Below are 54462 nucleotides of genomic sequence, written 5' to 3' on the forward strand. Positions count from 1 at the left end.
CCCCGGAACCAGCCGTTCAGCATCGGGCCGCCGCTGACCACGATCGCGGGCAGGTCGACGCTGCAGGCCCCCATCAGCAAAGCGGGGGTGGTCTTGTCGCAGCCGGCCATCAGCACCACGCCGTCGATCGGCTGGGCGCGCAGCGCCTCTTCCACATCCATGGCCGCCAGATTGCGGTAGAGCATGGCCGTGGGCCGCAGGCTGCTTTCGGCCGCCGAGAAGACCGGAAATTCCACCGGCAGCCCGCCCGCCTCGTAGACGCCGCGCTTCACCCGCTCGGCCAGATCACGCAGATGGGCGTTGCAGGGGGTCAGCTCCGACCAGGTGTTGCAGATGCCGATCACCGGCCGTCCGTCGAACAGATCGTAGGGCAGGCCCTGATTGCGCATCCATCCGCGGTGATAGATGTTGTCCCGGCTGGTGCCGCCATACCACTCCTGGGAACGGAGCCGGCGCGGCCATGGTGCCTTGGTGAATGCCATGAGCGATGGCCTTTCCCGTCAGAGTGATGCCACGCGAAGCGCGCCGCCACCGGCGACGGGATCCGGGGCGATGGCCAGGCGGTTGCGCAGCGGCAGGCCGAAACCGGGCACCTCGATCTCGAACACATCGCCGGGTTCCGTGCGCAGCCCGGCCGCAAAGGAGAGCGTGGCGGTCCCGAACATGTGGACATGCACATCGCCCGGATGGCGGAACAGCTCGTATTTGAAGTGGTGGTGCTCCAGATTGGCGAAGCTGTGGGACATGTTCTCTTCGCCCGACAGGAAGGGGGCATCGAACAGCACCTCGTCGCCGCGCAGCACCCGGGACCGGCCCTCGATGCTCGCGGGCGGCGGGCCGATCCGCAATTCGGGGCCGAAGGCGCAGCGGCGCAGCTTGGAATGGGCCAGGAACAGGTAATTGGTCCGTTCCGTCACATGGTCGGAGAATTCATTGGCCACCGCGAAGCCCAGCCGCCAGGGCGTGCCGTCGGGCCCGATCACATAGAGCCCGGCGATCTCGGGCTCCTCGCCGCCGTCCAGCGCGAAGGCGGGTGACAGCAGCTCGGCCTCGGGTGCGGCCACGCTCTCGCCATTGCCCTTGTAGAACCATTCGGGCTGGACACCCACCTGACCCGCGGCCGGCTTGCCGCCCTTCAGCCCCATGCGGAACATCTTCATGGAATCGGTCATGCCGGCCTCATCGTCGCCGCCGCCATGCATGCTGTTCCGTGTGGAGGCCGAGCCCAGATGGGTCAGCCCGGTGCCGGTGACGTAAAGATGGGCCGGGTCGGGATGGTCGATCGGCGGCAGGATCCGCCCTTCGCGGCCGGCCTGCTCCAGATCCACCGCCCGGCCGGGGGTGATCTGGCCAAGCGCCTCGGCCAGTGTCCGCCCCCGGTCCAGGCAGTGCATCGCCAGGGCATAGGTGGTGTCGAAGCCGGTGACCTCGTGGGCCTCGGTGCCGTCGCGCACCACCACCGCCCGTGTGCCGTCTGTCCGCACGATCTGGGAAAGCAACATGGCCTCAGCCTTTCTTCTTGTTGTAGACGTCGAACACCACCGCGGCCAGCAGCACCAGGCCCTTGATGACCTGCTGCCAGTCGATGCCGATGCCGAGAATGGACATGCCGTTGTTCATCACGCCCATGATGAAGGCGCCGACCACGGCACCGACCACGGTGCCGACACCGCCGGCCATGGACGCGCCGCCGATGAAGACCGCGGCGATCACGTCCAGTTCGAAGGACACGCCGGCTTTGGGTGTCGCGGTGTTCAGCCGGGCGGCGAAGACCAGGCCGGCAAGGGCGGCCAGCATGCCCATATTGGCGAAGGTCAGGAACACCAGCTTCTCCGCCGGAATGCCCGACAGCTTGGCCGCCTTCTCGTTGCCGCCGATGGCATAGATCCGCCGCCCGATGACCGTGCGGTTGGTGATGAAGGAATAGACCGCGATCAGCAGCGCCATCACGATGAACACGTTCGGCAGGCCCCGGAAGGTCGCCATCAGATAGCTCATATAGACAAGTGCGATGGTGATCAGGGCGTATTTGCCGGCGAAGAAGGCGAAGGGTTCTTCCACAAGCCCGGTCGCGGCCTGTTTGCGGCGGCTGCGCACCGCCATCACCAGGATGCCCGCCGCCACGACGATGCCCGTCACCAGCGACAGGGTGTTGAAGCGTCCGCTGCCGAAGATGTCGGGCACGAAGCCCGAGGCGATCAGCTGGAAATTGGCGGGGAACGGACCCACGGACTGGCCGGCCAGCAGCCAGAGCGTCAGCCCCTTGAAGACCAGCATGCCGGCCAGCGTCACGATGAAGGACGGGATCTTGAAGAAGGCGACCCAGAAGCCCTGGGCCATGCCGATCAGCGCGCCCACGGCCAGACAGATCAGCCCGGCCAGGACATAGGGCACCTCCCACTGGACGATCATCACCGCGGCCAGCGCGCCCACGAAGCCCAGCACCGATCCGACCGACAGGTCGATATGGCCCGAGACGATCACCAGCAGCATGCCGACCGCCATGATGACGATATAGCTGTTCTGCAGGATCAGATTGGTCAGGTTGACCGGCTTCAGCAGGATGCCGTCGGTGGCGACCTGGAAGAACACCATGATGACGATCAGCGCCAGCAGGATGCCGTATTCCCGCATGTGCTTGCGCAGATAGGCGCCCATGGTGAGCCCGGACGCGGGGGCGGTCTCACGCTCGGATGGTTTCGCCAGGTCCATGGGTCTGGTCTCCGGAAGTGACGATCATCGCCATGATCTTTTCCTGGGTGGCATCGGCCGTCGGCAGCTCGCCCACGAAACGCCCCTCGTTCATGACGTAGAGACGGTCGGTGATGCCCAGCAGCTCGGGCATTTCCGAGGAAATCACGATGATCGATTTCCCCTGGGCCGCGAGCGCGGCGATGATCGAATAGATCTCGAACTTCGCGCCCACATCGATGCCGCGGGTCGGCTCGTCGAGGATGAGGATGTCGGGGTCGGCGAAGAGCCATTTGGACAGCACCACCTTCTGCTGGTTGCCGCCCGACAGGTTCACCGTCTCCTGCTCGATCGAGGCGCATTTGATGTTGACCCGCGCCCGGTAGTCCTCGGCCACGCCGGCTTCGCGGTGCTCGTCGACCACGCCGGCACGGGCCACCGCATCCAGGTTCGCCAGCGGCACGTTGCGGCGGATGCTGTCGGCCAGCACCAGCCCCAGACCCTTGCGATCCTCGGTCGCATAGGCGAGCCCCGCCCTGATGGCGCGGGGGATGGTCGACAGATCGGCGGGCCGGCCGTGGATCCTGACCGTGCCGGAAATGCCCTGGCCATAGCTGCGGCCGAACAGGCTCATCGCCAGTTCCGTGCGGCCGGCGCCCATCAGCCCGGCAATGCCCAGAACCTCGCCCTGCCGCAGGTGGAAGTTCACACCCTTGACCACCAGCCGGTCCCGATGGGTGGGGTGGTGAACCCGCCAGTCGGCAACCTCCATCACCGTGTCGCCGATGCGGGGCGTGCGCGGTGGATAGCGGTCGGACATCGACCGTCCCACCATGTCGCGGATGATTTCGCCCTCGCCGTAAGAGCTGTCGGACATGTCGCGGCTGGCGACGGTGGTGCCGTCGCGCAGCACCGTCAGACTGTCGGCCACCCGCGAGACCTCGTTCAGCTTGTGAGAAATCAGGATCGCGGTCAGGCCCTCGCGCGTCTTCAGCTCCACCAGCAGGTCGAGCAGGGCCTCGCTGTCGCGTTCGTTGAGCGAGGATGTCGGCTCGTCCAGGATCAGCAGCCGGACTTTTTTGGACAGCGCCTTGGCGATCTCCACCAACTGCTGCTTGCCAAGGCCCAGATCCTCGACCCGGGTGTCCGGGTTTTCCCGCAGCCCCACCTTGGCGAGCAGCGATGCGGTGCGGCGGCGGGTCTCCGGCCAGTCGATGACCCCGTATCGGGCGATCTCGTTGCCGAGGAAGATGTTCTCGGCGATCGACAGTTCGGGCACCAGGGCCAGTTCCTGATGGATGATGATGATGCCCCGGGCCTCGCTGTCGGCGATGCCCCGGAAGGCCATGGGCTGGCCTTCATACAGGATCTCGCCCTCATACGACCCGGCCGGGTAGACCCCGCTCAACACCTTCATCAGGGTGGATTTTCCCGCCCCGTTCTCGCCCACCAGCGCCCGGATTTCCCCGCGCCGCACGGCGAGATTGACGCGGTCCAGCGCCTTCACCCCAGGAAATTCCTTGGTGATCCCGCGCATCTCAAGGATGGCGTCCATCCGTTCCTCCCAAGGGGTCTCGCCCGAAGCCGTCCTTTGCCCCGGGCGAGGGATCCCGCCGGTTACTCGATCTCGGACGCCTTGTAATAGCCGCTGTCGATCAGCACCGACCGCCAGTTGGCCGCGGTGACCGGAACCGGCTCCAGCAGGTAGGAGGGAACGACCTTCTTGCCGTTGTCATAGGTGGTGGTGTCGTTGATTTCGGGCTCGCCGCCGCCCATCACGGCATCGACCATGCCGACCGTCACCCGGGCGAGTTCGCGGGTGTCCTTGAAGATGGTCGAATACTGGTCGCCGCGCAGGATGGCCTTGACCGAAGGGACTTCGGCATCCTGGCCGGTGACGATGGGCATGGCCATGTCGCCCGAGCCGTAGCCCACCCCTTTGAGCGACGAGATGATGCCGATCGACAGGCCGTCATAGGGGGAGAGCACCCCATGGACCTTCTTGCCCGTGTAGTTGGCCGAGAGCAGATTGTCCATGCGCGCCTGGGCGACCGCGCCGTCCCAGCGCAGCGTGCCCACCTTGTCCATGCCCATCTGGCCCGAGGGGATCACCACCGAGCCGTCCTTGATCAGCGGGTCGAGCACCGACATCGCGCCGTTGTAGAAGAAATAGGCGTTGTTGTCGTCGGGCGAGCCGCCGAAGAGTTCCACGTTCCAGGGCTTCTGGTCGGGGAAGCGTTCCTTAAGGCCCTCGACCAGGGTGGTGGCCTGCTGGACGCCGACCTTGAAATTGTCGAAGGTGGCGTAATAGTTCACATGCTCGCTGTCGCGGATCAGCCGGTCATAGGCGATCACCTTGATGCCGGCGGCATCGGCGTTGGCGAGCACGTTCGACAAAGTGGTGCCGTCGATCGCGGCGATGACCAGGACGTTCACGCCCTTGGTCACCATGTTTTCGATCTGCGCCAGCTGGTTGGGAATGTCGTCTTCGGCATATTGCAGATCGGTCTCGTAGCCGGCGGCCTTGAACTGCTCGACCATCGAGCTGCCGTCGGAGATCCAGCGGGCGGAGGATTTGGTGGGCATGGAGATGCCCACATATCCCTCGCCGGCCGATGCCAGGTCCGCGCCCCCCATGGCGATCACGGACAGGCCGGCCGCAAGCGCGACCGTCTTCAATGCCCTCATCTTTTCCTCCCTTCGCGGCGCCCCCTGGTTCAGCCCCGCTTCTGCGGAGTCCGCCGGGACGGCCCTTGCTTTTGTGGCGCAACTCATCGGCGGACGGTCCGGCCGGTGATTGCCGCTGGGTCTATTGGTAAGAGGATTGGATATGCCGGTCAAATCGGCATAATCATGTTCAATATATCATTATCCGAATATCACACGCGTCGGCAGGACGGGAGGTTGCCATCATGGAGAGCGGCCCGAACAAGGTGGGGCGACGCGACCGGCTGATCGGCCGCGGCATCAAGTTCCGTCATCTGCGGGTGCTGGCAGAGCTGCTGGACACCCCGCAGGTCAGTGCTGCCGCGGCACGGCTGAACATGACCCAGCCCACCGCCTCGCGCCTGCTGGCCGAGGCGGAGACCATCGTCGGCGTGCCCCTGTATGAACGGCATCCGCGGGGCATCCGCCTGACCGTGATGGGGGCAACCCTGGCCGAACGCGCCCGGCGCCTGCTGCGGGATCTGGACCAGACCGATCGCGAGATCGAGGATATGGGCCGCGGCACCCGGGGCACCGTCAATATCGGCGCGGTGACCGGGCCGGCGCTGGAGATCATCCTGCCGGTGATCCGCCAGCTGCGCGTGACCCATCCCGACATCCGCGTCAACGTATCGGTCGACCTGTCGGACAAGCTGGCCGGCGAGCTTCTGGCGGGGGCGGTGGATTTCTACATCGGCCGCCTACCGGCCGACCGGGATCCGCGCAGTTTCGTGATCCGCACCATCGGCGAGGAACCCTTGAGCCTGGTGGTCCGCAAGGGCCATCCGCTGACCCGCAAACCCGCCCCGACGCTGGAAGACTGCGTCGCCTATGACTGGATCCTGCAGCCCCAGGGCGGGCTGATGCGGACCACGGTAGAGGCTTATCTGCTCGGCCGCGGATGCACCCTGCCGGACCGGGTGCTGGGGACGTCGTCGATCCTGCTGACGCTGGCCTTGATCGCCAGTTCGAACGGCATCGGCACACTGGCACGCACCGTGGCGCGGTTCTATGCCGATCACGAAGGCATGGGCATGGGCATCGTGACCCTGCCCGTCGCCGAGGATATGCGGGTGACGCCTTATGCCCTGATCCGCCCCCGCGATGTCGACCCCACGCCGGCGGCAGAGACCGTGTTCGCCATGATCCACGAGCGTATCGACAATCTGGCCCCGACCATCTGAATGGGGCGGAATGTCACGGCGGGCCATAATATTCTTCTGATATACATATATTCTCTGCCCTGTCGGAGCCTCATCCCATGGACGACGTCACCATCGCCCGCGTCATTCACGTCCTGGCGGTCCTGCACTGGATCGGCGGGCTATGGCTGGTCACCTTCGTGCTGCTGCCGGCCGTCGGCCGGATGGCCGAACCCACCCGGCGGCTGGAGGTGTTCGAGGCGATCGAGGGGCGGTTTTCAGTGCAGGCGCGGGTGTCGGTGGTGCTGGCCGGGCTGTCGGGCTTCTGGATGACCTGGCGGATGGATGCCTGGTGGCGCTTCGCCGAGCCCGGCTATTGGTGGATGCATGCCATGGTCGTGCTGTGGGCGATCTTTGCCGTGATCCTGCTGATCGCCGAGCCGCTGGTGCTGCATGCCTGGTTCCACCGGGCCGCCGCCAGCCGGCCCGAGGCGGTGTACCGGCTGGTGTTGCGCGCCCATCGGGTGCTGTCGGCGGTGGCCGCGGTCACGGTGGCGGGGGCCGTGGCCGGGGCGCATGGCATGCTGTTCTGATCGGCGCGGGGGCGCCGGTCAATCCATCTCGATCACCAGCTTGCCGAAGGGGCCGCGGTCGAGATGGGCGAAGGCCTCGCGCACCTCATGGGCGCGATAGCGCCGGGCGATGACCGGCTGAAGGCCCAGCATGTCCACCGCGCGGACGAAATCTTCCAGCCCTCGCCGGTGGCCGACGGCGATGCCCTGGATCACCGGCGCCTTGGTCAGCAGCGGTTTGACATTGGCCGAGATTTCGGCGCCGTCGAGCACGCCGATCACCGAGATCCGCCCGCCGGGGGCGAGTGCGCGGAGCGAGGTGCCGAGGCCGGCGCCGCCTGCCACTTCCAGCAGATGATCGACACCGCGGCCGCCGGTCGCCGCCACCGCCGCCTCTGCCCAGTCGCCGGCCGTCCGGTCGATGCCGTGATCGGCGCCGAGCGCGCGTGCCTGCGCCAGCTTGTCGGCCGAGCCCGAAGTGACCAGCACACGTGCGCCATGCGCCCGCGCGATCTGCAACCCGAACAGCGCCACCCCGCCGGTGCCCTGGACCAGCACGGTGTCGCCTGCCCGGATACGGCCGTATTCCACCAGCGCCATCCAGGCGGTCAGCCCGGCCACCGGCAGGGTCGCGGCGCCGGCATCGTCGAGGGTGCGGGGGGCCGCCACCAGCCAGTCTTCGGGCAGCACCGCGTGGGTGGCGAGCAGGCCGGGCAGGGTGCCGGCCAGGGTATCGAGCGGCAGCGGCCACGCGCCGCCCGGTCTGCGGCCGTCGATCCAGTCGGGGATGAACTGCGCGATCACCCGGTCGCCGGTTCTGAAGCGCGAGACGCCGGCACCGGTCGCCAGCACCCGCCCGGCCATGTCGGAGGCGGGCGAGACCGGCAGGCTGAGCGGCAGGCCCATACCGGTTTCCACCACCATCTTGTCGCGATAATTCAGCGCCACCGCGCCGATCTTCACCAGCACCTCTCCCGGGCCGGGCGTGGGGATGGGCAGGGTTTCGGGCTGGAGGGTCGCGATGTCATGGGCGGTGATCGTCCAGCGGGTCATGGTGCCGTCGGTCATGGGGCCTCTCTCCGGCGGGGGATGATGGAGCCCGCAGGCTAGCCTGGAATTTCTGTCGCCAGTTGCGCCGATATGTCGGAAGATTGGCGCCTGGCATGCAACAAAAGACGGATCATACGGCGGATCATGGACCGGTTGAGCGGCATCGGCGTGTTCGTGGAGGCGGCGGAGGCCGGCAGTTTCTCGGCGGCGGCCGAGCGTCTGGCCCTGTCGCGCTCGGCGGTCGCCAAGACGGTGGGCCGGCTGGAGGCGCGGCTGGGCGTGCGGCTGTTCCACCGCACCACCCGCGCCCAGGCGCTGACCGAAGAGGGCCAGGCCTTCCTGGAGCACTGCCAGCGGGGGCTGGCCGACATCCGCGCGGGGGAGGCGATGCTCGCCCATGGTCGTCGTGCCGTGGCGGGCCGGCTCAGGGTCTCCCTGCCGGTGCTGTTCGGCCGGCGCTGCGTCGCGCCGGTTCTGACCGGGCTGGCCCGCGAGCATCCGGGGCTGGAGCTGGACCTGCATTTCACCGACCGGCTGGTCGATCTGGTCGAGGACGGCATCGATCTCGCCATCCGCAACGGCCCCCTCGACGATCAGGCCGGGCTGATGGCGCGGCTGGTCGCCCGCCAGCGGATGACGGTGGTGGCCTCGCCCGACTATCTGGCCCGGCGGGGGGCACCCGCCGATCTGGCGGCGCTGGCCGGTCACGACTGCCTGGTCTATCTGCGCGGCGGCCGGGTGCGCGGCTGGCTGTTCCCGATGCCGGACGGCCGCGATGCCGTGATCCGGCCGGCGGCCCGGCTGCGCTTCGACGATCTGGAGGCGCTGGCCGATGCGGCGGCGGCCGGGCTCGGCCTCACCTGGCTGCCCTGCTGGCTGGTCCGCGACCGGATCCGCGCCGGCACGCTGGCGGAAGTGCTGACCGACCAGCCGGCCACCGTCTTCACCAGCCACGCGATCTGGCCGCGCAGCCCGCACCCCGACCTGAAGCTGCGGCTGGCCGTCGACCGCCTGGCCGAGCGGCTGCCCGGCGCGGCGGAGCTTTGATGGGGGAACGGTGCGGCGTGCCCTTGTCGGGGCCTTAGCGCTTGTCTGGGGCCTTAGCGCTTTTCCGGGGTGATAGTGAGGCGCGTCTTCATGTCCGCGGCCGTCAGAATGGGAATCGGAACGTCATCTGCGAGCACCAGCAGATCACGGTCCCCGGTGAGGAGTGCATTGGCGTGGCCGGCAAGCGCCAGCACCAGGAAGGGCTGGTCGAACGGATCGCGGCAATCCGGGACCGCAGGCGGTGGGACGGGGATCAGCACTGTCTCGCACCAGGGCAGATAGTCAGCCAGCAGGTCCTCGTGCCCAGGCAACGGCATCGGCAATATCTGCTTCCGACAGGTTCACTTCTTCCAGCTTGGCCCGGACAGCATCAGCGCGGTTGATGCGAACCGGGGTGAGTATGATGCGGCCGTTCTCTTCGACCACATCGAAATACTCCGCGCCCTCTACCGCAGCGACCACCGCCTTTGGCAGAGTGAGTTGGTTTTTCGATGTCAGTTTTGCGAGCATGTAGATGTTCCTGGGGCGTAAGGAAATGCTGACATCATGATTTCCAGGATTCAAGGGGACATGAGGCTGCCGGACACGGTTGGAGCCCGGCGCCATCGTCACCCCCGGCACCGGTCCAGATACCCCACCAGCATCTCCCCCAGCGCCTGACCGAAGGCCTCGACCGCGGCCGGTGATTGCGGGGTTTCCGAGTAGTCCTTTCCGACCGATTTCAGCGTGCGCATGATCACCTCGCCGGTGAGCGCGCGGCGGGCGTCGTCGGCCTCGGGCAGGGCTTCGCGCATGAAGGCGGCGAGGGCGTCGTCGACCCGGGCGCGGGCCGCTTTGGCTTCGGGGGCGTCGCGATAGAGCGGGGCGGCGTCGTCGAGGGCGCGGCGGATGGCGGCCTCTTCGCATTCCGAGCGGAGGAAGGTCGTCGCCAGATCGCGCAGCCGGTCGGCGGGCGCGCGGGTGGTATCCGACAGGATCGCATGCATCTGGCGGCTGGTCTGCTGCCATTCATCGCTTTGCAGGCGGAACAGGATCGCCGCCTTGTTGGGGAAGTACTGGTAGAGCGAGCCCACGGCCACGCCCGCCCGTTCCGCCACCCGCGCGGTGGTGAAACGCTGCGCGCCTTCGGTCGTCAGAACCTGAACCGCCGCTTCCAGGATCGCCGCCACCAGCCCCTCGGACCGGGCCTGTTGCGGGCGTTTTCGCAAGGAAATCCGCGGGGTCTGGGCAGGGGGCATCAGGGGCTCCGCCAATGCGATTAGCGCGAATGCGACGATCTCGTCATATTTTTAGGGCGAGGCGGCGCCCCTCTCAATCCGAAACGACCGATACCCGAAATCCTGTCTGTCGAGAGGGAGTTTCCCCATGTCTACGCTCACCCAAGGGCCGGTCGCCGACCTGTTGGACCGCCTGTTCGCCGAGGCCGCCGCGGCGGAAATCCCGCCGGCCCTGGCCCGGCTCTCCGCCGAAGAGCGCGATCGGCTGATGCGCAGCCGAAGCCTCTATCGGGATCTCTATCATGGTCTGGCCGAGGTCGCGCTGCCGGTCTCGCCCACAACCGGGCGGCTGCTTTACATGCTTGCATGCAGCCTGAAGGCGCGGACGATCGTCGAATTCGGCACCTCCTTCGGCATCTCGACCCTGCATCTGGCGGCGGCGCTGCGCGATACGGCCGGTGCGGATGGTGCCGGCCGGATCATCACCACCGAATTCGAGCCCGCCAAGGCCAACCGCGCCCGCGACAACCTGCGGGTCGCCGGTCTTGCCGATCTGGTCGAACTGCGCGAGGGCGATGCGCTGGAAACGCTGGCCCGCGATCTGCCGCCGGCGATCGATCTGGTGCTGCTCGACGGCGCCAAGGTGCTCTATGCCGAGATCCTGGCGCTGATCGAGCCGCATCTCCGCCCCGGCGCCCTGGTGGTGGCCGACAATGCCGAACACGCCCCCGACTATCTGGCCCGGGTCCGCGACCCGGCCAATGGCTGGCTGTCGGTGCCCTTTGCCGGCGATGTCGAACTGTCGATGCGGCTCGGCTGACCATTGGCGGCCCCCCCCCCTTTACCGCCCTTATCTTGTGGTGGAGCGTTCCATGACGACCTCTTCAGCCGGTGCGCAGGCACGGCTTCTGCTGCTGGTTGCCGTTCTTTTCCTCTCCTATCTCTGCGTCGCCATCCCGCTGCCGGTGGTGCCGGTGCAGGTCACCGACGGGCTGGGGCTCGGTAATCTTCAGGCGGGGCTGGCGGTGGGCATCGCTTTCCTCGCCACCATCCTCACCCGCGGCCCGGCCGGGCGGATATCGGACCGCGCGGGCGCGAAGATCGCGGTTGCGCGCGGCCTGGCGCTTTATGCCGCGGGCGCCCTGGTCTCGCTGCTCGCCGGGCTGACATCACTCGCGCCGATAACTGCATTTGCGGTTCTGATCGCCGGTCGGTTGCTGGTCGGCCTGGGCGAGAGCCTGGTCGGCGTCGGCGTGGTCGCCTGGGGCATCGGCATCACCGGCCCGGCGCGGGCCGGCCGGGTGCTGGCGCTGGTGGGGGCCGCGATCTATGGCGCGCTGGGCCTGGGCGGCCCGCTCGGCCTGCTGCTGATGGAGCATGCGGGCTTCATGGGGGCCATGGCCGTGGCGGCGCTGCTGCCCTGCCTCGGCCTGATCGCCGTCGCGGCCATGCCGGGGGTGGCCCCGCATCCCGATGCCGCGCGCCCATCCTTCCTGTCGGTGATGGGCCAGATCTGGCGGCACGGGCTGATCGTCTGCCTGCAGGGCATCGGCTTTGCCGCGATCGGCGCCTTCTTCGTGCTGCTGTTCCTGAACCGGGGTTGGGCCCATGCCGGGCTGGGGCTCGCCGCCTTCGGCGCCGGTTTCGTGCTGGTGCGCATCCTGTTCGGCCATCTGCCCGACCGGCTGGGCGGGCTGCCGGTCGCCACGGCGTCACTGGCGGTCGAGGCGGCAGGTCAGGTCCTGATCTGGGCGGCACCGATGCCGGAGCTGGCGCTGGCCGGCGCCTTCCTCACCGGGCTCGGCTGCTCGATGGTGTTTCCCGCCATGGGGCGCGAGGTGGTGCATCTGGTGCCGCCGCATCTGCGGGGCACGGCGCTGGGCGGCTTTTCGGCCTTCCAGGATCTCGCCTATGGCCTGACCGGCCCGCTGGCCGGGCTGCTCGCCGATCGCGCCGGCTATGGCCCGGTCTTCCTGATCGGCGGCTGTGCGGCGGGGGCGGGGGTGCTGATCGCCCTGTGGCTGCGCCGGGCGCGTCACCGAACGGTCGCAGCATGACCCCAGAGATGCCACGATGTCGTATCCAGCTCAGTTTCAGGCAGAAGGAGTGGAGTCATGCCCATCCGTCTTCCCCGACGCACGCGTCTGCAGCTGGCCGGCCGCCTGCAACTGCTCGTCCTGGGCGCGCTGGTCGCAGCTGTGCCCGCCCGCGCCGATCATGGGCCGGCGAAGCTGGCGGCCCTGACCAACCGGCCGTCGCAGGCGCCGGTCACGCCGCGTGCCCTGGCGCCCAGGCTGGACGGCAGCCTGCCGCCCGGCCGGCTGCCGGCCCCGGACGAGGTGCTGACCTATCGCCCCGATCCGGCGCTGCGCCGGCGCAATTTCGATATCTTCGTCGACCGGCTGCGGGCCCATGACGCCGGGGCCGCCGACAATCTCGACCGCCTGTTGACCGACAACGACGTGATCGGCGCCGCCCGCGACTGGCTGAAACCCTATGGCATGCGACCGGAGAACGTGGCCGATGCCATGGCGGTCTATCTTTCCACCGCCTGGGGCGCCGTGCGCGGCAGCGAGGCCGACCCGGCGCCCGAGGTGATGCGCGGCCTCAGCGACCAGCTGGCGGCGGCGATCGGCGCCACCCCCGGCTTCACCCGGGCGAGCGATGCCGAGAAACAGGAACTGGCCGAATCGATGATCGTCCAGGCGGTGATCATCTCCCGCCATGCCAGCGCCGCCCGCGACCGCCCCGACCTGCAAAGGCGGGTCAGCGAGGCGGTGGCGCGGGGTGCGCAGGCGACCTTCGGGGTGGATCTGACGGCGCTGGATCTGACGGCGGACGGGTTGAGGTGAGGACCGCCGGCAGGAGGGCCGGCAGAACGATGCGAAGGCGCTCCCGCAGCGTGACGTCGCTGTCCGGATCGTAGCGCAGGCAATGCTCGATCAGGGCCGGGTCGAGGAAGATGGCAAAGGATCCGTTGAGGGCCCGCGCCGCCTGTGCGGGACATGCCCTTTCGACATCTCCGGCTTCGACATCTCCGGCTTCGATCCCCTGCCGGATGATGTATTCGAACAGTTTCTCCATCCGGTCGAGATGGACCGCAAGGATGGCGGTATTGGCCCGGCTGGCGGCGATGATCATGTCGTGCATGCGTCGGTCGTTGAAAAAGCGTGCCCGATTGTACCGATGAACCGCGGTCAGAAGCCGTTCGATCTTCAGGGCCGCCGGCATGTCCATCAGGGCGATCGCGAAGGCGATGTCGGCGATCTCCTTCACGGCACGATGGCAGATCGCGTCGGAAATGGCCTGCCTGGCCGGAAAGAAGCGGTAGAGATTGGCCGGGCTCATGTCGAGTTCGGCGGCGATGTCGGCCATCGAGGTCTTGAGATGGCCGACGCGGCGAAACCTCTCCTCCGCCACCTGCAGGATGCGGACGCGGATCTCGTTGGCGCTGGCGCGCGGCGGTTTGGTGCGCGGCGGGCGGGGAGAGGTCACCGATATCTCCGTCATGTCGCCCTGATCCGGAACCAGACGGCGTAGAGCGCCGGCAGGAACAGGAGGATCAGCAGCGTGCCGCAGGCCGTGCCGCCGATCAGCGTATAGGCCATCGATCCCCAGAACACCGAATGGGTCAGCGGGATGAAGGCGAGCACCGCGGCAAGGGCCGTGAGGATCACCGGCCGCGCCCGCTGCACCGTCGCTTCGATGACGGCGTGATAGGCGTCGAGCCCGGCGGCGCGGTTCTCCTTGATCTGCTCGGTCAGGATCAGCGTGTTGCGCATCAGGATGCCGGCCAGGCCGATCAGGCCCAGGATGGCGTTGAAGCCGAAGGGCTGGTTGAAGGCGAGCAGAGCCGGCACCACGCCGACCAGGCCGAGCGGGGCGGTCAGCATCACCATGGCCAGCATCGGGAAGGATCGCACCTGCAGCATGATGATGATCAGCGTGGCCGCGATCATGACCGGGAAGATGGTGACCAGCGCGGCATTGGCCTTGCCGGCCTCTTCGATCGACCCGCCCATTTCGATGCGATAGCCGGGCGGCAGGGTGGCGATCAGCGGCTGAAGGGCCGTCATGACCTGTTTCGAGACCTCGGGCGGCTGGGTGGCCTCGTCGATCTCGGACCGCACGGTGATGACGGGGATGCGATCGCGGCGCTTCAGAATCGGCTCTTCCAGGCGGATTTCGGCATGACCGATCTGGTCGAGCGGGATCTGCCGGCCGTCCCGGCTGGTCAGGGAGAAATCGGCGAGGCGTGTGGGATCCAGCCGCTCTCCGCCGGCGCTGCGTGCGACCACGGCGACGTTGCGGATGTCCTCGCGAAGCTCCGTGACGGTGATGCCCGACAGCAGAAGCTGCAATTGCTGGCTGACCTCGGCCGGCGACAGGCCGATCAGGTTCAGCCGGTCCTGGTCGGGCACGAAGCGCAGCACCGGGGTGCGATTGCCCCAGTCGCGATTGGCCTCTCGCACCTCGGGAATGCCGCGCATGACGGCGAGCACCTGTTCCGAGAGGCTGTAGAGTGTTGCGGGATCGGGGCCCATGATCCGGAATTCGACCGGAAAGACCGAGGGCGGGCCGAAGACGAACTGTGTGGCGCGCACATAGGCCTCGGGTGCCAGACCCTGGGCCACGGCCGCCCGCAGCCGGTGCTTCAGGGCGTCGCGCGCCTCGGCATCGGGTGTCAGCACCACGATCTTGGCGAAGGCCGGGTCGGGCAGCTCCGGCGACATGGCCAGGAAGAAGCGCGGCGCCCCCTGGCCGATATAGCTGGTGACGATCCGGGCCTCGGGCTGGCCGTCCAGCCAGTGTTCAAGCTTGCGGACGGCGCCGGTCGTGGTCTCGATGCTGCTGCCTTCGGGCAGGCGGACCTCCACCAGCACTTCCGGGCGGTCGGAGGTGGGGAAGAACTGCTGCTTGACCCCGCCCATCCCCATGCCCGCCAGGACGAAGGCGATGACGACGATGCCGCAGGTCAGGAATTTGTGGCGCACGGCCAGCGCGATGAAGCGGCGCAGACGCCGGTAATTGGGCGTGTCGTAGATGGCGTGATGGCCGCCCTCGACCGGCCTGATCGCGGGCAGCAGCTTCACGCCCAGATAGGGGGTGAAGACCACGGCGACGATCCACGAGACGATCAGGGCGAAGCCCACCACCCAGAAGATGTTGCCGGCATATTCGCCGGCTGTGGAGGGGGCGAAGCCGACCGGCAGGAAGCCGGCGATGGTGACGAGCGTGCCCGAGAGCATCGGTGCCGCGGTATGGCTCCAGGCATAGGCCGCCGCCCTGATCCGGTCCATGCCCTCTTCCATCTTCACTACCATGACTTCGATGGCGATGATGGCATCGTCGACCAGAAGCCCCAGCGCCAGGATCAGCGCGCCCAGGGTGATGCGGTCGAAGAACCGGCCGGTCTCCAGCATGATCAGGAACACGACCGCGAGCGTCAGCGGGATGGCCGCCGCCACCACGATACCGACCCGCCAGCCGAGGCTGAGCAGGCTGACCAGCAGCACCACGCCCAGCGCCATCGCGAACTTCAGCATGAATTCGTCGACCGCCGAGGTGATGTTGACGGCCTGGTCGGTCACCTTGTCGAGCGTCATGCCGAGCGGCAGGCCGCCGGCGATGGCCGCCGTCTTCTCTTCCAGCGCCCGGCCGAGGTCCAGCCCGTTCCAGCCCTGCTTCATCACCGCGGCGAGCATGATGGCGGGCTTGCCGTCATGGCGGATCAGATAGCCGGGCGGATCCTCGTAGCCGCGGCGGATCCGGGCGATGTCCGAGAGCTTCAGCACGCGCCCGCCGGCGACGATCGGCGTGTCGGCGATCGCCTGAACCCCGTCATAGGCGCCATCGATCCGGATGAAGACCTGCGGGCCCCGGGTCTCGATCGATCCGGCCGGGGTCAGGGTGTTCTGACGCTGCAGCGCGGCGATGATCGCCTGCGCCGGAATGCCGAGCGTCGCCAGCCGGTCATGGGAAAATTCGACGAAGATCCGCTCGGGGCGCTCGCCCAGGATGTTGATCTTCTCCACCCCCGGCACATGCAGCAGATCCTGGCGGACGATTTCCGCCTGCCGGACCAGCTGGCGCATCGGCATGTCTTCGGCCTTCAGCGCATAGAGCGCGAAGCTCACATCGGCGTATTCATCGTCGACGAAGGGCCCGTAGACGCCGGGCGGCAGGTTGCCGGCCTCGTCTCCCAGCTTCTTGCGGGCCTGATAGAATTCGTCCTGAACGGCCGAAGGCGGGGTGGTGTCCTTCAGCGTGACGGTCATATAGGCATAGCCCGGCCGCGCGGTGGTCTCCACCCGGTCGTACCAGGCCAGTTCCTGGAGGCGCTTTTCCAGCGGTTCGGCCACCAGATCCTGCATCTCGCGCGCGGTTGCGCCCGGCCAGGCGGCCGTAACCGTCAGGGTCTTGATGGTGAAGCTGGGGTCCTCTGCCCGGCCGAGTTTCAGGAAGGCATAGGCGCCGGCCGCCATCAGCAGAAGAATGAAGAACAGCGTGACCGCGCGTTCGCGCACGGCGAGCGCGGAAAGATTGAAGCGCATCACTGCCCCCCACCGACTGCGGCGGCAGCCCTGACCTCGGCGCCGTCGCGCAGAAGATGGGCACCGAGGGAGACCACGGCGTCGCCCGGCTGCACCCCTGCAAGCACCGCGGTTTCGCTGCCCAGCCGCACCAGGCGGACGGGGCGGAACTGCACGGTGGAGGCGGCGGGATCGAAGACCCAGACGCCGGTTTTCCGCCCGTCGTCGAGCACGGCGCCGAGTGGTACTTCGACCTCTGCTTCGGCCGGGCGGCCGGCGATGCGGATGGTCACCGTCGCACCCAGCGGTGCCGCCGCGGCCTCGCCCTCCAGCACATAGCGTGCCTCATAAGTGCGGGTCAGGGGATCGGCGGCGTTGGAGAGCTGACGGAGCTGCGCCCGATAGCGATGTGCCCCGTCGCCGTAGAGCGTGGCCTCCGCCACCGAGCCGATCGCGGGGCGGACCGTTTCCGGCAGGGCGACCACGGCTTCGCGCGGCCCCGACCAGGCAAGGCGGATCACCGTCTGGCCGGCCGGGACCACCTGTCCCGGCTCGCCCAGCGTTTCGACCACGGTTCCGTCGGCTTCGGCGACCAGCACGGCATAGGCTGCTTCGTTTTCGGCCACACGGGCCTCGGCTTCTGCCGCGGCAAGCCGGGCGGCCGCGCTGTCCAGGGCGGCTTTGGCCTGGTCATAGCGCTGCGGGCTGGCGGCCAGGCCGTTCTTCACCAGGTTGGCATAGCGCCGCTCGTCGGCCTTCGCCTGAACGAAGACCGCGCGGGCCGCCGCCGCGGCATTGCGCCGGGCGGCCAGGGCAAGCTGAAGATCGCTGTCGTCGATCCGCATCAGCGGCTGGCCGGCCGTCACCGCCTCGCCGGTATTCACCAGGCGTTCGATGATCTTGCCGGGCACGCGAAAGCCCGGATTGCTCTGCACCCGCGCGCCGATCACGCCGGTGAAGCCACGCTCGGATCCGCCGACCACCCGGGCCGTCGCCAGCCTGACGGTCGGCGGATCCTGCCGCGGGTCGTTCACGGCCGCGGCCTCGTCTGCGCGCAGGGACAGGGCCGCGAAGCCGGCCACCCCTGCCCCTGCAACCGCCAGCCCCCAAAGTGCAGCCCGGAATTTTGCCGTCATGCCCGGTGTCCCCGTCCGAATAGATTGCATACGACCGCTATATAGGTTATAGATGTCGAACACAATCTAAAAAAGACGGAGAATGGCAATGCGCGTCAGCCGGGCTCAGGCCGTGGAAAACCGGGAAAACGTCATCAATGTCGCCAGCCGCCTGTTCCGCGAACACGGTTTCGACGGCATCGGTCTCAAGGATCTGATGAAGGGCGCCGGGCTGACCCAGGGCGCCTTCTACAAGCAGTTTGCCTCGAAAGAGGACCTGGCGGCCCAGGCCTCCCGGCGGGCGTTCGAGAGCGTCTCCCACCGCTGGTCGGATGCCCTGGCGGCAGCGCCGGAGGATCCCTTCACGGCGGCCGTCGCCTTCTACCTGAGTGCGGAGCATTGCGACGAGACCCCGGACGGCTGTCCGATCGCGGCCTTGGGCACCGATGCCGCCAGACAGGGCAGCACCGTCAGGGCATCGTTCGAGGAGGGGATCAGAGAGCGTCTCGACAACCTTCGCCGCCTGATGGGCGCGGATGAGAGCGCGGGCGCGGAAGACGCGGCGATGGCCGCGCTGTCGACCATGGTGGGCGCGCTGATCCTGTCGCGCGTCGTGAATGACCCCGATCTGTCGAAGCGTTTCCTGGATGCCGCCGCCGCCAGCCTGACCCGCGATCGCGGATGACCCCGCCCGGCGTCGGTCGCCGGGCCAGCAGAAAGATGTCGTACCCATGAACAAAGTCAGTGCCGGCGTCGCCCTGGTGACGGGGGCATCCTCGGGCATCGGCTATGCGACGGCCGCCGCCCTGCTGCAGGCGGGATACCGTGTCTACGGCACCAGCCGCAGGACCCCCGCCGCCGGCCCGGCGGGGGTTGCCATGCGCACCGCCGATGTCCGGGATGATGCCTCGGTGGCGCGGCTGATCGGGGATGTGCTGGCAGAGGCCGGCCGGATCGATCTGCTGGTCAACAATGCCGGCATCGGCGTGACCGGCGGGGCGGAAGAATCGTCGGTCGCCCAGGCCCAGGCCCTGTTCGACGTGAATGTCTTCGGGCCCATGCGGGTGATCCGGGCGGCGCTGCCGGCGATGCGCCAGCAGGGGGCCGGGCGGATCGTCAACATCAGCTCCATCCTGGGCGTGATCCCCGCCCCCTACAACGCCATCTATGCGGCGAGCAAGCACGCCATCGAGGGCTATTCCGAATCGCTCGATCACGAGCTGCGCGGCTTCGGCATCCGGGTGGTGCTGATCGAACCCGCCTATACCAGCACCGGCTTCGATGCCCATGGCATGACCCCGGATCAGCCGCTTGCGATCTATGACGAGGTGCGGGCGCAGGCCGAACGGCTGATGCAGAGGGGCGTGACGGCGGGCGATGCCCCCGAGATCGTGGCGCAGACCGTGCTGAAGGCCGCCCGGGCCGCCACCCCGAAGCTGCGCTACACCGCCGGAAAGATGGCGGGCCGGGTGCGGCTGCTCCGCCGGTTCGTGCCGGAATCAGCCTTCGACAAAAGCCTGCGCAAACAGGCGGGCCTGCCGGCCTGACCGCGCCTGCCCCACCGTCAGACGCCGAAGACCAGCGATCGATGCGCGCCCACCCCCGCCCGCACGCCCGAGGCGAGGGCCAGACTGGCATTGTGCATGGGAAAGGCGATGTCGCCCGCGGCATAGACGCCCGGCACCGAGGTGAGGCCCCAGTCGTCGGTCGCGATCCAGGGGCCGGTCGGGCCGGTTTCGGTGCGGCAGCCCAGCATGCCGGGCAGGGGGGTGGTGAAGGCGGGTTCGGGGGCGACGAACAGGCCGGTCATCGGCAGCTCGCGGCCGTCGGCAAGGCGGATGCCGGCAAGGCCGGGGGCCGGGCCCAGCAGCTCCGCCACCGGCACCGTCTCGATCGTCACCCCGGCCGCGGCCAGGCGGGCGGCGGTTTCGGCATCGGGGGCGGGGATGGCGTCCAGCAGCAGCGTCGTCGGCCCCCAATCGGTGAAGAGCAGCGCATGCGCCGCCATGTCGGGGCGGGTGGCGAGCACGCCGAGCGGCCCGCCCGCCGTTTCATAGCCATGGCAATAGGGGCAGTGCAGCACGCCATGGCCCCAGCGGTCGGCCAGCGCCGCGGCCAGCTTGCGGCCGGTCCCGGCGCCGGGCATGGCGTCGGCCAGGCCATGGGCCAGGATCAGCCGGGCGGCGGTCATCTCGCGGCCATCGGCCAGCTGCACCAGAAAGCCGTCGCTGGTGGCCGCCGCTGTCGCTACCTCGCCGCCGATCAGCGTCGCCGCCGGATAGGTGGCAAGCTGGGCGCGGGCCTCGCCCAGAATCGCGGCAGGGCTGCGGCCATCCTGCCCGGGCATGCCGTGCAGCGCGGGCGAGAACCGGTTGCGCGGCTGGCCGGCATCGATCACCGCCACCTGTCGCCGCGCCCGGGCCAGCTGCATCGCCGCCGCCAGCCCCGCAAAGCTGCCACCGACCACGATTGCGTCGAAGTGCATGGATCTCTCCTGATTACGTATCGTTCGAAGTTACGTAACTTTAGGAGTGGCGTGTCCAGCCCGTCAAGACTCATGTCGCTTCCGCTCTTGCGTGACGGGGCTGCATGATGGGATGAAGGGATCGGAGCCTGCCTGCCACCCTTGACCACCCGGACCCACGCGATGAGATCCGACAGCCGCCTGTCGCGCATGCTGCATGTGCTGATCCACATGAACCGCCATGACGGCCCGATGACCTCGGACGCCATCGCGGCGATGCTGTCGACCAATCCGGTGGTGGTGCGCCGGACCATGGCGGGCCTGCGCGAAGCCGGCCATGTGCGCTCGGAAAAGGGCCATGGCGGCGGCTGGACCCTGGCCCGGCCGCTGGCCGACATCACGCTTCTGGATGTGCACCGGGCGGTGGGCGACCCTGCCATCTTCGCGATCGGCCTTGCCCACGACAACCCGGACTGTCTGGTGGAGCAGGCGGTGGATGCGGCGCTGGCGGGCGCGCTGGCCGAGGCCGAGGCGGTGCTGCGCGCCCGGCTGGCGGCGGTGACGCTTCAGGATCTGGCGCAGGATTTCGAGCGGCGGCTGGCGGATATCGGGCTGGCGGGGCCGGCCTGCCCCGTAGAAACCTCTCCGGTAGAAATCTCCCCGGTCGAGGGCTGAGGCCGGGCCGCGGTCAGAGCAGCGGGATCACCATCAGCGTCGTGCAGACCGCATTCGCCAGCATGCCGGCCGCCGCCATCGCCGCCATGTCGCCGCCGCGGGGGGCGGCATGGGCCACGCCGATCGCATGGCTGGTGAGGCCGAGGGTGAAGCCGGTGACGCGGTCGTCGTCGCGCAGGCCCGCCAGACGGGTCAGCGCCAGCCGCGCCAGCAGCGGGGTGACCATCGCCCCGAACAGCCCGTTGCCCAGAATGCCGAGCATGGTGACGTCCATGGTGCTGCCCAGGCTTTGTGCCAGCGGGATCGCGACCGGCGCCGTGACCGCGCGCAGGCCCAGCCCCAACTGGTCGGGCAGGGGCAGGCCCAGCAGCGGGCCGATCAGGAAGATGCCGAGGAACGAGGTGGCGCCGCCGGCGATCGTGCCCGCCACCAGCGGCCGCCAGACCGCGCGCAGATAGACCCGCATCCGCCAGAGCGGCACGGCCATGGCCGCGGTCGCCGGCAGCAGGGCGGCCGATAGCGGCGTGGTCGCACGGCCGTAATCCCCGATCGGAAGATCGATCGCCGTCAGCACGCCGATGATCAGCACCGCCGCGGTCAGCACCGGGGTCAGAAAGGCCGAGCCCCGCGCCGCCGCCCATAACCGCCGCGCCGCGGCCCAGGCCGCGAAGGTGAGCGCCAGCAGCGCCACCCCCTGCCAGGAGAGCGCCCGCGCCCAGGCCAGAAGCTCGGTGACGGGATCAGTCATGGCCGCGCGCCCCGCGCTCCGCCGCCGGGATCGGCGGCTGCCGCCTCAGGCGGGTGAACACCACGACCGTCACCGCCACCGTGACCGGCAAGGTCAGGGCGATCGCGGCCACCAGCCCCGGCAGCCGCCCGGGATCGTCCACCATCGCCTGCAGGGCCCGGGTGGCGGGCGGGATCAGGAACAGCCCCAGCAGCGGCAGCAGAACATCCCCGGCGGCTTCTATTGGCCGCCGCGCGACGGGCACCCAGGCCAGCACCGCCAGCACGATCGGCACCGCCAGAATCTGCCCCGGCAGCCCGATCCCGGTTACCGCCGACAGCCAGCTGCCGGCCATGCAGGCCAGAACGAACCCGACCATTCCGACGCAGACCGCGCCGGCCTTCTTCCACCCCGTCGCCATGGAACCCTTCACGATGCTGTGCGTGGCGGCGGGCAGTATGCATCAGGGGTGGGGGAAGGGGTAATGCGGTTGTCATCTCCCGGCCCTTGCGGCAGAGAGGCTGCGCCCCGTGCCGGGCATGAAGACCGTTCCCGAGAAACAGAGGGTGGCGATGACGACGCAGAACCAGCCGGGCGACAGGTACGGTGTCATGACGGCATACAGGCCCGAAACCGCAAAGATGCCCAGATTGAGCAGGCTGGCGTGATAGGAATTGATCGTGCTGCGCCACCGTTCGGAGAGATGGTTCAGACGTGCGTGATGAAGCGGCCCCGCGGCCCCGTAGCCGAAGGCCCAGGGTGTCCCCGCAACTGCCAGAAGACAGGGTGAGCCCGCGGGCAGGGCGAAGAGGGCGATGCCGATGGCCGAGGCGGCAGCAAGGGCCGGCAGCGCCCGGCCTGGCCAGCGCCGTTCAAGGGTATGGCCGCAGAGATTGCCGATGATGACGACAAACCCGAACCATGCCGCGATGAGACCCGCCCCCGCGGTCGTGATCGGCAGGCTGCGGGCCGCGACATTGGCCACGATGGCGCCGAAGCCGGCGGCACATCCCAGCCACAGAAAGCTGGTCGCAAGACCGGACCGCACGCCTGGCGTTCGCAGCGCGGCGCCATGCGTGGCGAAGAAGGATGCCGGACGCCCCCGCTTGCCCGGCGGGCACAGGGCGACCACCCCGATGGCGCAGAGAAACGCCGTCGCGCCAAGGGCATGGTAGGCATGTTGCCAGCCTATGCCGCTCGCCATCCAGCCCGCCACGACCGGTGTGATCACGAAAGACGCCATCAGCCCGACAAAGACCCTGGCGAGCCGCCGGCCGATCTCATCGGGCGGTGCCTGGTCGGCGACGATGGTCAAGGCGTTCGGCTGGATGATCGCGGCGCTGCACCCCGCCAGTCCCGACAGCCAGACCGCGATGGTGAGGCTGCCGCAATGCGGCAGGACCGAGAGCGTGACGGCCTGACCGAGAAGGCCGGCCGTCAGCATCCGTTTCCGCCCCAGGCGGTCGGCGAGGGGGCCTGCGGCAAGTGCGACCGCCGCGTAGACCAGACCATAGGCGGCGGGAAGAAGCGCGATGCGGCTGGACGGCACGCCGAAATGGGCGCCCATCACGGTCATCATCGGCCCGGCGACGACTTCCGCCGAGCCGATGATGAACAGGCAGACCCACAGAACCGCGAACCAGGCGCCTGTGCCGCTGCTTCCCTGGCCTCTGCTTCCCTGGCCGCCTTTCAAGGCACTGGTCGACGTCAACAGGCCCCCTCCGGACCGGCACCGGGCCGCATGCCGAGGAGCGAAAAGAGCTCCAGTCTCGCCCCTGGGTCTTTCCGGAAAACGCCGGTCATCCGGCTGGTGATCATCGCGACGCCCGGCTTGTGCACGCCGCGCGTGGTCATGCACTGGTGTGATGCCTGGACGACGACCGCAACCCCGCGCGGTTCGAGAACCGTGGCGATGGCATTGGCGATCTGCGCCGTCATCCTCTCCTGGATGGTGAACCGTTTCGCATAGCCTTCGACGACACGCGCCAGTTTCGAGATGCCCACGACCCGGGTCCGGGGCAGATACGCGACATGGGCGGTTCCCACGACCGGCACCATATGATGCTCGCAATGGCTTTCGAACCGGATGTCGCGCAGCGCCACGATTTCATCGTAGCCGTCGATCTCTTCGAAGGTGCGCGCGAGAATCTCCTGCGGCTCCATCGCATAACCGGCGAAGAATTCGCCATAGGCGCGCACGACCCGGTTCGGTGTCCCCAGCAATCCTTCGCGGTCCGGATCATCACCTGCCCAGCGGAGCAGCGTCCGGACGGCTTCTTCTGCCTCGGCAACTGTTGGTCGTGCGTCGAGCGCGGCCGATACGGCATCAGGCATGGTCAATCCTCCCGTCGCACAATCCTAGAAGAAATGGATTTCCAGCTTGATGTCTTCGATGTAATCCCAGTCGATGCCGTCGATGCGGAAGCTGGCCGCATCGTAGACGCCATCGTCATAGGTGTCATCGGGATCGATCGTCAGACCGGCGCAGACATATTTGCGCAGATAATCATTGTCGGTCGGCACGATGGCGTTCTTGCCATAGCCCGAGACGTCGACGATGTAATTGATATCCCCGGCCTCGTAGGTCCGCACGACCGTCTCGCCCCTGGCAAAGCCGATATGGCGGAGCAGGTCGGTCGCGAAATTATTGGCGCCGACTTCGAACGACACCCGATCCTTGCGCTTCTGATCGGTCATCTCCGGCGGCGCATCGAGCCCGTTGGCCTGGCCTTCGGTTTCATAGTAGTGAAGCGCAGACTGCACGCCGCGCAGATCATAAATGTACGAATAGCGCTCGATCTTCTTGTCCTTCGCAGCACAGATGAAGAAATAGTGCCCCAGGCTGTGCAGAAGCATAAACATCCGCGACGACAGGGAAACGCCCTGCGCAAAGGTGATGTCGCGGCCTTTGATGATGGTCTTGATGTTGAGCGGATGTCCGGCCGCCTCGCGGTATCGCAGCCCGTACATGCGGGCCAGCTGATCGCAGGCGGCCTGATACTCCTCTGGCGTGACGAGCGCCAGGACGTCGCGGATGTCGTCGTCGGTGGCGGCCTTGGGGGCGGGGGCGGGGCGTAAGTTTTCGGAAACCAGCGACATACGTCGTCTCCTTGCACAACGAAGGGGCGGATCTGTTCGGCGGGTCTTCGGACGATGTCGTCTTGGTGGACCGTGAAGCCCGCCTGCAGGCGCACCGGTTTGAAGGCACCAGGATCCGCGACTGTCAGATGCCGGAGGGCAGTGGTGGCGCACTGCCGATATTAATGGCATAGGACATTATTATATTGTCACAATTCAATCATAATGTCATAGATGTTGATGTTCAAGGACAATCAGGGTTGATGATCTGGTCACGGCTGCCACGCGGAGTGATGTCTCAGCTTCCGCGCCGGCGGCCATCAATGCGTTGTACGTGTGTGCGAGGCTGGCATCTGGTCGATATTGTCCGGACAAATCCCCTTGCGCCCACCCCCGCCCTCTGCATACAGTAACTTGTCCAGACAAAATGGCCGCCCCCCAGCCGGCCGGGCACAAGTAACAATCAGGGAGACGGGTCGTGGACGACCAGCGCATTATGCAGCGGACCAGCCATCTGCACGTCAATTCGGCCGATGTGGTGCCGGAAGTGATCAACCGGGTGGAGGGTGTCGAGGAACAGGGGCATGTCACGGTGAAGAAAATGGCCGTGGGTGAGCATATCCTGTTTCTGGAAGTCTTCCGTAAGAAAGGGCTGATCGATCCAGTGCATAAGCACATGGATCATGAGACCGTGGCCTATCTGATCAGCGGGAAGATGCGGCTGGTGATTGGTGGCGAGGAGTTCATTGCCACGGCCGGCAGTTCCTGGGTCCATCCGGTCGGGGTTGAGCATTACAGCGAGGCGCTGGAGGATTGCCTTCAGGTCGAGGTGAAGTCGCCGCCGCGCAAGACCTGGGAGTGAGGGCCGTGGCGACGCTTGCGACCCATCACCCGGCGCCGCTGTATACAGAGGCCGGCCTCCCCACCCGGCCGCGCTGGCGATCGGCCGCCGAAGCGCCGCTGACCGCGGACAGCCTGCGCGCGCTGTTGGATGACGAGATCCCGGCGATCCGCATCCCCGGCTTCGCGAGCCCTGCCGAATGTGCGGCCTTTGCGCAGGCGGTCTCGGACGCGGATCTCTCCTATTACAGCGTCAAGCGGCGGATCGGTTATATCGGCCTCGCCCAGTATGAATATCGCTGGGACCGGCCCAAATCCGACTATTTCCGCGATGCCGCCCTGGTCGAGGCGCGGCGCGATGCGGTGCAGGCCCGGGCCTTCGACGCGGTCGGGCGGCTGATCGACCGGCTGGCGGCGGTGAGCCCCGCCGGTGTCGGCATCGCCGAAGAGGCGGGCGGGCGCTATTATGCCGGCATCATCCGGCATGCCTCGGAAGGCGTGGATCTGCATGCCGACTGGGCGCCGGTCAATTCGCCTGCCTATGACATCGCGGCGATCGATGCGCAGCTCGGCTGGAATTTCTATGCCCAGGAGCTGGTGGAGGGGGGCGAGACCACCATCCATCACGCGCCCTGGACGCCTGCGCACGCGCCGGGCGAGATCCCGCAAAGCTACGGCCTGCCTCCTGAGACCGTGGCCGGCGCCGAGCGCTTCACCTTCCGCGCGGTCGCGGGCGACGTGGTCATCTTCAACACCCGCAACCCGCACGAGATCGCAGGCGGCCGCGCCGCCCCGGGCCATGACCGCATCTCCATCGGCTCCTTCATCGGCCGCCTCCCCACGGGCCGGCTGGTCCTGTGGTCGTGATGGATGACAATCACCAACCTCAACCAATCCTGGCACCAACCTCAACCAATCCTGGCTCCCAGCCGCCATTGAGGCGGCGGCCAAGGGTGCGGCAGCACCCGCTTGGGCCGAGGGGCTAACATAACTATGAAAGAGACTCCCATGGGCGACAGTCTCGGGTGGCGTGCCAAGTTCGGCGTGCTGGTCCCCAGCACCAATACCAGTGTCCAGCCTGAATTCGACCGGATGGCGCCCCATGGCGTCACCAGCCATATTGCCCGGATTGCGATCCCCAATATTGCGATCCACAATGACGACGACTTCAACGAGCTGATCCGGCTGATCGCCGAGGCGCAGATGGCCGCGGTGGACAGTGTGATGTCATGCGAGCCCGACCGTCTGGTGCTCGGCATCTCGGCCGAAACCTTCTGGGACGGGCTTGCCGCCAGCCGGAAGCTGAAGGCGGAGCTGGAGGCCCATACCGGGCTGCAGGTCTCGATGGGCTCCGATGCCTGTCAGGCGGCGTTGGGCATCTATGGCGCGAAGCGCATCGCGGTGATCACGCCCTATCAGCCGGTCGGCGACCGCAATGTCGTGCGCTTCTTCGAGGAATGCGGCTACGAGGTGCCCCGGATCAAGGGGCTGAAATGCGCAAGCCCGGTAAAGATCGCCCATGTCCAGGAGGCGGAACTTGCCGCCGCGATCCGCGAGGTCGACGGGCCCGATGTCGACGCCGTGGTTCAGGTGGGCACCAACCTCGCCATGGCCCGGCTGGCCGGTTTCGCCGAAACCTGGCTGGGCAAGCCGGTGATCGCGATCAACACCGCCATCTTCTGGCATGCCCTGCGTGCCCAGGGGATCGACGACCGGATCGATGGCTGGGGATCGCTGCTGCTGAAGCACTGAAGAAGGCTGCCATCGTGACGCCCCCCACCGATATCGAGACCGCCCCACCCGAAACAGCCCTGGCGCGTGCCTATGCCACCATCCGCACCGGCATTCTGGAGGGCCGTTTCGCCCCCGGGGACCGGTTGCGGGAAGAGCATCTGGCCGAGATTTCGGGCGTCAGTCGCACACCCGTTCGTGAAGCGCTCCGCCGGCTCGCCACCGAAGGGCTGGTGGAGCTGACCCCCGGTCTCGGCGCCTTCGTGTCGAGCTGGAGCGTGACCGATCTGGAAAACATCTTTGCCGTCCGTGCGTTGGTGGAGGCGGCTGTGGCGGAGCAGGCCGCCCGGCATCTGACGGCCACCGATATCGACGCGCTGGAGGCGCTGGCGGCCGGGATGGAGGATCTGGCGGCCCGCCGGCCGGCCGGCTTCCTCGACCGGATCACCGGTCTCAACCATGACTTCCACACCCGCATCGCCGCCGCCTGCGGCAATGACCGCCTGGCCGGGCTGCTGACCCAGACCGTCGATCTGATCCTGGTTCACCGCACCTTCCGGCGCTATCACGACCGCCAGCTTGTCCGCAGCATGGCCCATCACCGCGAGCTGGTGGACGCCTTCCGCGCGCGGGACGCCGACTGGGCGGGCGCCGTGATGCGCGCCCATGTCCATGCCGCCCGCCATGCGCTGGTGGCCGATCTTTCCCTCTCCCCTCCGGCCGAACCGAAAGCCCCCTGAATGCGACCGCTCGACAATGTCATCATCCTCGACTTCACCCATATGCTCTCGGGGCCCTATGGCACGATGCTGCTGGCCGATCTGGGCGCGCGCACCATCAAGATCGAGCCGGTGAAGACCGGCGAGGGCACCCGCAAGCTGCTGGCCAAGGATCCCGATCATTCGATCGAGGGCATGGGCGCCTATTTCCTGACGCTCGCCCGCAACAAGCAGTCGGTCGCCGTCGACCTGAAGACCGAAGAGGGCCGCGCGCTGGTTTATGATCTGGTGCGCAAGGCCGATATCGTGGTCGACAATTACAGCCGCGGCGTCACCGGCCGGCTGGGCATCGACCATGCGACGCTGGCGGCGATCAATCCGCGGATCATCACCTGTTCGGTGACCGGCTTCGGCGAGACCGGCCCCAATCCCGATCGCCCGGCCTTCGATCTGGTCGCCCAGGGCATCGGCGGCGGCATGTCGCTGACGGGTGAGGCCGGCGGCACGCCCCTGCGGGCCGGCATTCCGATCGGCGATCTGGGCGGCGGGCTGTTCGCCGCCATCGGCATTCTGGCGGCGCTCAACCAGCGCAACCTTACCGGCCAGGGCCAGCATATCGACATCTCGATGCTCGACTGCCAGCTGTCGATGCTGAATTACATGGCGACCATGCAGTCGCTGTCGGGCCGCGAGCCCGGCCGGTCGGGCAACGGCCATTTCGTCCATGTGCCCTACAACACCTATCGCACCAAAACCCGCCACGTGATCCTGGCGGTGATCACCGATCAGTTCTGGCAGCGGCTGGTCGACATCCTGGATGCGCCGGACCTGCGCCGCGACGCCTATCTCACCCAGCCCGGCCGCTGGGCCGATCGCGATGTCATCAATGCCCGGCTTCAGGAGATTCTGGAGACCGAGAGCTGCGAGCACTGGCTGGCGCGCTTCGGCAACCAGATCCCCTGTGCGCCGGTCAACGACATCGCCCATGCCATGGCCGACGAGCAGATCCGCGGCCGGGGCATGGTGGTGGAGGTGGCCCATCCCTCGGGCCGGCGGGTCGAGATGCCGGGCAATCCGGTCAAGATGTCGGGCATGACCGACGAGGTCTATACCCCGCCGCCGCTGCTCGGCAGTCATACCGACGAGGTGCTGGAAGAGCTGCTGGGGCTGGGCGCCGAGGCCCGCGGCGCGCTGCGCGCCCGCGGCATCATCGGCTGAGGGAGGACAGCATGAGCGATCGCGTCACCATCACCGAGGTCGGCCTGCGCGACGGGCTGCAGAACCAGCCGGTGCCTGTCGCCACCGCCGACAAGCTGCGTCTGGCCGGGTTGCTGCTCGATGCCGGCCTCACCTCGCTGGAGGTCACCAGCTTCGTGAGCCCGAAGGCGGTGCCCCAGCTGGCCGATGCCGAGGCCCTGCTCGCCGGCCTGCCAGCGCGGGCGGGGGTGGACTATATGGCGCTGGTGCCGAACATGCGCGGCTATGAACGCGGCACCGCCGCCGGCGCCCGGGCGGTGGCCCTGGTGCTCTCGGCCACCGAGACGCTGAACCGGCGCAACATCAACATGTCGCTGGATCAGGCCCGCGCCGTCTGCCGCGAGGTGATCGGGCGGGCCAAGGCCGAGGGCGTGTTCGTGCGCGCCTATGTCGCCGCCGCCTGCGCCTGCCCTTACGAGGGGCAAACCCCGCTCGCCCGGGTGGTGGCGCTGACCGAAGAGATGGTCGCGGCCGGCGCCGATCAGGTCGCGATCGCCGACACCATCGGCGCCGGCAACCCGGCGCAGATCCGCGACATCGTCACCGCCCTCGCCGGCGGTGTCGGCACCGACCGGCTGGCGCTGCATCTGCACGACACCCGCGGCCTGGCGCTGGCCATGGCCTGGGCGGGGCTGGAGGCGGGCATCCGCCGCTTCGACGCCGCGTTCGGCGGCCTGGGCGGCTGCCCCTTCGCGCCCGGTGCCGCCGGCAATCTCGCCACCGAGGATCTGGTCTTTATGCTGAGCGAGGCGGGCATCGAGACCGGTATCGACTGGCGCCGGCTGTTCGATGCGGTCGCCCTGGCCGAAACCCTGCTCGACCGGCCATTGGGCGGGCGCATGGCGGCCTGGTGGCGCCAGGCGCAGGCAAAGGAGGCGCAGGCGAAGGAAGCTGCCCGCCAGGAGATGCCGGCATGATCGTCGAGGAACGCTGCTACACCATCGCCCCCGCCCATCTGCGCGAGTTCCTGACCGTGTTCGAGCGCGAGGGGCTGGGCATCATCCGGCCGATCCTGGGCAATCTGATCGGCTATTTCACCACCGAGGTGGGCATGATCAACGGCGTGGTCCATCTCTGGGGCTATGAGAGCATGGCCGATCGCGAGACCCGGCGCGCCGCACTCGCCGCCTCGGAAGACTGGCGCGCCTTCCTGCCCAGGGTGACGCCGTTCATCCAGGCGATGGAAAACCGCATCCTGGTGCCCACCGCCTTCTCGCCGCTGCGCTGATCGTTTCATTCGTCTCCATCGAGGATCCGCCCATGAGCGCCGACACCGATCTCACCACGGACTATCAGGGCGCCGGCTTCATGGGCGCGCTCGGCTTCGGCCGGCGCCCGGCGCTGGTGATCGTCGACGTGGTCCAGGCCTATTTCGACCCCGGCTCGCCGCTCTATGCCGGGGTGGAGGACATGCTGGCGGCCATCCACCGCCTGCTGGCCGCGGCCCGTGCCGCCGGAATTCCGGTGATCTTCACCAATGTCGAATACCAGGCGGGCGGCGCCGATGGCGGGCTGTTCTATCGCAAGGTTGCAGCGCTCAAGGTCTTCGACCGCGGCTCGCCGCTCGGCCACTTCGCCCGCGGGCTGGAGCCCGCGCCCGGCGAAATCGTGGTGACCAAACAATATGCCAGCGCCTTCTTCGGCACCTCGCTCGCCTCGACGCTGACGGCACTGGGCGTCGACACGACCATCATCACCGGCGTCAGTACCAGCGGCTGCATCCGCGCCACCGCCCTCGACGCCCTCCAGCACGGCTTCATCCCCATCGTGGTCCGCGAGGCCGTGGGCGACCGGGCGCCGGGGCCGCATGAGGCCAATCTGTTCGACCTGCAGGCGAAATATGCCGATGTGGTGGAGGTGGAGGAGGTGATGGGGAGGTTGGCCGCCACCGGCCGGGATCCCGCCGGTTCATGAACCGGCCCGAAGCCTGTTGCCGCTCTCCCGGAAAACGGGGATCCTGATCAGAGAAAGGCCGGCAGAAATGCACAACCCGGATGGACGGGCCGGATGGACTGGAACGATCTCAGAGTCTTCCTCGCGGTGGCCCGCACCGGCAGTCTGACCCGGACGTCGGCCGAGCTGAGGGTGAGCCAGTCCACCGTCAGCCGCCGCATCGCCCAGCTTGAGGCGAGCATCGGCATGACGCTCTTTCAGCGCCATCAGACCGGCTATTTCCTCTCGGACGAGGGGCGTGAACTGCTGCGGCATGCCGAGCTGGTTGAAGACAGCGTCATGGCGCTGGAGCGGGGGGTGGCGGGGCTGGACAAGGCGCCGGCCGGCAGCGTGCGGCTTGCGACCTCGGAAAATCTGGCGACCGATCTGATCATTCCGGCGCTGCCGGCCTTTCGGGAGCGCTATCCGGGTATCTGTCTGGAGATCATCACCAGCACCGCCACCGCCGAGCTTGGCCGGCGCGAGGCGGATATCGCGCTCAGGGTGGTCCGGCCGGAACGGGGCAATCTGACGGTCAGGCGCGTCGGCCACATGACCTATTCGGTCTATGGCAGCCGGGATTATGTTGCGCGCCACCCGCCCATCGACGGCGAGCCGCTTGGCGGACGGCATGCCATCGTCTGGGATGACGGCCATGGCTTCATGCCGGCGGCGGTCTGGCTGGCGCGGGAACATCCCGGCTGCCGCATCGCCCTGGTCACCAGCAGCCTGCCGGCCCAGATCGCCGCCGTGCGCGCCGGGCTGGGGCTTGCCGTCATCCCGGATTTTCTGGCCGCGCCCGAGGATTTCGTGCCGGTCATCCCGTCGGACCGGCTGTTCAGCAACGATGTCTGGCTGGTGACCCATGCCGATCTCGTGGCCTCGGCCCGGGTCCGGGCGGTCGGGGATTTTCTGGCCGATCAGGTGATGCGCACCAACCCTGCGCTGTCGGGGCGCGGGCCGGGCGCCTGACCTGCCGGCACCTGACCTGCCGGCACCTGACCTGCCGGAGCCCGGCCCCCCCGGCCCCTGGCCTGCGCGTCGGTTACGAGGTGCGGGTGGTGCGGCCGGCCCAGAGGTCGACCGGCCCCAGGCGGTCGGCGCCCTGGGTGGCGAGCATCCAGCCGGGATATTCCGGCGGCAGCTCGCTGACGGCGTCGAGCCGTGCGATCTCGTCGTCACCAAGCACGATGTCGACGGCGGCGATGTTGTCCTCCAGCTGGCTGAGCCGTTTCGCGCCGACGATGACCGAAGTCACGACCGGCTTCGACAGCAGCCAGGCCAGCGCGATCCGGGCCGGGCTGCAGCCATGGGCCTCGGCGATCGGTTTCAGCACGTCGATCACGTTCCAGGCGCGGTCCTTGTCGACCACGGGGAAGTCGAAAGACGAGCGGCGTGCGCCTTCCGGCGACTGGTTGTCGCGGCTGAACCTGCCCGACAGCAGCCCGCCGGCCAGCGGGCTCCAGACCAGCAGGCCCATCTTCTCGGCGTCGAGCAGGGGCTTCAGTTCCCGTTCCAGATCCCGCCCGGCGATCGAGTAATAGGCCTGCAGCGTGTTGAACCGCTCCAGATTGAGTCGGGCCGAGATGCCGAGCGCGGTCGCGATCCGCCAGGCCTGCCAGTTCGACACGCCCAGATAGCGGACCTTGCCCTGCCGGACCAGATCGTCGAGGGCCCGCAACGTCTCCTCGACCGGCGTCACCATGTCGGTGGCATGGATCTGGTAGAGGTCGATATGGTCGGTCTGAAGGCGCCGCAGGCTGGCCTCGACCGCGTCCATGATATGGCCGCGCGACGCGCCGACATCGTTCCGGCCGGGGCCCATCCGGCTGTAGACCTTCGTCGCCAGCACGACCTCGTTGCGGGGGATCCCCAGATTCCTGAACGACTGGCCGAGCGTTTGCTCGCTCGCCCCGGCGGAATAGACATCCGCCGTGTCGAAGAAGTTGATGCCGGCATCGATGCCGGCCTTGACCAGCGCATCGGCGCCCGCCTGGTCGACGTCACCGATATGCTCGTAAACACCGGTGCCGTCGCTGAAGGTCATGGTGCCCAGGCAAAGCTGCGAGACCAGAAGCCCGGTATTGCCCAATGTCCTGTACTTCATCCTGCATCTCCTGAAGACGAGGCCGCCCGTTCGGGCCGGATATCCTCCGGCGCCGTGCCCTCGGGCTGTGGCGAGTGATCTGATTGTGGTGACGGGTGATCGGGTCCGCGGCGGCCGCGGCACGATCTCAGGCGGCGGTGTCCGGCGCGCCGAAGATCTCGTTGATGTGCAGCGAGTCGGTGAACTCCTGGCCGCGCGCGATCCGGCCGTCACGGAAATGAAGAAGGAAATGATAGGTGTTGCGATAGTGCCGGCCGTCCGTCATCGGCAGGTCGCCCCGCGCGACGATTGCCAGCCGGTCCGCCTCTCCGGTGATCTCGCCATAGTCGAGCGCCAGATGGCCGGCGGCATTCTCGAACAGCGTCGAAATGGCCGCGAGATAGGGGCCCTTGGCATGGGTGCCCGAAAATTTGTTCCCGGGCATGATCCACCATGTCAGATCCTCGGTGCTGAGCCGGGACATGGTGTCGGTATCGCCCCGCCCCAGCGCCTCCAGAAAGGCTTTGGCGGTCTGTTCATGCTGCTCTCGGTTCACGGCGCGTCTCCTTTCGGGCCGTTCTTGCGTCACGTCACGACCTCAGACTGCCGTCTCCGTCTTCGGAAAAATATGGCGAAGATCGGGTGATCGTTTTCCGAATTTGGAAAATGAAAAGCGCCAGCGCCGACCCGTGGGATGGATCCGGCGCTGGCTCTGTTTTTGGGGTGCGAAGCGGCTTCAGATGCTCTTACGCACCGACCTGATCTTGCCGCTGCGGCCGCCGCCGCAATAGAAGGTGCCGTTGCCGTCGCTTTCCAGCCCCGAGACCGCGAGCCCTGCCGGCATCGCGATCACGGCAATTACGCCGCCGGTCTCGGGATCGATGCGGCGGAGATCGGCCGTCTGCTGCTCGCCGTCCCAGGTGCCGTGCCAGAGTTCGTCGCCCGCCCAGGTGACGCCCGTGACCATGCGGTCCGAGGTGATCTGGCGGAGCACGGCGCCGGTTTCGGGGTCGATCTGCAGGATGCGGCGGTCGTCGAACTGGCCGACCCAGAGCGTGCCTTCGCCCCAGGCGAGGCCCGAGGCGCAGCCATTGCCCGGGCAGGGGATGGTGCCCTGCTCCGCGCCGGTTTCAGGGTCGAGCCGGCGGATCACCGGCCCTGCGATCTGATAGAGAAACCGGCCGTCGAAGGCGGTGCCGGCCTCTCCCGGCACCGGCAGCGAGCGGACCACCCGGCCATCCGAGGGGTCGAGCACATTCACCGCCGGGCCGACGGCGAACCAGACATGGCTGCCGTCGAAACTGACCCCGTGCACGGTATCGACCCCGGGCCAGGGGCCGTAGTCGCGCAGGATCTCGGCATCGGCCGTGGCGGGCGTGGCGGTGGCGGTGGGGGATGTGAGGGTCTTGGTCATGGGAACCTCCCTTGGGATCTGCGGTGGGATCATGTCCGAGCCTCAGCCTGGATCGGGGAGGGGTGGGGGTGAGAGTAACAATGCTGTCGGGAAGGCGCGGCTGGCTCGCCGCATCAGCCTATACCCCCGGCAGCAGCATGATCGTCGGAAAACCGCCGAGGGCGGGGACCGTCCAGCGGCGGGTGCGGCCGCGGCCGGTGGGGCGGACGCGGCCCGTGGCTGCCAGGCGTTCCATGAGGCGCTGTATGGTGCGCGGGCTGGTGCCGAGGGCGACGGCGAGTGCCGTGGTCGACCAGGCCTCGCCATCGGCGAGCAGGGCGAGGATGCGGCCGCAGCCGGCCTCGATCGGCGGGTCGAGCAGGGCGACCGGGCCGGGGCGGGCGGGGTGCAGAACGAAGCCGGCCGGGGTGGCATGGATCCGGGCGAGCGGGTGGAGCAGGCGGCGCAGGCGGCCGATCTCGACCCGGAGCCGGGCGCGGTGGCTCTCGTCGGCGGTGCGGCCGCCGAAACCTTCGCGGATCAGCACCGCGCGCGGCACATCGGCCGGATGGGCCAGCGCCAGCCGGCGGGCCAGCGCGAACAGCACCGGGCGGGTGGCGAGCTGACGGGTTTCCTTGGCGTCGCGGATGATCAGCCGGCAGGCATCGACGACCAGGGCCGCTTCTGCCGGCAGGGCCTCTATCTCGGCCAGCGTGACCATGCGGTCGGTGCCGGCCCGGACCAGCCGCGCCGCCGGAGCGTCGAGCTGGCGGCGGGCGGTGGCCACCTCGGCTACGAGTTCGGCGATGCCGCTGGCCGCGGCCGCCGCCGCGGCGGCATCGAGGTCACGGGCGGCTTCGGCCGCCGCGATCCGGCGGGCGGCGATGCCGGCCCGGGTCAGGTGCAGCCCGGCCGCAAGGGCCGTCGGGATCCGGCCGGGATCGAGCCCGGCGATCGCGTCGCCGGCGGCGCCCGGCTGGCCGATCAGCAGCAGGCGGCGGGCCTCGATGATCCGGGCATGGGCGGCATTGGCATGGTCGCCGGCCGCTTCCAGCACCGCGCGGGTGCGGTCCAGAAGGCCCGGCGGCCAGGCGATGTCGCGCAGCACCAGGGCGATTTCGGCCTCGGCCAGGTTGCAGCGCGCCCGCGCCGCCGGATTGCCGCGGCCGAAGCCCCGTCCGGCCCGGGCGAGCAGATCCCGCGCCCGGCCGAATTCGCCGAGCCTTGCCATGACGATGCCGCGCAGCGCCAGCGCCGGCGGGTCGTCGCGGAGCGACACGCGATTGAGGGCGCCCAAAAGGTCGCCCGCCGCCAGGGCGCGGGCGGCGGCGGTGATCAGCGCATCCATGGCTCTCTGCCGATCGTCGCTCAGGCACGCAGGATAGCACGAGGACCGGCAGCTGCCGTCATGGCGTTTTTTACTTCACGAGACCAAGGGGCGCGACGCACCGTTCGCCATGCCCGACGGACAGTCCCATGGATGGCGATGCGATCCATGTGGTCCAGATCAAAGGCCGGTATCGCGAGATGTCGCTGCCATGCTGCGAAGTATTGGACGGATATATGTTTCGCTATGCGAACGATCGTGCGTGAAATCGCCATCCCGGGCAAGAGGAGGCTGGTTCCGGCAAGACGATAGCCTGACGGAAGAGGGTGCAAGTGGTGGTCGGGTGGCGGATCCGGCATCACCCGCCGCGTGAATAGACCATGCCGGTGATGCTGGGCCGGTTTAACGACCCCCTCTTGTCGAATCCGGTCTGATCAGGCCCGTGATGGACGATGGGGCTGCGGATATGTCCTGCGGTCAGATTCCATGGATATGAAAACGAAATACGCATGGGCGAAAATCTGGACTTGATCCGGGCCATCCTCATACTGAAGCCCAAGAGGGCAACGGGTCCGACGTGGTGACCTGCGCAATACCCGGACAGATCCTCTTCAATGCAAAACGAGTCATGGGCGTTCCGGATACCCCATCCGGGATGAGGGTGAGGTTTCGTGCCGATACCTTCTCATGAACTCGCAAATAAAGACCGCCGCAAGGCCAGGTCTTCAGGGAGGTTAAGGACATGCGACGTCGCATTCTCGCGACTGCGGTCACCATGACCGCGGCGATGGTTCTGGCCGGCGCAGCGCTGGCGGCGGATCCCGTCCGGATCGGTGTGGCGGCCCCGTTCACGGGTGCGGCGGCGGGCTATGGGCGCGATGCGAAGATGGGCGCCGAGATGGCTGCGGCCGAGATCAACGCCGCCGGCGGCATCCTGGGCGGGCGGCAGATCGAACTGGTCTACGAGGACGACAAGGGCACGCCGCAGGGCGGTGTCGCGGCGGTGCAGAAGCTGATGTCCGAGCACCGGGTGCAGGCGATCACCGGTGGCACCAACAGCTCGGTCGTGCTGGCCGAGACCTCGGTCACCAAGAACCGCATCCTGCAGGTGAATGCGGCCGCCCAGGCCGATGCGATCACCGAGCAGGGATCGAAATGGCTGTTCCAGATCAACAACACCGCCTCGGCCAATTCCGAGGCCTTCAACGGCTACATCACCGGCACGCTGAAGCCGAAGACGGTCGCCTATATGGGTGAGAATTCGGAGTTCAGCAAGGCGCTGCTCGCCGGTCTGCGCAAGTCGCTGGATGCCGCCGGCATCCCGCTGGTCAATGTTGCGACCTATGATGCCAACATCACCGATTTCACCTCGATCATCAGCAAGGTGAAGGCGTCGGAACCCGAACTGCTCTATGTCGCCGACGCCTATCCCGCGCGCTCGGCCCAGCTCTGGAAGCAGATCCGCCAGCAGGGCGGCTTCCCGGTCGAGACCCAGGCGCCGGGCGTGGTGCAGGCCTCCATGCTGACCCCGGCCGAGGGCGCCATGGACGGCGTGATCACCGGTGACATCTTCATCGCCGAAGGCAATACCGGCCCGATGGCCGATTTCGTCGAAGCCTTCCGCAAGTCGCATCAGGCCGAGCCGAACAAGGTCCATCTGGTGACCTACGAGGCGGTGCAGGTGATCGCCCGGGCAATGGACAAGGCCGGCAGCGCCGATGATTACGATCTGATCGCGAAGACCATCCGCACCAATCCCTGGCCGTCACCGCGTGGTGAACTCACCTTCGACGATCGCGGCCGGGCCCGGGCGCCGCAGTTCTACATCCACGAGGTGAAGGACGGCCGGCTGACGCTCCGCGAGACCATCGAGAACCGTTGAGGATCCGCGGAGAGCGCATGCATGGATATGCATGCATGCGCGCCGCGACAGGGGACGGGACGGATGGACCTCTTTTTCCAGACGCTTCTGAACGGGTTGATGCTGGGTGCCGGCTATGCGCTGGTCGCCGTGGGTCTGACCCTGGTCTTCGGCACGCTGCACGTCGTGAACTTCGCCCATGGCGCCTTCTTCGCGCTGGGCGGCTATGGCGTGCTGATGCTCCAGCAGGCGGGCCTGCCCTATCTGGCCGCCCTGCCGCTGGCGGTGCTGCTGGTGGCGGCGGTGGGTTTCGCCGCGGAGATCGCGATCGTCCGCCGGGCGATCTATGACCGTGGCGAACATGGCTCGATCATCGTGACCTTCGCCGCCGGCCAGGCGATCGTGGCCGCGATCATCCTGGTGGCCGGCCCCGATCCGATGCCGGTGGCCTCGCCCTTCGGACAGGCGACCACCACCGTCTTCGGCCTGTTTCTGTCGGGGCAGCGGCTGTTCATCGCGGTCATGTCGCTGGCGGTGCTGATCGGCTTCGCCCTCTGGCTGACACGCAGCGTGCGGGGCCAGCAATTGCTGGCGGTCGCTCAGAACGCGCGCGGCGCGCTCTATTCCGGCATCGACGTGCCGACCATCCGGGCGCTCGCCTTCGTGCTCGGCGTCTCGGCGGCGGGCCTCTCGGGCGCGCTGCTCGCCTCGATCATCAGCGCTTTTCCGACAATGGGCGATGCCAACATGATCACCGCTTTCACGGTCGTGATCCTGGGCGGGCTCGGCAGCATTCCGGGCGCCCTGCTCGGGGCCATGGCCATCGGCCTCGGCAATGCCTTCTTCGAGACCTACGTCTCGGTGTCGTGGACGCCCGCCCTCGGCTGGGTGCTGGTGATCGTGGTCCTGCTCCTCTGGCCCCAGGGTCTGATGGGGCGTGCGCAGCTGCACAGGCATTGAGGGCGAGGCACGGACATGACGGATACCTCTTCCACGTCCCCCCTGGCGGGCCCGGCCTCAGGCTGGCCGACAGGCGGAATCGTGCTCACGCTCGCGGCCATCCTGCTGGTCCTGGCGGTCGGCTTCGGGGTCCGGAGCACCTTCATTCTCAGCCTTGCCGGCTATACCTGCGCCTTCGCGCTGTTCGCGCTCAGCATCAATCTGATGCTGGGCGGGCTCGGCGAAGTGCCGCTCGGCCAGTGCATCTTCTTCGGTGTCGGCGCCTATGGCACGGCGATGCTGACCATCGAGGCCGGCCTGCCCTTCGTGGCGGCGGTGCCGGTGGCGATGGCGGCCTCGGCGGTGCTGGCGGTCGGCATCGGCTGGCTGACGCTGCGCCTGACCGGTGCCTATTTCTCCATCGTCTCGTGGGGGCTGGCCGGTGTGATGATGGTGGCGGCGATGAACCTGGAGGTGACGGGCGGGCCGCTCGGCCTGTTCGGCTTCCCGAGCCTCGCCGTCGGCCCGGTCGACCTCACCGATCCGCAGAGCTATTTCTTCTTCACCGCGGCGGTGCTGCTGGTGGTGCTGGCCTTCCTCGCCCGGGTGCGCAGTTCCCGATTCGGCCATGCGATCGAAAGCATCCGCCAGAGCCGCCATCTGGCGCAGTCGGTGGGCATCAACGTGTTCCGCGAGCGGCTGAAGATGCTGGTGCTGAGCGCACCGGTGGCGGCACTGGCCGGCGCGCTCTGCCTGCCCTACACCCAGATCGTGACGCCCGAGGTCTTCTCGGTGGTGCTGACGGTCGACGCCCTGCTCGCCGTGCTGATCGGCGGTACCGGCCTGCTGTTCGGCCCGGTGATCGGCACCGCGATCTTCACCATCCTGCCGCAGTTCCTGAAGCTCGACCCCAACGTCAAGGTGCTGGTCTTCTCGCTGGCGATCATCCTGGTGATGATGCTGGCGCCGGGCGGACTGCATCAGATCGGCCGGTCGATGCTGGCCCGGCTGAAGCGCGGGGAGGGCGGGCGATGACGGCTGACATGAGCTGTGCCGACGACATGAGTTGTGCCGACGATATGAGTTGTGGCGACCGGCCCCTGGCCGTCCGGGCCCGGGGCATCGAGAAGCGCTATGGCGGTGTCGCGGCGCTGAAAGGGGTCGATGTGTCGATCCCGGAGGGCGCCATCTACGGGATCATCGGACCCAACGGCGCCGGCAAGTCGACCCTGTTCGACATCCTTTGCGGCATCACCAGACCCAGTGGCGGCACGGTCGACGTGCTGGGCATGGATGTGGCGGCAATGCGCCATCACGAGGTCGCGCGCCGCGGCGTCGGCCGCACCTTCCAGCGCACGGCCGTGTTCGGCGAGGCGACGGTGCGCGAGAACCTGCTCTATGGCCGCTATTCGGCCATGGGCCATTCGGTGATCGAACGGATCCTGCATGGCCGGCGCTGGCGCGACGAGATGGCGGCTTTCGAAGACAAGGCTGCGGGCGTGCTGGCGCTCTGCGGGCTCGACCGCATCGCCGACCAGCCGGCGGCTTCGCTCGCCTACGGCATTCAGCGCCGGCTGGCGGTGGCGATCATGCTGATGACCGACCCCCGGATCATCTTCCTGGACGAGCCGGTGGCCGGCATGAACGACGCCGAGACCGCGGAATTCGTCGCCCTGGTGCGCAAGGTCGCGGTCGGCCGGACCATCGTGCTGGTCGAGCACGACATGGCCGCGATCGGCGAGCTGTGCGAGGCGGCGCTGGTGGTGGTCGACGGCCGGCCGGTGGTGGCCGATACGCCGGCCGCGGTGTTCCGCCATCCGGAGGTGATCTCCGCCTATCTGGGGGCCGAGGATGACTGATGCATTGCTGACCGTGGACGGGCTGTCCGCCGCTTATGGCCGGGTGACGGCGCTGCGCGAGGTGTCGCTTGCGGTCCGCCCGGGCGAGATCGTCGCGATGCTGGGCGCCAACGGCGCCGGCAAGACCACGCTGCTCAACGCCATTTCGGGAGTGCTGCCGCTGTCCGGCGGCTCGGTCACCTTCGATGGCCGGCGGATCAACGGGCTGAAGCCCTGGCAGACCGCGCGCCTTGGCCTCGCCCACGTGCCCGAGGGGCGCGAGATCTTCCCGGGGATGACGGTGGAGGCCAATCTCCGCGTCGTCGACGTCAATGGCGGCGGGCCCGAATTCGGCGTCGACCGGGTGCTGGACCTGTTCCCGCGGCTGAAGGAGCGGTTCGATCAGCTGGCCGGCGGGTTGAGTGGTGGCGAGCAGCAGATGCTCGCGATCGGCCGCGGGCTGATGGCCCGACCGCGGCTGCTGCTGTTCGACGAGCCGTCGATGGGGCTGTCGCCGCTTCTGGCCCGCACCGTGCTGGGGGCGATCGCCGAATTGCGCCAGAGCGGCATCGCCTCGCTGCTGGTCGAGCAGAACATGCGCGCGGCGCTGAAGGTTGCCGACCGCGCCTATGTGCTGCGCGTCGGCCGGGTCACCCGCGAAGGATCGGCGGCGGCACTCCGCGATGCCGACGACATCAAACAGGCCTATCTGGGCCTCTGACAGTCCGAAGGATATCCGATGACCACCGCCTCCCAGCCTCTCCCCGAAGGCCTGCGCCTCCCCGACGGCAGCGCCGACTGCCATGTGCATCTCTATGGTCCCTATGACCGCTTCCCCCATGGCGACGAGGGTCGCTTCACGCCCCGCTTCCCGCGCACGGTGGAAGACCTCTTCGCCCATTGGGATGCGATCGGGGTCTCGCGCGGGGTGATCGTCCATGCGGTGGGCTCCGGCGCCGACAATGCGGTGACGCTGGATGCGCTGCGCCGCTATCCGGACAAGCTGCGCGCGACCGCGATCCTGAAGGGCGACGTCTCGGACAGGGTGCTGGACGAGTTGACCGATGCCGGCTTCAAGGCGGTGCGGATCACCATGCTGCGCCAGGACGGCAAGCCGGTCTCGACGCTCGGCACCAGCTATGAGGAACTGGTGGCGCTGGCACCCAGGATCGCCGAGCGCGGCTGGCATGCCCAGCTCTGGATCAACAGTTCCGACCTGATGGAGGCGGCGCCCGACCTCGAAAAGCTGCCGCTCGACTATGTCATCGACCACATGTCGCGGACCATGGCCGACATTCCGCCGGACAGCCCCGGCTTCCGCGGCTTCTGCGACAAGCTGAAGACCGGCCGCTACTGGACCAAGCTGTCGGGCGCCGACCGCAATACCCGGATCGGTGCGCCCTATGCCGATACCGCCGGTCATATGAAGGCGATCGTCGCCGCCAATCCCGACCGGCTGGTCTGGGGATCGGACTGGCCGCATGTCGGCCACAGCGACGAGACCATGCCGAAGATGGGCGATCTGATCCGCCTTCTTTTCGATTGCGTGCCGGACGAGACGGTGCGCCGCAAAATCCTGGTCGACAACCCGGCGGTCCTTTACGGCTTCTGAGCCGCCGCCGGCCTCCCTGGCCAGGACGTGTCGAAGCAGGTGCCTCTCCCCCCTGGCACCTGCTTCGACCTCTTTCTTCGTCCCCGAGGAGGGGAGCCCGTCCGGTCCCGGTGCGCGTGCCCGGCCGGTGCCGAGAGATCGAGTGATGACGCAAACCAGTTCGACTGCGGCCGCCGAGCTGCCGCTCGCCGGGATCACGGTCCTGGATCTCGGCCAGGTCTATCAGGGCCCCTATGCCGGCTTCCTGCTCGCCCAGGCCGGGGCCGACGTGATCAAGATCGAGCCGCCGGCGGGCGAGCCGATCCGCCACCGCGCCCGGGTCAGCCCGGGGGCAGCGGTCCCCTTCGCCATGCTGAACGCCAACAAGCGGGCGATCGCGCTGGATCTGAAGGCGCCGGAAGGCGTGCAGATCCTCAAGGATCTGGCCGCCCGGGCCGATGTGCTGCTGGAAAACTACGCCCCTGGCGTGATGGACCGGCTGGGCGTGGGCTGGGAGGAGCTGCGCCGGATCAACCCGCGGCTGGTCTATGCCTCGGGCACCGGTTTCGGCCTGTCGGGTCCCGATCGCGACAATCTGGCGATGGACATCACCGTCCAGGCGGCGTCCGGCATGATGAGCGTCACCGGCTTTCCCGACGGGCCGCCGGTCAAGGCCGGGCCGGCGGTGGTCGATTTCCTGAGCGGCGTGCATCTCTATGCCGGCATCGTGACCGCGCTCTGCCAGCGCGCCCGCACCGGCGAAGGCCGGCTGGTCGAGGTGGCGATGCTGGAGACGGTCTATCCGAGCCTGGCCTCGAACCTGGCTTTCGTCTTCGACACCGGCCGCGCGCCGCCGCGTACCGGCAATCGCCACGGTGCCATGGCCGAGGCCCCCTACAACGTCTATCCGGCCGCTGACGGCCATGTCGCGATCATCGGCGTCAACGAGCATCACTGGACGGCGCTGCTGAAGGCGATGGGGCGCGAGGATCTGATCGGCGATCCGCGCTTCGACACGGCCGCCGACCGGGTGCGCAACATGGAAGAGACCGACCGGCTGGTCGGCGACTGGACCGCAGCCCACACCAAGGCGGAACTGGCGGGCATTCTGCGCCGGCACAAGGTGCCGGCCGCCCCGGTGCGCGACCTGGTGGAGGTGGTCAACGATCCGCATATGCATGAACGCGGCATGCTGGAACATGTCGATCATCCCGAATTCGGCCGGGTGGTGCTGCCGTCGAGCCCGCTGCGCTTCCACGGCGCCGAACCGGTGGTGCGGCAGCCATCGCCCCGGCTCAGTGAACATGATGCCGAGATCCTCGCCGATCTGCCGGGCTATGGGCCGGATCGGATCGAGGCGCTGCGCGCGCGCCGCGTGATCGGCGGCCGGGGGTGAGCCTGCGGCCGCCGGAAGGCCGGCGCTTCCGTCGGAATGGCCGGGGCGACCCCCGTCATGCCGACGCGCTGCTCCTGACCATGGCCGGACGGCTGTTCGACGATCTGGCCGGGGCGCCCGAGGATGCCCTCTGGGCGGGCCTTGAGGAGGCGGGGCTGACGGCCGCCCTGGCGCCCGAAGCGCTGGGTGGGGCCGGGCTCGGCCTTGATGACGGCCTGGGCGTGATGCGGGTGGCGGCGGTGGCCGGCCTGGCGGCACCACTGGCGGAGACCATGCTCGCCGGCTGGCTGCTGGCCCGGGGCGGGCTGCGCCTGCCGGCGGGGCCGGTCGCGATCGCCCCCGCCGCGGTCGAAGACCGGTTCCGGATCGATGTGGCGGGGCTGGCGCACGGCCGGGCAGGGCGGGTGGCCCGGGCCGGGACCGCCGGGCATCTGGCGGTGCTGGCTGACGGACCAGACGGCCGGGCGGTGGTGGCCCTGGTCGCAGGGGCTGCCTGCACCGTGCTTCGCCGCGAGGACGGCCCTGCCGGCATGGTGATCATCGAGCAGGTGAAACCACTGGCCCTGGGTGCCGTACCGGTCTGGCTGGATCGCGGCCGCTGGCTGCTGATGCTTGCCATCGCAGAGGCGCAGCGCGCCGCCGGTGCGGGGCCGGCAGAAATGGTCTCTGCGGCCATTGCCGCCACGGAGGTGCTGGACAGGGCGGTCTCTGCCGGGGACGGCCCGGACGGACCGGCCCTGTGGCGGCAGGCCGGGGCGGCGCTCTGCCGCTGCACACGGGCTGCCATCGATATCCCGGCCGATCCGGTGCCGGGCAATAGCCGAGGGAGGAAAGAAACGTGACGCGACAGGATGTCAGGCTGTTCAGCCCCGCGACCTTCCGCGGGGTGGAACTGAAGAACCGGATCGTGGTCTCGCCGATGGGCATGTATTCGGCGGAGAACGGCTATGTGAAGCCGTTTCATCTGATCCATTACGGCAAGTTCGCGATGGGGGGTGCAGGGCTGGTCTTCGTGGAGCAGACCTCGGTCACCCGCGCGGGGCGGATCACCAATGGCGATCCCGGGCTGTGGGAGGATGGCCAGATCGCCGGCATGCGCGAGATCGCCGGCCAGATCCGGGTACATGGTGCGAAGGCCGCCATCCAGATCAATCATGGCGGCCGCAAATCCAGCCAGCAGCGGGCGTTCCGCGGCAACGGCCCGCTGACCGAACGCGACATCGCCGCCGGCGAGGAGCTGTGGCAGCCCGCCGGCCCGTCCTCTCTGCCGCTGGCCGATGGCTGGCTGATGCCGCGGGAGATGAGCCGCGACGAGATCGCCGGGGTATGTGATGCCTTCGTCGCCACTGCGCGGCGCGCGGTGCTGGCGGGCTTCGACGTGATCGAGCTGCACATGGCCCATGGCTATCTGCTGCAGAGCTTCCTGTCGCCGCTGGCCAATCAGCGTGACGATGACTATGGCGGCAGCCTGGAGAACCGGATGCGCTTTCCGCTGGAGGTGACCCGGGCGGTGCGTGCCGCCCTGCCACCGGCGACGCCGCTGTTCGTGCGCATCTCGGCCACCGACTGGATCGAGGGCGGCTGGACGCTGGAGGAAAGTGTGATCTTCGCCCGCGAGCTGAAGGTGGCGGGGGTCGACCTGGTCGACTGTTCGACCGGCGGCAATCTGCGGGCCGGATCGACCAATGCCAATCTGAAGCGCGGCCCGGGCTATCAGGTGCCCTTCGCCGATCGCATCCGCCGCGAGGCAGGCATCGCCACGGGCGCGGTCGGCATGATCCGTACGGCGGAACTGGCCGAGCGAATCCTGCGCGAGGACCGCGCCGATCTGATCTTCCTGGGCCGCCAGATGCTGGTCGATCCGTTCTGGGCCCACCATGCCGCCGAAGCCCTGGGCCTGACCGGCGATTTCGAGGGCTGGCCCGAGCAGTATGGCTGGTGGCTGGCGAAATGGGGCCAGGCGCTGCGCGACAATGGCGAGAGCCTGATGTGGCCGGATGGTGGGGCGATGGCGGCCGGGTGACCCGGCCGCCGGATCATTGCCGCACGCCCATCCGGTCCAGCGCCTCAGGGGTCAGCGGTTCCTGGCCGTCGGCAGCGGAGGGGGCATGCACCGCCGCGGTCACGTCGTTGCGCAGCCGCGGCAGTCCCTCCGGGCATTCCTCCTGCATCCAGACCAGCATCTTCTCGCGGATCTCGCAGCGCAGATCCCAGGCGGTGGGGGAGTTGTGGGCGCTCATCAGCGCGCGGATGGTGACCGTGCGCTCGGTGGTGTCGATCACCTGCAGCACGCCGACCTTGCCGTCCCAGAGTTTGCTCTGCTTCAGAAACTCGTCGAGCTTTTCGCGCATGCGGGCGAAGGACATGGCGTAGTCCACCTGCCAGATCACCGTGCCGATGATGCCGGCAGTCTCGCGGGTCCAGTTCTGAAAGGGTTTTTCGATGAAATACGAAATCGGCAGCACCAGCCGCCGCCAGTCCCACAGCCGGATCACGACATAGGTGGCGGCGATTTCCTCCACCCAGCCCCATTCGTTTTCCACCACCACCGCATCCTCGATGCGGATCGGCTGGGTGAGGGCGATCTGGATGCCGGCGATCAGATTGGCCAGGATCGACTGGGCGGCGAAGCCGATCACGATGCCGGCGACGCCGGCCGAGGCGAACAGGCTGACGCCATACTGGCGCACCGACGGGAAGGTCATCAGCATGGCCGCCACCGTCACCACCACCACCAGGCCGATGCCGACCCGTTGCAGCAGCATCAGCTGGGTACGGTGCTTGCGCGCCACCAGATTGTCGTCGACATCGATCCGATAGCGGCGGCGGCTGACATCGGCCAGCGCCCGCAGCACCGAGACGGCGATCCAGCCGATCAGCGCGATCACCCCCAGCTGCAGCACCCGGCCGATGATGGCGCCTGCGTCGTCGTCGACGGCGAGTTCGGGGGCGATCGCCCGCAGCGCGATCAGGATGAAGGCCAGCCGCACGGGGCCGCGCACCCGGCGAAAGACTTCCGTGCGGAAGCCCTTGCCGGTGCGCGGCACCACGATGGTGAGCAGGCGGAAGAACAGGCGGTGGGCGATCAGCGCCACGCCCACCGCCACGATCAGCAGCAGCAGATAACCGGTCCCGGCCGGCATGGCGGCGGCAAGCTCCGCCAGCCAGCGCGGGGTTCTGAGGATGTCCATGGCGTCCTGGTCTCGTGCGTCTTAATGCGCGCCGGCCGATCGCGTCATGCGGGGATCACATCCGGGGAGGCCGGCAGGAACAGCCGGTCGATGCGGATCGGCAGGCGCCGGAAGCGGCGGCCGGTGGCGTGGTGGATGGCATTGGCGATGGCGGCGGACATGCCGACATTGCCAAGCTCCCCCAGCCCCTTGATGCCCGAGGGGTTGCCGGTGCGGTCGTCTTCGTCGAGCAGGATGACATCCACCTGCCCGATATCGGCATTCACCGGCATCAGATAGTTTTCAAGATCGTGGTTCAGCACGCGCGCCGCCCGGCGGTCCAGCTCGGTCTCTTCCATCAGCGCGGTGGACAGCCCCCAGATCATGCCGCCGATCAGCTGGCTGCGCGCGGTGAGCGGGTTCATGATCCGGCCGGCGGCGAAGGCGCCGGTCATGCGGGGTACCTCGATTTCGAGCGTGCGGCGGTTGATCCGGATTTCGGCGAATTCGGCGCCCATGGCATAGCGCAGCAGGTCGCCCGATCCGCCGCCGCGCATGGGGGTGCGACCGGCGCGGAGCTTCTCCACCGCATCGGGCTTCAGCCCGTCGGGGATGAAGTCGGCCGTCTGGCTGATCGTCTCCAGTCCGGCTGCCTCCAATGCGGCGTCGAGCGCCATATAGGGGCCGCCGGCCTCGATCCGGCCGTCGCGGAGGCGGAGCGTGGCGGGGTCGAGCCCGTAGAAGGGGGCGGCCTCGGACGCCGTCAGGCGGGTGAAGAGATCGGCCTTCACCGCCTCTGCCGCCCGCGCCACCGCCGAACAGACGCTGGCGGTGGAGTTGGATCCGCCCGAGACGGGGGCCGGCGGCAGGTCGCTGTCCCCGGTTCTGACCGTCACCCGCTCGGGCGCCATGTCCAGCACTTCGGCGGCCATGCGCGCCACCACCGTGCGGATGCCGGTGCCCAGCTCGTGGCTGGCGGTCTCTACCGTCACCCGGCCGTCGGCGGCAAGCCGCACCCGGGCGGTGGCGGCGGCGATGTTGGCGGGGTAGACGGTGGCGGCGCAGCCCATGCCGATCACCCAGTCGCCGTCGCGCATCGACCCCGGCACCGGGTCGCGCCGGTCCCAGCCGAAGGCCTTTGCGGCGGCATCGAAACAGGGCATCAGCATCCGGCTGCTGTAGCGCTTGCCCGACAGCGGGTCGGTCGCGGTATCGTTCCGCCGCCGGAAGTCGATCGGATCCATGTCGAGCGCCGCCGCCATCTCGTCCATCGCCTGTTCCAGCGCGTAGACATAGGGCACTTCGGGCGGCGAGCGCATATAGCCGGGAGTGGGCCGGTCGGCATGGACCAGCGACAGCTTCGTCTGAACCGCGCCATAGCCGTAGAGCCGGGCGGTGACCGAATTGCCGCCGACCAGATAGGGATCGGCGCGCGAGGTGACCTCGGCGCCGTCGTGCACGAAGGCGGTGATCCGGCCGTCGCGCGTGGCGCCCATGCGGATCCGCTGGCGGGTCTCCGCCCGGTGGGTACCGGCGGTGAAGCCCTGGGCGCGGCTGACCACGCAGCGCAGCGGCCGGCCGAAATGCCGGGCGGCGAAGGCGATCAGCGCCGTGCGCGCGGTGATCGGCCCTTTGCCGCCGAAGGCGCCGCCGACGAATTCCGCCACCACCCGCACCCGGGCGGGATCAATGCCCAGCTGGCGGGCCAGTTCATGGCGCCAGCCGTTCACGTTCTGCGAGGGTTCGTACACCGTCAGCCGCGCCTGGTCGCCCTCGCCGTCCCAGACCGCGGTGGTGGAATAGAGTTCGAGCGCGTTGTGATGCTGCACCGGCGTTTCGTAATCGGCCTCGATACACACCTCGGCGACGGCGAAACCGGCCTCGATATCGCCCTGGCCGGGATCCTTGCGCCCGGCGGCGTCTGCGGCGGCGACGGTTTCGGCGCCGGCATCGTCGAAGCCGGTGGCGGGGGCCTCGGCCTCGATCCGGAAGCTCACCCGGGCGGCAGCCTCTGTCGCGATCTCGGCGGTCTCTGCCGCCACCACCGCCAGGATCTCGCCGTCATGGCGGATCAGCCGGTCCTGGAGCGGCGCGATCGACGAGGCGGCGACGCCGAAGCGGGGCAGGCCGATGCGGCCGGTGACGTCGTCGACGGTCAGCACCCCCAGCACGCCGGGCAGGGCGGCGGCCTTTGCGGTGTCGATCGCCGCCAGCCGGCCGCGGGCCACGGGCGAGACGACCAGGGCCGCATGGGCGAGGCCGGTTATCGCGGTGTCGGCGGGATAGACGGCCCGGCCGGTAACCTTGGCGCGCCCGTCGATGCGGGGGGTGTCGGTTGGCAGAGAGGTGGGGGGCAGGCTCATCGGCGGGTCTCCGTGACCGGGAGATCGCGGGCGGCAGGCAGGGCGCGGGCGGCAAGCAGGGCGCGGGCGATCAATGCGGCCCCCAGATCGCGCTTGAAGGCGTTGTCGGGCCGGACCACGGCATCGGCGAAGGCGGCGACCCCGGCGGCATGGGCACATTCCTCGGTCAGGCGTTCGCCGGCCAGCAGCTGTTCGGCCGGAAAGGCCCGCCAGGGGATGGTGGCGACGCCGCCCAGCGCGAGGCGCACCTCACGCACCCGGTCGCCGTCCAGGTCCAGCGCGCAGGCGGCCGAGACCAGGGCGAAGGAATAGGAGGTCCGTTCCCGGCGCTTCAGGAACAGCGAGCGCCGCGCCCAGCCCGGGGCGGGCAGGTGGATGGCGGTGATGGTCTCGTCGGCATCCAGCGCGGTTTCGACATCGGGCGTCGCCCCCGGCAGGCGGTGCAGCCGGGCCAGTTTCATGCGCCGGACCCCGCCCTGGCCGGTGATTTCGATCTGGGCATCCAGCGCCAGTGCGGCCTGGGCGAAATCGCCGGGATAGGCGGCGATGCAGCTGTCGCTGGTGCCGAGGATCGCATGGTGGCGGGTGATGCCCTCCATCGCGCCGCAGCCGCTGCCGCGCTCGCGCTTGTTGCAGGGCCAGCTGACGTCGCGGAAATAGGGGCAGCGGGTGCGCTGCAGCAGGTTGCCGCCCAGGCTCGCCATATTGCGGATCTGCGGGCTCGCCGCCAGCTCCAGGCTTTGCACCACCATCGGCAGGTCGCGGCGCAGCTCTGTGTCGGCGGCGGCCTCGGCCATGCGGGTCAGCGCGCCGATCCGGAAGGTGCCGTCGGGCAGGCGGGTGATGCCGCGCAGCGCCGGCGCCGACACCCGGTCCAGATCGACCAGGGCCGTGGGGCGTTCCACCCCCAGCCGCATCAGATCGACCAGATTGGTGCCGCCCGCGATCTGCCGGGCGCCGTGCGGCGCCGGACCATGGGCGGGTGTTGTCGGGTCGAGCCGAAAGGGCTGCATCACGCGCCTCCCATCCGGTCGGCGGCGGCGTGCACCGCCGCCACGATGTTGGGATAGGCGGCGCAGCGGCAGAGATTGCCCGACATGTGCTCGCGGATCCGCGCGTCGTCGGGGTGTGGTTCCGCCGCGATCAGCGCCACGGCCGACAGGATCTGGCCGGGGGTGCAATAGCCGCACTGGAAGGCATCATGATCGATGAAGGCCTGCTGCATGGGGTGCAGCGCGCCCCCGTCTTCCGCATCCGGCGCCAGCCCCTCGATGCTGGTCACCCGGGCGCCGTCCAGCCGGGCGGCAAGCGTCAGGCAGCCGAGCACGGCCCGGCCGTCGACCAGCAGGGTGCAGGCGCCGCACTGGCCATGGTCGCAGCCCTTCTTGGCGCCGGTCAGCCCCAGCCGGTCGCGCAGCAGATCCAGCAGGCTGAGCCGGGGGTCGATGGTCACGCGGCAGGGGCGGCCGTTGACCTCCAGGCCGACCATCAGGCCTTCGGCCAGGCGGTCCCCAGGCGGGCGGTTACCCGGCATCGTCGTCATCCGTGTCGCGGCGGTCGGGGGGCCAGCCTTCGGGGAAGCGGTCCTCATCCTCGGTCTCCCCATTCTGTTCGTCGTCGAGGGCCTCTTCGTCGTCGAACACGTCCTCGGCGGCGCGGCGGGTTGCCTCTTCGGTCGGGTCCAGGCCCTCGGCCTCGCCGGTGACGGGGTCGGTGATCACATCATCCGGCCGGGCGGGCGCTTCGTCGCGCGGGACATTGCGGAAGCGCCCGCCATCGGGGCTGCGCGTGTCGCGGGCATCGGCCTCGCGCCCTTCGGCGCTGCCCAGGATCTCGGCATCGGTGGGGTCCAGAGGCCGGCGGTTCCGGTCGGCTGTCGCCATGGCGGCGGTATCTCCTGCTCAGGCGGGCGGTTACCAGGGCTGAACCCCCGACCGCGCGGGAGGTTCCCGGATCAAGGGGGAACTCTCCCTCCGTCCGGCCGGTTGACCGCCATCCCCAGGAAGGAGGCCGGCGATGACCAGGCAGAGCCCGGAGCAGAGAACAACCAGCAGGGATGACCGGATCAAAGAACACATGCATCGGCTGTGGAAGGAAGAGGGCGCCATCCCGGGGCGCGAGGCGGAATACCGCGGCCGTGCCGAGGAGCTGGTGGCGATCGAGGACAACCAGCACCTGACCACCTTCCGCCCGGGATCCCCCCGCGACCGCATCCGCAACGACCCCGCCGAACCGCTGGAGGCGGTGGAGAACCAGGGTGAGTTCCCGACCCTGACCGACCAGGGCGAAGAGCGCACCACCCCCCGGCCGGTGCCGCCCCGGGATGACGATATTTCCGGGTGAGAGGCCGACGACAACGAGAAAACCCCGCACCCTCGGTCAGAGGATGCGGGGTTTCCGAAAGTGCCTCGGGTATCGTCAGGCGTCACGAATGTCCGTGGTGGTAGCTACGCCTGCGAACGCGCCTCTCGCCTGTGGGTCAGGTCGAGCCGTCGGCTCAGTCGATCAGGGAGAGGTTGGCGGCCGCCAGCTTGCCGCTGCGGCGGTCGGCGATCAGCTCGTAAGAGACCTTCTGGCCCTCACGCAGCTCGGTCAGGCCCGAGCGCTGAACGGCGCTGATGTGCACGAAGGCATCGGCTCCGCCCTCGTCGGGCTGAATGAAGCCGAAGCCTTTTGTGGCGTTGAACCACTTCACGGTTCCCGTCGCCATGAGGGGACACCCTTTCGTCATCGTCGTTGTCCAGTGTCGCCCGCAGCCCAGGCGCGGACGGACGGCGGGCACCCCATCATCCCTGGTGCCCGTCGACGAGAAAAAGGGTGCGGCTTTTCGGGCCGGGTTTCAAGTGCGGCCTTTCGCCTCCCGCCGTTTCGGCACGATCCGCAGACGCGAAAAACCCCGCCCCGGTCGAAACCAGGGCGGGGTCTTTCTTGGAGACATCGTCACCGTGGCGCGCCACCCGAGGGGGCGCACCGCAACCGGATCAGAGAAGCTCCAGATTGGCAGCTGCCAGCTTACCGCTGCGGCGGTCAGCGATCAGCTCGTAGGCGACCTTCTGGCCTTCGACCAGCTCGGTCAGGCCCGAACGCTGCACGGCGCTGATGTGCACGAAGGCGTCGTTTCCGCCCTCGTCAGGCTGGATGAAGCCGAAGCCCTTGGTGGTGTTGAACCACTTCACGGTTCCCGTAGCCATGGGAATAACCTTTCGTCGTCGTCATAAGGGCACCCGCATCGCGTGCGGATGGTCGAAATCAGATCTCAAACAAGACAAATTCGAATGGGTATACGAAGTTCATCGGCTAGAGGTCTGGGAACCGGGTAGGCTCGTACTCGACGCTGCCGAAGGTGGGGCCTTTTCGTCCCTCTGGCAAGCCGGTATTTCATTTTTTTGGGGGGCAGGCCCAAAATAATCCTCTCATGGCGGTGGACGGCGAGGGGAAAACGCGGCCTGCGGTCATTGCAGCCACGCGCATTCCCGCGTGCCCCTATTCTGCCACACCCAATGCCCTGAGCGCCGCCGCCGTCAGCCCCTGGCGGGGCGGCACCAGCCCGGCCCAGGGGTCGGTTGCGGGCAGCGGGTCGCCCAGACGGAAGGCGTCGGCCCGGTCGATCCCGGCCAGCATCTGCCAGTCGACCGGCCGGGCCACCGGGGCGCCGGCCCGGGCGCGGGGCGACCAGGGGCAGATGGCGGTGGCGGTGCGGTCGTTGCGGAAATGGTCGATGAAGATCCGGCCCCTGCGCTTTGCCTTGCTCATGGTCGCGACGAAGCGGCCGGGATCGTGGTCGGCGAAGCGCTGCGCCAGGGCCTTCGCTGCCGCCTTCACCACCGGCCAGTCGTGCCGGCGGGTGATCGGCACCACCACATGCACGCCCTTGCCGCCGGTCAGCAGCGGCACCGAGGCGAGGTCGAGGGCGGCAAGCGCGTCGCGCATGTCGAAAGCCGCCTGGCGCACGGCTTCGAACCCTACCGCCGGATCCGGGTCCAGATCGAAGACCAGCCGGTCCGGGCGCTGGGGCCGGTCGATGCGCGATCCCCAGAGATGCAGCTCCAGAACCCCGATCTGTGCCGCACCCACCAGACCTTCCGGATCGCGGACCAGAACATACTCTTCGGTACTGCCCAGGCTATCGGTCAGTTTACGGCTGGCGAAACCCCGGGGCAGACCGCGGCCGGCATGGCGCTGAAAGAAACAGGCCTTGCGGCGGCCCTCGGGGCAGCGCACAAGGCTGACCAGCCGGTTCTCCAGATGCGGCATCATCAGCCCGGCCACGGCATCGAACCAGCGGGCGAGATCGCGCTTGGTGATGCCCTGTTCGGGGAACAGGACCCGGTCGGGATGGGTCAGGCGCACGCCGCGCAGGCTGTCACCGGTCTCGTCCATCGCTTCTGCCTCCTCGACGGCCATCACCCGGTCCGCCTCAACTTCGGCCGCCGGCTTGTCCTCGCGCGGGCCCAGATAGCGGCCCTGGCGGATCAGCCCCTCGCCGGTCAGGCCGCCATGGGCGATCTGGACCACGATCCGCGGCTCCACCCAGCGCGCCGCCCGGGCCACGGCGGGCGGCAAGCTGTCGCGGTCGACCGGCGGGGTCCTGCGGGCCAGCGCCGTCAGCCGCGGTGCCAGCCAGGCGAAATCCCTGTCGCTGAAACCGGCGCCCACCCGGCCGGCATAGCGGCAGGTGCCGCGATCCTGAACCGCCAGCAGCAGCGAGGCGAAGGGCCGCCCGGCTTCGGAGGGCGAGGTGCCGACCACGACATACTCCCCCGCCTGACTGCATTTGACCTTGAGCCAGGCATGGCCGCGGCCCGGGCGATAGGGCGCATCGGTCCGCTTGGCGATCAGCCCCTCATGGCCCGCCGCGCAGACCTGGTCCAGCAGGTCCCCCGCCGGGCCGGGGCTGTGATCGACAAGGTGGATGCCGTCGCCCGCAGGCGCCCCCAGCAGCGCCCTGAGCCGGGCCCTGCGGGTGGTCCAGGGCAGGTGGCGCAGGCTTTCCCCGCCCGCC

The 54462-nt window shown here is 68.5% G+C and carries 58 protein-coding genes (2 of these 58 cut by a window edge); 28 read left to right on the forward strand and 30 right to left on the reverse strand.

Annotated features, from left to right (window positions below; all coding sequences use genetic code 11):
• From araD to chvE, 5 genes are all read right to left on the reverse strand, one after another.
• On the reverse strand, window positions 1-482 hold the 5' end (the start) of the coding sequence (gene araD, locus TMO_RS19155) for an L-arabinonate dehydratase (RefSeq protein WP_014747334.1). The gene continues 1261 nt to the left of window position 1, outside the view; 482 of the gene's 1743 nt are visible here — the first part of the coding sequence; the start codon lies at window positions 480-482; the stop codon falls past the left edge of the window.
• An 18-nt stretch (window positions 483-500) separates the two neighbouring features.
• Window positions 501-1502, reverse strand: coding sequence for an AraD1 family protein (gene araD1 / locus TMO_RS19160; RefSeq protein WP_014747335.1), 1002 nt, complete (start codon window positions 1500-1502; stop codon window positions 501-503).
• A gap of 4 nt (window positions 1503-1506) precedes the next feature.
• Complete coding sequence (gene mmsB, locus TMO_RS19165; RefSeq protein WP_014747336.1) at window positions 1507-2712, reverse strand: multiple monosaccharide ABC transporter permease; 1206 nt, start codon at window positions 2710-2712, stop codon at window positions 1507-1509.
• On the reverse strand, window positions 2684-4246 hold the full coding sequence (gene mmsA / locus TMO_RS19170) for a multiple monosaccharide ABC transporter ATP-binding protein (protein ID WP_014747337.1): 1563 nt from the start codon (window positions 4244-4246) through the stop codon (window positions 2684-2686). Before mmsA ends, mmsB begins: the two co-directional genes overlap by 29 nt.
• A 62-nt stretch (window positions 4247-4308) precedes the next feature.
• Entirely contained in the window at window positions 4309-5379 is a 1071-nt protein-coding gene (chvE, locus tag TMO_RS19175; protein WP_014747338.1) for a multiple monosaccharide ABC transporter substrate-binding protein, read from the reverse strand.
• A gap of 224 nt (window positions 5380-5603) precedes the next feature.
• Between chvE and TMO_RS19180 the strand changes: the two genes are divergently transcribed.
• A complete protein-coding gene (locus TMO_RS19180) occupies window positions 5604-6581 on the forward strand; it encodes a LysR family transcriptional regulator (protein ID WP_014747339.1) in 978 nt (325 codons plus the stop codon).
• Window positions 6582-6658: 77 nt separating this feature from the next.
• A complete protein-coding gene (locus tag TMO_RS19185; protein ID WP_014747340.1) occupies window positions 6659-7132 on the forward strand; it encodes a membrane protein in 474 nt (157 codons plus the stop codon).
• Window positions 7133-7150: 18 nt separating this feature from the next.
• Here TMO_RS19185 and TMO_RS19190 read toward each other — a convergent pair whose 3' ends face one another.
• Window positions 7151-8179, reverse strand: a complete 1029-nt coding sequence (locus TMO_RS19190) for a zinc-dependent alcohol dehydrogenase family protein (protein ID WP_014747342.1) — start codon at window positions 8177-8179, stop codon at window positions 7151-7153.
• A 126-nt stretch (window positions 8180-8305) separates the two neighbouring features.
• Between TMO_RS19190 and TMO_RS19195 the strand changes: the two genes are divergently transcribed.
• Window positions 8306-9208, forward strand: coding sequence for a LysR family transcriptional regulator (locus TMO_RS19195; RefSeq protein ID WP_041606891.1), 903 nt, complete (start codon window positions 8306-8308; stop codon window positions 9206-9208).
• A 53-nt stretch (window positions 9209-9261) separates the two neighbouring features.
• On the opposite strand, the gene TMO_RS19200 is transcribed toward TMO_RS19195, so the two are convergent.
• The 3 genes from TMO_RS19200 to TMO_RS19205 all read right to left on the reverse strand — a co-directional run bounded on the left by TMO_RS19200 (window position 9262) and on the right by TMO_RS19205 (window position 10446).
• On the reverse strand, window positions 9262-9525 hold the full coding sequence (locus TMO_RS19200) for a putative toxin-antitoxin system toxin component, PIN family (protein WP_041606893.1): 264 nt from the start codon (window positions 9523-9525) through the stop codon (window positions 9262-9264).
• The gene (locus TMO_RS30640; protein WP_014747344.1) at window positions 9491-9718 is read right to left on the reverse strand and encodes an AbrB/MazE/SpoVT family DNA-binding domain-containing protein; all 228 of its coding nucleotides are present in this window, start codon (window positions 9716-9718) and stop codon (window positions 9491-9493) included. Before TMO_RS30640 ends, TMO_RS19200 begins: the two co-directional genes overlap by 35 nt.
• 98 nt (window positions 9719-9816) lie before the next feature.
• Complete coding sequence (locus tag TMO_RS19205; RefSeq protein ID WP_014747345.1) at window positions 9817-10446, reverse strand: TetR family transcriptional regulator; 630 nt, start codon at window positions 10444-10446, stop codon at window positions 9817-9819.
• Between the two features lie 127 nt (window positions 10447-10573).
• Here TMO_RS19205 and TMO_RS19210 point away from each other — a divergent pair, with 127 nt between their 5' ends.
• From TMO_RS19210 to TMO_RS19220, 3 genes are read left to right on the forward strand one after another with little or no spacing between them, the layout of a single operon-like run.
• Entirely contained in the window at window positions 10574-11245 is a 672-nt protein-coding gene (locus TMO_RS19210; protein WP_014747346.1) for an O-methyltransferase, read from the forward strand.
• Window positions 11246-11297: 52 nt separating this feature from the next.
• A complete protein-coding gene (locus tag TMO_RS19215; protein WP_014747347.1) occupies window positions 11298-12482 on the forward strand; it encodes an arabinose transporter in 1185 nt (394 codons plus the stop codon).
• A 57-nt stretch (window positions 12483-12539) separates the two neighbouring features.
• On the forward strand, window positions 12540-13277 hold the full coding sequence (locus TMO_RS19220; RefSeq protein ID WP_014747348.1) for a DUF6683 family protein: 738 nt from the start codon (window positions 12540-12542) through the stop codon (window positions 13275-13277).
• Here TMO_RS19220 and TMO_RS19225 read toward each other — a convergent pair.
• From TMO_RS19225 to TMO_RS19235, 3 genes are read right to left on the reverse strand one after another with little or no spacing between them, the layout of a single operon-like run.
• Entirely contained in the window at window positions 13192-13935 is a 744-nt protein-coding gene (locus TMO_RS19225) for a TetR/AcrR family transcriptional regulator (RefSeq protein ID WP_081599043.1), read from the reverse strand. The two genes, TMO_RS19220 and TMO_RS19225, sit on opposite strands and share 86 nt — an antisense overlap.
• Entirely contained in the window at window positions 13932-16979 is a 3048-nt protein-coding gene (locus TMO_RS19230; protein WP_014747349.1) for an efflux RND transporter permease subunit, read from the reverse strand. Before TMO_RS19230 ends, TMO_RS19225 begins: the two co-directional genes overlap by 4 nt.
• Window positions 16979-18094: an efflux RND transporter periplasmic adaptor subunit gene (locus TMO_RS19235; protein ID WP_014747350.1), complete on the reverse strand. Its 1116-nt coding sequence runs from the start codon at window positions 18092-18094 to the stop codon at window positions 16979-16981. Before TMO_RS19235 ends, TMO_RS19230 begins: the two co-directional genes overlap by 1 nt.
• 88 nt (window positions 18095-18182) lie before the next feature.
• Between TMO_RS19235 and TMO_RS19240 the strand changes: the two genes are divergently transcribed.
• Both TMO_RS19240 and TMO_RS19245 read left to right on the forward strand, forming a co-directional pair.
• Window positions 18183-18758 carry a TetR/AcrR family transcriptional regulator gene (locus TMO_RS19240; protein WP_014747351.1) on the forward strand — a complete coding sequence of 192 codons (576 nt, stop codon included), beginning with the start codon at window positions 18183-18185 and terminating at the stop codon, window positions 18756-18758.
• A gap of 46 nt (window positions 18759-18804) precedes the next feature.
• The gene (locus tag TMO_RS19245; RefSeq protein ID WP_014747352.1) at window positions 18805-19620 is read left to right on the forward strand and encodes an oxidoreductase; all 816 of its coding nucleotides are present in this window, start codon (window positions 18805-18807) and stop codon (window positions 19618-19620) included.
• Window positions 19621-19637: 17 nt separating this feature from the next.
• On the opposite strand, the gene TMO_RS19250 is transcribed toward TMO_RS19245, so the two are convergent.
• A complete protein-coding gene (locus TMO_RS19250; RefSeq protein ID WP_014747353.1) occupies window positions 19638-20558 on the reverse strand; it encodes an NAD(P)/FAD-dependent oxidoreductase in 921 nt (306 codons plus the stop codon).
• A gap of 162 nt (window positions 20559-20720) precedes the next feature.
• Here TMO_RS19250 and TMO_RS19255 point away from each other — a divergent pair, with 162 nt between their 5' ends.
• Complete coding sequence (locus TMO_RS19255) at window positions 20721-21212, forward strand: Rrf2 family transcriptional regulator (protein ID WP_014747354.1); 492 nt, start codon at window positions 20721-20723, stop codon at window positions 21210-21212.
• Window positions 21213-21225: 13 nt separating this feature from the next.
• Here TMO_RS19255 and TMO_RS19260 read toward each other — a convergent pair whose 3' ends face one another.
• From TMO_RS19260 to TMO_RS19280, 5 genes are all read right to left on the reverse strand, one after another.
• Complete coding sequence (locus TMO_RS19260; protein ID WP_014747355.1) at window positions 21226-21960, reverse strand: LrgB family protein; 735 nt, start codon at window positions 21958-21960, stop codon at window positions 21226-21228.
• Window positions 21953-22360, reverse strand: a complete 408-nt coding sequence (locus TMO_RS19265) for a CidA/LrgA family protein (protein ID WP_014747356.1) — start codon at window positions 22358-22360, stop codon at window positions 21953-21955. Before TMO_RS19265 ends, TMO_RS19260 begins: the two co-directional genes overlap by 8 nt.
• Window positions 22361-22432: 72 nt before the next feature.
• The gene (locus TMO_RS19270) at window positions 22433-23650 is read right to left on the reverse strand and encodes an MFS transporter (protein WP_187297855.1); all 1218 of its coding nucleotides are present in this window, start codon (window positions 23648-23650) and stop codon (window positions 22433-22435) included.
• The gene (gene folE / locus TMO_RS19275) at window positions 23647-24273 is read right to left on the reverse strand and encodes a GTP cyclohydrolase I FolE (protein ID WP_014747358.1); all 627 of its coding nucleotides are present in this window, start codon (window positions 24271-24273) and stop codon (window positions 23647-23649) included. Before folE ends, TMO_RS19270 begins: the two co-directional genes overlap by 4 nt.
• Before the next feature lie 24 nt (window positions 24274-24297).
• Window positions 24298-25038 carry a hypothetical protein gene (locus tag TMO_RS19280; RefSeq protein WP_014747359.1) on the reverse strand — a complete coding sequence of 247 codons (741 nt, stop codon included), beginning with the start codon at window positions 25036-25038 and terminating at the stop codon, window positions 24298-24300.
• A gap of 457 nt (window positions 25039-25495) precedes the next feature.
• Between TMO_RS19280 and TMO_RS19285 the strand changes: the two genes are divergently transcribed.
• The 9 genes from TMO_RS19285 (at window position 25496) to TMO_RS19325 (ending at window position 32468) form a co-directional block, all read left to right on the forward strand.
• The gene (locus TMO_RS19285) at window positions 25496-25879 is read left to right on the forward strand and encodes a cupin domain-containing protein (RefSeq protein ID WP_014747360.1); all 384 of its coding nucleotides are present in this window, start codon (window positions 25496-25498) and stop codon (window positions 25877-25879) included.
• A 5-nt stretch (window positions 25880-25884) separates the two neighbouring features.
• Complete coding sequence (locus tag TMO_RS19290; RefSeq protein ID WP_014747361.1) at window positions 25885-26724, forward strand: hypothetical protein; 840 nt, start codon at window positions 25885-25887, stop codon at window positions 26722-26724.
• Window positions 26725-26865: 141 nt separating this feature from the next.
• Complete coding sequence (locus TMO_RS19295) at window positions 26866-27609, forward strand: arylmalonate decarboxylase (protein ID WP_014747362.1); 744 nt, start codon at window positions 26866-26868, stop codon at window positions 27607-27609.
• 14 nt (window positions 27610-27623) lie between these two features.
• Window positions 27624-28328 (forward strand): GntR family transcriptional regulator, encoded by a 705-nt coding sequence (locus TMO_RS19300; protein ID WP_014747363.1) that lies wholly within the window; start codon window positions 27624-27626, stop codon window positions 28326-28328.
• The gene (locus tag TMO_RS19305; protein WP_014747364.1) at window positions 28329-29525 is read left to right on the forward strand and encodes a CaiB/BaiF CoA transferase family protein; all 1197 of its coding nucleotides are present in this window, start codon (window positions 28329-28331) and stop codon (window positions 29523-29525) included.
• Window positions 29526-29536: 11 nt separating this feature from the next.
• Window positions 29537-30481, forward strand: coding sequence for a hydroxymethylglutaryl-CoA lyase (locus TMO_RS19310; protein ID WP_014747365.1), 945 nt, complete (start codon window positions 29537-29539; stop codon window positions 30479-30481).
• Window positions 30478-30792 (forward strand): NIPSNAP family protein, encoded by a 315-nt coding sequence (locus TMO_RS19315; RefSeq protein WP_014747366.1) that lies wholly within the window; start codon window positions 30478-30480, stop codon window positions 30790-30792. Before TMO_RS19310 ends, TMO_RS19315 begins: the two co-directional genes overlap by 4 nt.
• A gap of 32 nt (window positions 30793-30824) precedes the next feature.
• Entirely contained in the window at window positions 30825-31478 is a 654-nt protein-coding gene (locus TMO_RS19320; RefSeq protein WP_014747367.1) for an isochorismatase family protein, read from the forward strand.
• A gap of 93 nt (window positions 31479-31571) precedes the next feature.
• The gene (locus tag TMO_RS19325) at window positions 31572-32468 is read left to right on the forward strand and encodes a LysR family transcriptional regulator (RefSeq protein ID WP_014747368.1); all 897 of its coding nucleotides are present in this window, start codon (window positions 31572-31574) and stop codon (window positions 32466-32468) included.
• 73 nt (window positions 32469-32541) lie between these two features.
• Here the strand turns inward: TMO_RS19325 and TMO_RS19330 are convergent, their stop codons facing one another.
• From TMO_RS19330 to TMO_RS19345, 4 genes are all read right to left on the reverse strand, one after another.
• Window positions 32542-33603: an aldo/keto reductase gene (locus TMO_RS19330; protein WP_014747369.1), complete on the reverse strand. Its 1062-nt coding sequence runs from the start codon at window positions 33601-33603 to the stop codon at window positions 32542-32544.
• Between the two features lie 127 nt (window positions 33604-33730).
• Window positions 33731-34138 (reverse strand): nuclear transport factor 2 family protein, encoded by a 408-nt coding sequence (locus TMO_RS19335; RefSeq protein ID WP_014747370.1) that lies wholly within the window; start codon window positions 34136-34138, stop codon window positions 33731-33733.
• Between the two features lie 180 nt (window positions 34139-34318).
• Window positions 34319-34996: a hypothetical protein gene (locus TMO_RS19340; RefSeq protein WP_014747371.1), complete on the reverse strand. Its 678-nt coding sequence runs from the start codon at window positions 34994-34996 to the stop codon at window positions 34319-34321.
• Window positions 34997-35114: 118 nt separating this feature from the next.
• Window positions 35115-36323 carry a hypothetical protein gene (locus tag TMO_RS19345; protein ID WP_014747372.1) on the reverse strand — a complete coding sequence of 403 codons (1209 nt, stop codon included), beginning with the start codon at window positions 36321-36323 and terminating at the stop codon, window positions 35115-35117.
• A 721-nt stretch (window positions 36324-37044) separates the two neighbouring features.
• On the opposite strand from TMO_RS19345, the gene TMO_RS19350 reads away from it, so the two are divergent.
• The 9 genes from TMO_RS19350 (at window position 37045) to TMO_RS19390 (ending at window position 45950) form a co-directional block, all read left to right on the forward strand.
• Entirely contained in the window at window positions 37045-38184 is a 1140-nt protein-coding gene (locus TMO_RS19350) for an ABC transporter substrate-binding protein (RefSeq protein ID WP_014747374.1), read from the forward strand.
• A 63-nt stretch (window positions 38185-38247) separates the two neighbouring features.
• The gene (locus TMO_RS19355) at window positions 38248-39123 is read left to right on the forward strand and encodes a branched-chain amino acid ABC transporter permease (protein WP_145978294.1); all 876 of its coding nucleotides are present in this window, start codon (window positions 38248-38250) and stop codon (window positions 39121-39123) included.
• 81 nt (window positions 39124-39204) lie between these two features.
• The gene (locus tag TMO_RS19360) at window positions 39205-40137 is read left to right on the forward strand and encodes a branched-chain amino acid ABC transporter permease (protein WP_014747376.1); all 933 of its coding nucleotides are present in this window, start codon (window positions 39205-39207) and stop codon (window positions 40135-40137) included.
• Window positions 40134-40961, forward strand: a complete 828-nt coding sequence (locus tag TMO_RS19365; RefSeq protein ID WP_014747377.1) for an ABC transporter ATP-binding protein — start codon at window positions 40134-40136, stop codon at window positions 40959-40961. Before TMO_RS19360 ends, TMO_RS19365 begins: the two co-directional genes overlap by 4 nt.
• Complete coding sequence (locus TMO_RS19370) at window positions 40954-41661, forward strand: ABC transporter ATP-binding protein (protein WP_145978296.1); 708 nt, start codon at window positions 40954-40956, stop codon at window positions 41659-41661. The genes TMO_RS19365 and TMO_RS19370 overlap by 8 nt, the downstream gene beginning before the upstream one ends.
• 18 nt (window positions 41662-41679) lie before the next feature.
• A complete protein-coding gene (locus tag TMO_RS19375; protein ID WP_014747379.1) occupies window positions 41680-42552 on the forward strand; it encodes an amidohydrolase family protein in 873 nt (290 codons plus the stop codon).
• A 145-nt stretch (window positions 42553-42697) separates the two neighbouring features.
• Window positions 42698-43927, forward strand: coding sequence for a CaiB/BaiF CoA transferase family protein (locus TMO_RS19380; RefSeq protein WP_051045548.1), 1230 nt, complete (start codon window positions 42698-42700; stop codon window positions 43925-43927).
• Complete coding sequence (locus TMO_RS29765; RefSeq protein ID WP_014747381.1) at window positions 43924-44769, forward strand: hypothetical protein; 846 nt, start codon at window positions 43924-43926, stop codon at window positions 44767-44769. The genes TMO_RS19380 and TMO_RS29765 overlap by 4 nt, the downstream gene beginning before the upstream one ends.
• Window positions 44766-45950: an NADH:flavin oxidoreductase/NADH oxidase gene (locus TMO_RS19390; protein WP_014747382.1), complete on the forward strand. Its 1185-nt coding sequence runs from the start codon at window positions 44766-44768 to the stop codon at window positions 45948-45950. Before TMO_RS29765 ends, TMO_RS19390 begins: the two co-directional genes overlap by 4 nt.
• Before the next feature lie 13 nt (window positions 45951-45963).
• On the opposite strand, the gene TMO_RS19395 is transcribed toward TMO_RS19390, so the two are convergent.
• From TMO_RS19395 to TMO_RS19415, 5 genes are read right to left on the reverse strand one after another with little or no spacing between them, the layout of a single operon-like run.
• Window positions 45964-47118: a mechanosensitive ion channel family protein gene (locus TMO_RS19395; protein ID WP_014747383.1), complete on the reverse strand. Its 1155-nt coding sequence runs from the start codon at window positions 47116-47118 to the stop codon at window positions 45964-45966.
• Window positions 47119-47162: 44 nt separating this feature from the next.
• The gene (locus TMO_RS19400; protein WP_014747384.1) at window positions 47163-49460 is read right to left on the reverse strand and encodes a xanthine dehydrogenase family protein molybdopterin-binding subunit; all 2298 of its coding nucleotides are present in this window, start codon (window positions 49458-49460) and stop codon (window positions 47163-47165) included.
• Window positions 49457-50473: an FAD binding domain-containing protein gene (locus TMO_RS19405; RefSeq protein WP_014747385.1), complete on the reverse strand. Its 1017-nt coding sequence runs from the start codon at window positions 50471-50473 to the stop codon at window positions 49457-49459. Before TMO_RS19405 ends, TMO_RS19400 begins: the two co-directional genes overlap by 4 nt.
• The gene (locus tag TMO_RS19410; RefSeq protein ID WP_416069008.1) at window positions 50473-51003 is read right to left on the reverse strand and encodes a (2Fe-2S)-binding protein; all 531 of its coding nucleotides are present in this window, start codon (window positions 51001-51003) and stop codon (window positions 50473-50475) included. The genes TMO_RS19405 and TMO_RS19410 overlap by 1 nt, the downstream gene beginning before the upstream one ends.
• The gene (locus TMO_RS19415) at window positions 50984-51343 is read right to left on the reverse strand and encodes a hypothetical protein (RefSeq protein WP_014747387.1); all 360 of its coding nucleotides are present in this window, start codon (window positions 51341-51343) and stop codon (window positions 50984-50986) included. The genes TMO_RS19410 and TMO_RS19415 overlap by 20 nt, the downstream gene beginning before the upstream one ends.
• Window positions 51344-51476: 133 nt before the next feature.
• Here TMO_RS19415 and TMO_RS19420 point away from each other — a divergent pair, with 133 nt between their 5' ends.
• Window positions 51477-51803 (forward strand): DUF2934 domain-containing protein, encoded by a 327-nt coding sequence (locus TMO_RS19420; RefSeq protein WP_014747388.1) that lies wholly within the window; start codon window positions 51477-51479, stop codon window positions 51801-51803.
• Between the two features lie 154 nt (window positions 51804-51957).
• Here TMO_RS19420 and TMO_RS19425 read toward each other — a convergent pair whose 3' ends face one another.
• The 3 genes from TMO_RS19425 to ligD all read right to left on the reverse strand — a co-directional run.
• Window positions 51958-52170, reverse strand: a complete 213-nt coding sequence (locus tag TMO_RS19425; protein ID WP_014747389.1) for a cold-shock protein — start codon at window positions 52168-52170, stop codon at window positions 51958-51960.
• Window positions 52171-52441: 271 nt separating this feature from the next.
• Complete coding sequence (locus TMO_RS19430) at window positions 52442-52651, reverse strand: cold-shock protein (RefSeq protein ID WP_041606896.1); 210 nt, start codon at window positions 52649-52651, stop codon at window positions 52442-52444.
• Between the two features lie 292 nt (window positions 52652-52943).
• Window positions 52944-54462, reverse strand: partial view of a DNA ligase D gene (gene ligD / locus TMO_RS19435; protein ID WP_014747391.1) — the 3' portion only. Its footprint extends 920 nt past the window's final position; the window shows 1519 of its 2439 coding nt (coding positions 921-2439); its start codon lies beyond the right edge, outside the window; the stop codon is at window positions 52944-52946.

It is taken from the genome of Tistrella mobilis KA081020-065 (assembly GCF_000264455.2).
Lineage (GTDB): Bacteria > Pseudomonadota > Alphaproteobacteria > Tistrellales > Tistrellaceae > Tistrella > Tistrella mobilis.

What these genes read in the sequence shown, in the direction of transcription:
- TMO_RS19195 (WP_041606891.1), top strand. Translation starts at nt 8,306, where the DNA reads ATGGACCGGTTGAGCGGCATCGGCGTGTTCGTGGAGGCGGCGGAGGCC.
- TMO_RS19420 (WP_014747388.1), top strand. Translation starts at nt 51,477, where the DNA reads ATGACCAGGCAGAGCCCGGAGCAGAGAACAACCAGCAGGGATGACCGG.
- TMO_RS19340 (WP_014747371.1), bottom strand. Translation starts at nt 34,996, where the DNA reads ATGACCAAGACCCTCACATCCCCCACCGCCACCGCCACGCCCGCCACG.
- TMO_RS19250 (WP_014747353.1), bottom strand. Translation starts at nt 20,558, where the DNA reads ATGCACTTCGACGCAATCGTGGTCGGTGGCAGCTTTGCGGGGCTGGCG.
- TMO_RS19320 (WP_014747367.1), top strand. Translation starts at nt 30,825, where the DNA reads ATGAGCGCCGACACCGATCTCACCACGGACTATCAGGGCGCCGGCTTC.
- mmsB (WP_014747336.1), bottom strand. Translation starts at nt 2,712, where the DNA reads ATGGACCTGGCGAAACCATCCGAGCGTGAGACCGCCCCCGCGTCCGGG.
- TMO_RS19350 (WP_014747374.1), top strand. Translation starts at nt 37,045, where the DNA reads ATGCGACGTCGCATTCTCGCGACTGCGGTCACCATGACCGCGGCGATG.
- TMO_RS19225 (WP_081599043.1), bottom strand. Translation starts at nt 13,935, where the DNA reads ATGACGGAGATATCGGTGACCTCTCCCCGCCCGCCGCGCACCAAACCG.
- TMO_RS19400 (WP_014747384.1), bottom strand. Translation starts at nt 49,460, where the DNA reads ATGAGCCTGCCCCCCACCTCTCTGCCAACCGACACCCCCCGCATCGAC.
- TMO_RS19365 (WP_014747377.1), top strand. Translation starts at nt 40,134, where the DNA reads ATGACGGCTGACATGAGCTGTGCCGACGACATGAGTTGTGCCGACGAT.
- TMO_RS19190 (WP_014747342.1), bottom strand. Translation starts at nt 8,179, where the DNA reads ATGACCGACGGCACCATGACCCGCTGGACGATCACCGCCCATGACATC.
- TMO_RS19370 (WP_145978296.1), top strand. Translation starts at nt 40,954, where the DNA reads ATGACTGATGCATTGCTGACCGTGGACGGGCTGTCCGCCGCTTATGGC.
- TMO_RS19330 (WP_014747369.1), bottom strand. Translation starts at nt 33,603, where the DNA reads ATGAAGTACAGGACATTGGGCAATACCGGGCTTCTGGTCTCGCAGCTT.
- TMO_RS19315 (WP_014747366.1), top strand. Translation starts at nt 30,478, where the DNA reads ATGATCGTCGAGGAACGCTGCTACACCATCGCCCCCGCCCATCTGCGC.
- TMO_RS19215 (WP_014747347.1), top strand. Translation starts at nt 11,298, where the DNA reads ATGACGACCTCTTCAGCCGGTGCGCAGGCACGGCTTCTGCTGCTGGTT.
- TMO_RS19255 (WP_014747354.1), top strand. Translation starts at nt 20,721, where the DNA reads ATGAGATCCGACAGCCGCCTGTCGCGCATGCTGCATGTGCTGATCCAC.
- TMO_RS19425 (WP_014747389.1), bottom strand. Translation starts at nt 52,170, where the DNA reads ATGGCGACGGGAACCGTGAAGTGGTTCAACGCCACAAAAGGCTTCGGC.
- TMO_RS19310 (WP_014747365.1), top strand. Translation starts at nt 29,537, where the DNA reads ATGAGCGATCGCGTCACCATCACCGAGGTCGGCCTGCGCGACGGGCTG.
- TMO_RS19240 (WP_014747351.1), top strand. Translation starts at nt 18,183, where the DNA reads ATGCGCGTCAGCCGGGCTCAGGCCGTGGAAAACCGGGAAAACGTCATC.
- TMO_RS19260 (WP_014747355.1), bottom strand. Translation starts at nt 21,960, where the DNA reads ATGACTGATCCCGTCACCGAGCTTCTGGCCTGGGCGCGGGCGCTCTCC.
- chvE (WP_014747338.1), bottom strand. Translation starts at nt 5,379, where the DNA reads ATGAGGGCATTGAAGACGGTCGCGCTTGCGGCCGGCCTGTCCGTGATC.
- TMO_RS19405 (WP_014747385.1), bottom strand. Translation starts at nt 50,473, where the DNA reads ATGCAGCCCTTTCGGCTCGACCCGACAACACCCGCCCATGGTCCGGCG.
- folE (WP_014747358.1), bottom strand. Translation starts at nt 24,273, where the DNA reads ATGCCTGATGCCGTATCGGCCGCGCTCGACGCACGACCAACAGTTGCC.
- TMO_RS19185 (WP_014747340.1), top strand. Translation starts at nt 6,659, where the DNA reads ATGGACGACGTCACCATCGCCCGCGTCATTCACGTCCTGGCGGTCCTG.
- TMO_RS19375 (WP_014747379.1), top strand. Translation starts at nt 41,680, where the DNA reads ATGACCACCGCCTCCCAGCCTCTCCCCGAAGGCCTGCGCCTCCCCGAC.
- TMO_RS19430 (WP_041606896.1), bottom strand. Translation starts at nt 52,651, where the DNA reads ATGGCTACGGGAACCGTGAAGTGGTTCAACACCACCAAGGGCTTCGGC.
- TMO_RS19345 (WP_014747372.1), bottom strand. Translation starts at nt 36,323, where the DNA reads ATGGATGCGCTGATCACCGCCGCCGCCCGCGCCCTGGCGGCGGGCGAC.
- TMO_RS19220 (WP_014747348.1), top strand. Translation starts at nt 12,540, where the DNA reads ATGCCCATCCGTCTTCCCCGACGCACGCGTCTGCAGCTGGCCGGCCGC.
- TMO_RS19210 (WP_014747346.1), top strand. Translation starts at nt 10,574, where the DNA reads ATGTCTACGCTCACCCAAGGGCCGGTCGCCGACCTGTTGGACCGCCTG.
- TMO_RS19380 (WP_051045548.1), top strand. Translation starts at nt 42,698, where the DNA reads ATGACGCAAACCAGTTCGACTGCGGCCGCCGAGCTGCCGCTCGCCGGG.
- TMO_RS19295 (WP_014747362.1), top strand. Translation starts at nt 26,866, where the DNA reads ATGGGCGACAGTCTCGGGTGGCGTGCCAAGTTCGGCGTGCTGGTCCCC.
- TMO_RS19245 (WP_014747352.1), top strand. Translation starts at nt 18,805, where the DNA reads ATGAACAAAGTCAGTGCCGGCGTCGCCCTGGTGACGGGGGCATCCTCG.
- TMO_RS19205 (WP_014747345.1), bottom strand. Translation starts at nt 10,446, where the DNA reads ATGCCCCCTGCCCAGACCCCGCGGATTTCCTTGCGAAAACGCCCGCAA.
- TMO_RS19265 (WP_014747356.1), bottom strand. Translation starts at nt 22,360, where the DNA reads ATGGCGACGGGGTGGAAGAAGGCCGGCGCGGTCTGCGTCGGAATGGTC.
- TMO_RS19280 (WP_014747359.1), bottom strand. Translation starts at nt 25,038, where the DNA reads ATGTCGCTGGTTTCCGAAAACTTACGCCCCGCCCCCGCCCCCAAGGCC.
- TMO_RS19410 (WP_416069008.1), bottom strand. Translation starts at nt 51,003, where the DNA reads ATGACGACGATGCCGGGTAACCGCCCGCCTGGGGACCGCCTGGCCGAA.
- TMO_RS19305 (WP_014747364.1), top strand. Translation starts at nt 28,329, where the DNA reads ATGCGACCGCTCGACAATGTCATCATCCTCGACTTCACCCATATGCTC.
- TMO_RS19355 (WP_145978294.1), top strand. Translation starts at nt 38,248, where the DNA reads ATGGACCTCTTTTTCCAGACGCTTCTGAACGGGTTGATGCTGGGTGCC.
- TMO_RS19235 (WP_014747350.1), bottom strand. Translation starts at nt 18,094, where the DNA reads ATGACGGCAAAATTCCGGGCTGCACTTTGGGGGCTGGCGGTTGCAGGG.
- TMO_RS19415 (WP_014747387.1), bottom strand. Translation starts at nt 51,343, where the DNA reads ATGGCGACAGCCGACCGGAACCGCCGGCCTCTGGACCCCACCGATGCC.
- TMO_RS19325 (WP_014747368.1), top strand. Translation starts at nt 31,572, where the DNA reads ATGGACTGGAACGATCTCAGAGTCTTCCTCGCGGTGGCCCGCACCGGC.
- TMO_RS30640 (WP_014747344.1), bottom strand. Translation starts at nt 9,718, where the DNA reads ATGCTCGCAAAACTGACATCGAAAAACCAACTCACTCTGCCAAAGGCG.
- TMO_RS19200 (WP_041606893.1), bottom strand. Translation starts at nt 9,525, where the DNA reads ATGCCGTTGCCTGGGCACGAGGACCTGCTGGCTGACTATCTGCCCTGG.
- mmsA (WP_014747337.1), bottom strand. Translation starts at nt 4,246, where the DNA reads ATGGACGCCATCCTTGAGATGCGCGGGATCACCAAGGAATTTCCTGGG.
- TMO_RS19230 (WP_014747349.1), bottom strand. Translation starts at nt 16,979, where the DNA reads ATGCGCTTCAATCTTTCCGCGCTCGCCGTGCGCGAACGCGCGGTCACG.
- TMO_RS19395 (WP_014747383.1), bottom strand. Translation starts at nt 47,118, where the DNA reads ATGGACATCCTCAGAACCCCGCGCTGGCTGGCGGAGCTTGCCGCCGCC.
- TMO_RS19180 (WP_014747339.1), top strand. Translation starts at nt 5,604, where the DNA reads ATGGAGAGCGGCCCGAACAAGGTGGGGCGACGCGACCGGCTGATCGGC.
- araD1 (WP_014747335.1), bottom strand. Translation starts at nt 1,502, where the DNA reads ATGTTGCTTTCCCAGATCGTGCGGACAGACGGCACACGGGCGGTGGTG.